The organism is uncultured Vibrio sp. (assembly GCF_947488985.1).
Classification (GTDB): Bacteria; Pseudomonadota; Gammaproteobacteria; order Enterobacterales; family Vibrionaceae; genus Vibrio.
Window position 1 is genome coordinate 1 of record NZ_CANLBV010000006.1, and the last position, 57,671, is coordinate 57,671.

Sequence of the window (57,671 nt, forward strand, 5' to 3'; positions counted from 1 at the left end):
GTCTAATCTCAGAAGCTACTCCAGCAGGCTATCAAGCAGTAGTCATCATGGATCGTGCTAGTTGGCACCAAAGTTATCTAGCTGACGATTTTCCTAATATCACGATCATTCATATTCCCCCTTATTCTCCGGAGCTTAACCCTGTAGAGCAGGTGTGGGCTTGGTTACGCGACAATGAGTTAGCTAACCGTTGCTTTCGTGATTATGAAGAGCTCAAGGATAAACTTTGCAAAGCTTGGAATCGTTTTAGTGAGTCGACTGAGAAGGTTATATCTATGTGCTACCGAAGTTGGACTAAGCTGACCAATTAAATAATCAAATTGGTATTACTTGGCAGAGTAGCGGATTCCGCTAATACCTAAAATAGCGCGTGTTGGGAGTTCGAATCTCTCCACCCCTGCCATATCTAAGGCTCTAGTCGAAAGACTAGAGCCTTGTTGCTTTTGAATATTAACCCTCTTTCCAAATGAAACTCCCTTTTTTATCTCTAAATAGCACACTCGATATGCACCTATTCTCTAATGGTGACTATTATAAATAATATCCGTTGCTCACTTGGAAGTGTTATGAGGCTATCTTTTGGATTGGCTGTTATGTTTTATTCGTTTTCTGTCTTTGCTACGTCTTGGGAGAAAGAGAAGACCCGACGGTAAACTCAACCTCATCAATAGGAAGTTATGCCAACGGTTGCCTCGATGGTGCGCAGGCCTTGCCAATAGATGGAGTGGGCTATCAGATTATTCGTCCTCAGAGAGGACGTTATTATGGTCATACAGAGGCTATTCAGTTTATTGAAAGGCTCGGTGTAACAGCGAGCGAGCAACTCGATATCAACGTACTGGTAGGAGATATTTCTTTGCCTCGTGGCGGGCGCTTTTCTTCGGGTCACTCTAGCCATCAAACTGGATTAGATATCGATATATGGCTAAGGCTCACTAGCCAGAGACTTTCTGTTAATGAACTTGCCGTCCCTAAGCCTGTGAGTGTTGTTGATCTTACCAACTATAAGTTACGTAAATCGAATTGGACTGAAAAGCATTTTCAAGTAATCCGCTATGCAGCGAAAGATGAAAAAGTGGTGCGTATATTTGTTCATCCGGTGATTAAACAAGCGCTTTGTGACCAAGAACAAACGTCTGCTACAAGCAGGGAATGGCTGGGGAAAATCAGACCTTGGTGGGGGCATCACTCTCATTTTCACGTCCGTTTAAAGTGTCCTGAGGGTAACTCACACTGCATCGCTCAAGCAAGCCCGCCGAAAGGAGATGGCTGTGGTGATGAACTTGCCAGTTGGGCTCCTAAGACCACTCCAGTTCCCCCACCCAAGGAAGTCGCTAAAAATATTAAGAAAAAGAAGGTTAAAGTGATGCCTAATCAGTGTTTAGCTTTGATATCAAATAAGTAATCTTAATCGTGCGTCGTAACTAAAGTGACTATACCAATTATCTTCTTGCTTCAAAAACTGGAGAAATGTCACACTTTTGTCTAAAGTTTATTAAAGCGCGATTAAGAACATCGTTTGATATTAAAAAAAACAAGACTGACAACAGTAATAATCGTGAGGAATTTGACAAGGTTTGGTCAGGAGTAGAGTGTTTTTGGGGTGAAAGATGCGGCTTATATGCAGTATACGAAATCAGAGTCTGATACCCGCCGATAGATAATTCAAGGATAAGACTATGACTATGATTTGTGCAAAGGAATTTTCAGAATGGCTAAGACATAGATTCAGTACAGAGGACTCAGGTGTATCGATTTCAAAAGACGATATTAACCAGTTGACTGGTAGGCAGCGTTTAGATCCAAGCTTTGTGAATGATGTCCACTATGAGTCGATGAAGTACGGAATGGCATTTGTCACTGATACCAGTAGGGAGCATTTTTACCTTATTCCTATAACTCAAGCGATAAATTGGCGAGAGAGACTTGAGTATCAGTTTGAAAAAGAACTTTTCTGCAATATTTATCCAATCGAAAAGTCCGGATAAAAAAAAGGTTCAACTTATTATTAAGTTGAACCTTTTCTCTTTAGGTCAAGCCTTGAATGATAACAAACTTCTCTAGTAGCTCGTCATCCGTTTCAATATGCTTCGGGTCAGTGATTATGCATTTTGTAATAGGGCACACTGACTGACATGTAGGCTTCTCGTAGTGACCTTTGCACTCAGTACATAAATCAGGGTCGATTTCGAAGATACTATCACCCATGGTGATAGCACCATTAGGGCATTCAGGATCGCACATATCGCAATTTATGCACTTGTCCGTAATTAACAGAGCCATTATTTTCTTCTCAAGTAAAGTTTCGCAACTAGCAAGTAAAGCTTACTTGCCTGATGCATTGCGTGTATCTTGGCCTTCGCTCAAGTTACGCATCAGCAAGCCGTACTCTAGATCTAAATCTGCTGGTACAGGAATAAATACAAAGTGACCGTTACCTTTCGCGTCGTCTACCGCTTCAGATTTACGGTTTTCCATAACTTCCAGTTTGAAAACAACATTACCTTTCGGTGTCATCATTTCTAAGCTATCGCCTACTAGGAACTTGTTCTTCACTTCTACTTCCGCTAGATCACCACGGCGCTTGCCAGTGAATTCACCAACAAATTGTTGAGTATCAGAGATAGAGTAACCGTACTCGTAGTTTTGGTATGTATCATGAGTGTGGCGACGTAAGAAGCCTTCAGTGTAACCACGGTGCGCTAGGCTCTCTAGCGTGCCCATTAGGCTTTCATCGAATGGTTTACCTGCTACTGCATCGTCGATAGCTTTACGATAAACCTGTGCGGTACGAGCACAGTAGTAGAAAGATTTAGTACGACCTTCAATTTTCAGTGAGTGAACACCCATCTTAGTTAGTCGCTCAACGTGTTGGATTGCACGAAGGTCTTTTGAGTTCATGATATAAGTACCATGCTCGTCTTCAAACGCTGCCATTTTCTCTTCTGGCTTGTGTGACTCAGAAAGCAACACGACTTCGTCTGTTGGCTTGCCAAGACCTAGTGTGTTGTCTGGACGTTCACTTTGCACTTCAACTGCTTGCGTTTCTACTTCTTGAATAGCAACACCAGTAGGGTTTGCTTCAACAATCTGACCGTTTTCGTCTTCTTTTGCAGCTTCAGTTTTGTATTCCCAACGACAAGCGTTAGTGCAAGTGCCTTGGTTTGGATCGCGTTTGTTCATGTAACCAGAAAGCAGACAACGACCAGAGTAAGCCATGCAAAGTGCACCGTGAACAAAGATCTCTAGCTCTGTTTCTGGACAGTGCTCGCGAATCTCTTCAATCTCTTCAAGAGACAGCTCACGAGATAGGATGACACGCTCAACGCCTTGGGTTGACCAGAACTTAACGGTCGCCCAGTTTACTGCGTTTGCTTGAACGGAAAGGTGGATTGGCATTTCAGGGAATGCCTCACGAACCATCATGATAAGACCAGGGTCAGACATGATGAGGGCGTCTGGGCCCATATCTACAACTGGCTTAAGGTCGCGAATGAATGTTTTTAATTTAGAGTTGTGCGGCTGAATGTTACATACAACATATAACTTTTTACCTTGAGCATGTGCTTCATCGATACCGATTTGTAGGTTTTCGTGATTGAACTCGTTGTTACGAACGCGAAGGCTGTAACGTGGCTGGCCTGCGTATACTGCATCTGCGCCGTAGGCGAATGCGTAACGCATATTTTTAAGGCTTCCTGCCGGTGATAATAGTTCAGGTACAAATGGTTTTTGTGTCGTCATTGCTTCGTTCTCTAATCTGATCTCAAGTCAGGTTGATATCACCAAGTGATATCAAAGGGGCGCAAATTTTACGCTAAAATGAGTTTGGTTGATAGCCCTAAAGATAGCAATGACATTAACAACAGGCTAGAGAGGAAAATATTAGGTGGAGGTTTGAAGAGAAATAAGCCCAGATACCATTGATATCTGAGCTTACAGTTCGACTGATTAAGCAGTAGGTTGTGTTAACCCGCCTAATGATTCAAATAGGTTAGGAAGGAAAACACTGAACTCCCCACATAGTAGAGAGAAGTCTGCATCAAAGCGTGCAGCTTGATCTTCACGAGGGATGTCATCGTTTTCGTCTTTTAGCTCATCACTGAATTTCAGGCGCTTGATGCTGCCGTCTTCTGCAAGGATGAATTCAATGCGATCTTGCCAGTTGATGAGAAGTTTAGTCACCACCTTGTTCGCTTCGATGTGGTTTTTAATCTCATCCACTTCTAGCTCTTGTTTCTTAACTCGAACAATACCACCGTCTTCTTGGATAGATTTTAGCTCTGCTTCATCAAGCATGGTGATACCTTGAGGTGTATCGCCTGACTTAACCCACTCTGTTAGCGTCGTTTCAATTGCTTGCTCTGGAATGGCAGGTACGACTGGCAGGCTACCCATGGTCTTACGCAGCAATGCCAATACGTCTTCCGCTTTTTTGTAGCTGCTTGCATCAACTACAATGAAACCTTCTTTAGGCATGATTAGCGCGTAAGTGAAGTTACTGCGGCTGAATGCACGAGGAAGCAGATCAATGATGATGTCTTCTTTTAAGCTGTCTTTCTCTTTCTTTTTCAGCGGAGTACCTGACTCAGCCTCAAGCGTTTCAACTTTTGCGTTCAGTGATTCTTTGATCACAGAAGCAGGCAGCATTTTCTCTTCTTTCTTTGCACAAATTAGAATGCGGTTTTCTGATACGTGCGTCATCATATCGCCATGTCGACCCATTGCGTGTACCCAACCAAACTTCTGTTTGTCTTGGCTACCACAAGGGGTAAAGCGGAATTCTTCAAGTTGTTTCTCTAGTTGATCTGCGTTGAAATCAATATCACGGTTGAAGCGATAGACTAGGCAATTTTTAAACCACATAAATATTTCTCATACCTTTTTAGAAGGTGCTCATGATATGAGATCTAATTTGATTTGTCCTTAGCTCTGTATCAAAACTTATAAAGTGAAAGGTTTTAGACAGTTATATGAAAATTTGTTTTCAAAGGTCACAAAAATGTCATAATTAACTCAGATAATGCATTGCGTTGATTAAATACTAAGGCTATTCAATTATGTCAAGAAGGATTCTGGTGGTTGAAGATGAAGCACCTATTCGTGAGATGCTGTGTTTTGTGCTTGAACAAAAAGGCTACCAAGCAGTAGAGGCTGAAGATTACGATACAGCGGTAAACAAGCTGTGTGAACCTTTCCCAGATCTAGTATTACTAGATTGGATGTTACCTGGCGGTAGCGGGATCAACTTTATCAAGCACATGAAGCGTGAAGAGTTAACTCGTAATATTCCAGTAGTAATGCTAACGGCTCGTGGTGAAGAAGAAGATAAAGTTCGCGGTTTAGAAGTCGGCGCGGATGACTACATCACCAAACCATTTTCACCCAAAGAGCTTGTTGCTCGCCTGAAAGCCGTCATTCGCCGTGTAACGCCGACCGCACTTGAAGATGTTATTGATGTACAAGGCCTTAAATTAGACCCAGTATCACACCGTGTTACCGCAAGCGAAGGCGCCGTTGATATGGGGCCGACTGAGTTCAAAATGTTGCATTTCTTTATGACTCACCAAGAGCGAGTGTACAGCCGAGAGCAGTTGCTTAATAATGTTTGGGGCACCAACGTTTACGTTGAAGATCGCACTGTTGATGTTCATATTCGACGCCTACGTAAAGCACTTGAATCGGCGGGACACGACAAGCTAATCCAAACGGTTCGCGGTGCGGGCTATCGTTTTTCTACAAAGGCATAGTGTGGCTTCGCTACCCAGTTTACGGAGTCCTGAATGGTTGAAAAGTTAACCTGGAAAAAGCTAGCTTGGGAGCTGGCTTTTTTTTACGCGCCATGGGTTTTAGTCGGTTGGATATTCGGCTATTTACCTTGGTTACTGCTGGCTGCTACGGTATTGCAGCTCGGTTGGCATCTACACAATCAAATGCGTTTGTCTGCGTGGTTGTGGGATGAAAAGCGTTTAACGCCCCCTTCAGGGTCAGGAAACTGGGAATCTCTGTTTAACGGTATTTATCGTATGCAGCAGAGACAGCGTCGTAAACGAAAAGAGCTGACTAACCTCATTCGCCGTTTCAGAAACGGTGCTGAATCTTTACCCGATGCCGTTGTGGTATTTCGCGGTGAAGGCAATATCGTTTGGTGTAACAAGCTCGCTCAATATTTACTTGGGTTTCGTTGGCCAGACGATTCAGGGCAACCTATCTCGAACTTGATCCGCACGCCGGACTTCATCAAATACCTCAATAAACAAGATTTCTCAGAGCCGTTAGAGATGCCTTCGCCACTCAATGTGGAGCGAATGCTTGAGCTGCGTATCGTGCCGTATACTGAGGGTGAACACCTGATGGTAGTGCGTGATGTCACTCAGCTAAAGCAGCTTGAAGGCATGCGTCGTAACTTCTTCGCTAACGTTTCCCATGAGTTGCGTACACCAATGACCGTACTTCAGGGTTACCTTGAAATGACGGAAGACCCGGACATGATCGTTGGCCCTATGTGGACCAAGGCTCATGGTGTAATGACTGAGCAATTGAATCGTATGAACAGTCTGGTTAATCAGCTTCTCACGCTTTCGAAAATTGAAGCAGCGCCAATGCATGAGTTGGATGAAGTAGTGAACGTTCCGGCTATGCTTGAAGTTCTTGAGAAAGAGGCGACCAGCTTAAGTGGTGAGAAAGAACATAAGCTTGAATTCGATGTTGATAAGCACTTACATGTGTTTGCCGATGAAGATCAGCTACGCAGTGCTATCTCAAACCTTGTTTACAATGCAGTAAAATACACACCTCCGGGTGCGACAGTGAAAGTGCGTTGGTACCAAACCAGTCAAGGTGCGTGTTTGGATGTGTCTGACACTGGAGAAGGTATCGAGCCGCAACACTTGCATCGACTTACAGAGCGCTTTTACCGGGTTGATAAAGCGCGCTCACGTGATACTGGCGGCAGTGGCCTTGGGTTAGCTATCGTAAAGCATGCCTTGACTCACCATGATTCTCATTTGGAAATCCAAAGTGAACTGGGTGTCGGCAGCCGTTTTTATTTCACGCTTCCTGAGCGACTGACGGTATCATGAGTTGTTTGCTACGCAGAATGCGTTTACCGATCCGAGCTCTATTGGCATGTGTTCTAGTGACACCTGCTCACGCTGAATTAACCGTTGAATCCCTTCCTGATTACTCAAAGGTTGCGGGGATCTCTGGGAGCTTGCTGTCGGTAGGCTCGGATACTTTAGCCGGAATGACGACATTGTGGGTGGAAGAGTTTAAATCGTATTACCCGAATGTGAATGCTCAGGTTCAAGCTTCGGGTTCGGCGACAGCCCCTCCAGCATTGACGGAAGGCACGGCTCACCTAGGGCCGATGAGCCGACCAATGCGCTTACGTGAGATTGAGGCATTTGAGAGAGAGCATGGTTATAAACCTACTGCTCTTAAAGTGGCGATTGATGCTATTGGTATGTTTGTTCATAAAGATAACCCGATCAAAGGACTCAATTTTCGCCAGATAGATGGCATATTTTCTGAAACGTTGCGCTGTGGTGGGGTTAAACATATTAATAATTGGCAAGAGCTCGGTATCGAGCAATCTTGGGCAAAACATCGTTTCCAACTGTTTGGTCGAAATTCGGTATCGGGTACCTATGGTTACTTTAAGCAGAATGCGTTATGTGGCGGGGACTTTAAGAGTCGCGTAAATGAACAACCGGGCTCAGCTTCTGTTGTTCAATCCGTTGCGCTGTCAGTCAGTGGAATAGGTTATACCGGTATTGGTTATCATGTTGCAGGCGTTAGACTGGTCCCTGTGGTTAAGGCTGGTGACCAATACGTGCACGCGACCAGAGAGAATATTATAAGTGGCGAGTATCCGCTTTCGCGCTTTTTGTTTGTTTATGTCAATAAACACCCAAACAGGCCGCTTTCTCCAGTAGAGCAAGAGTTCCTGACCTTTATTTTTTCAAAGCAAGGTCAAGAACTCGTTGAAAAAGACGGTTATGTGTCAATCCCTTATGAATACGCTCAGCAAGAACTTGCAAAAGTCGGACTCTGATTTTTCGACTGGTAATTCGGTTTATTGCTCGCTGCAGTTATAATTGGTCGCAATATAGTTATAATTGCTGAGCTCTAGTCGCCATTAAAGCCCACTGTGGACTAAGTTGAGTGGGCATTGAACTTCAGTGAGCATAGTAGCCTTGTTTTCACTAAAGAGTCTTGTTTTCAGCAAAGCCTCTGCCTTGTATAAAGACCCAGTAACTTGCTGTAAAAATCAGCTCGAAAGGCCAACACGCCCTAGTCTTTATCCCAGCCCAGATTCAACCAAAAAGCCTACTGCTCAGCGAAACTCAATTGCCAGCCAGCATTCTGCCAGAGCTCTTGTTCAACGATTAAATCCGCGACCAATAGTCTATTGTCTGTAAGCCAATCTTTATCCACACCATCAATCGCCCAATGATCAGTATCGATGATCTTTATTCGTGTTTTTAGACGTGGAGTGTCATTGCGTTGAGCGTTAAGAATAATGGACAGACGCAAAATCCGAATTAAGCCGATCAAATGTTTGCTATTGAACAGGCTCAGATCGGGCATATCGTGAAGCTTAAGCGCTTTACGTTGGAAGCGCACTAAGGTTGACATGACCATCTGTTGCTCGCTGTTAAAGCCTGGCATGTTGGTATGCTGTAGCAAGTACGCTGAATGTCTATGGAAGCCGGGGAAGCTAATGCTCAGCCCAACTTCATGCAGCAGCGCACTCCATTCTAAGAGCTCAAAGAGCGGGCTTTTGTTGTGAATAGCTAGCGCTTTGTGTGTTTGATGCAAGAACTCGCGGGCTTGATCTTTGACGCGAGTGGCGTGTTCCAAATCAACCGAATGCTTTGTAGCTAGGCTTTCTGTGGTTCGCATGCGAATGTCTGAACGTTGAAAGCGTTCTTCCATCTCATAAAGTAAGCCTTCGCGCAGTGCTCCGTCTGAGAAGTGCATCTCTTTGACGGAAAGCCCGATGAATATTGCGGTAAGAATCGCCACTCCACCAGCAAAGACAGGTTGACGTTCAACGGTTAACCCTTTGAGTTTGATCTCTTCTATGTTGTCGTGTTCGCACAGTACATCAATTAAATGGTTTAATCGCTTTTGGGTGATAATAGCATCGTCGTAGCCCATCCCGACCAAGACTTCTTTGATGGCTTTGATTGTGCCCGAAGAGCCAAGTGCGGCGTCCCAGCCCTTTCTCTTGTACTTAGCTGCAAGTGGTTCTAAACGTTGCTGAGCGGCAATGATGGCCTTAGAAAAGTGTTTACGTGAGAGTTTGCCATTCGAAAAGTACCTCTGAGTAAAGCTCACACAGCCCATCTGTTTGCTATTGACTAATTTCGCCTCAAATCCTTTGCCTATAATCAGCTCGGTACTGCCGCCGCCAATATCAACGACGAGCTTAGAGTCTGATTCGGGCTGGGTGTGAGCCACGCCTAAATAGATCAGCCGTGCTTCTTCCTCTCCAGGTATCACTTCGATAGGAAATGGCAATACTTCACGTGCTTTCTGGATAAACAGATGGGTGTTGCTCGCTTGGCGAAGTGTATGAGTGGCAGCAATACGAACATCATCAATCTCAAAGCCATGTAATCGTTCTGCGAACATAGCAAGGCATTCTAACCCTCGTTCGATGGCGTCATTACTCAGTTTTAATTGCTGATCAAGGCCAGAGCCGAGCCTGACTCTTTGCTTGTGTCGGCTGACGATTTGTAACTCTTGTCCAACGACTTTAGCCACTACCATGTGAAAGCTATTTGAACCTAAATCGATGGCTGCGACGTTTTTTATCGGCGCTGATATCACCTCAATCGAGGCGGTATTGTTGGACTGTTCTGGTGAGTTGACCATGGTGTTGTTAGCTTGGTTCATCGTGAGAGTGTTGCTTCCTAGCTTTTCGAGTCTGTTTTTCTACCTGCTTAAGGTAATCATAGATAGCGACTTGTGAGCGAAGTTTTTTACGGTTACCGCGCGGTACGTAAGCGTTGCTCATCTCTTTATCTATCAACCTTGCCTTAACTGTATCGGTAAAATGAATATTTACAATGTCGATGATCCGCTGTTTCAAACGCTGATCACGAATTGGTGCGGCAACTTCAATACGGTGATCGATATTACGTGTCATCCAGTCTGCTGATGAGATGAACACCTTAGGATCGCCGTCGTTGTGCGTGATCAGAACGCGCGGATGCTCTAGGAAGCGGTCGATAATACTGATGATTTTAATGTTCTCACTGGTACCTTCTACCCCCGGAACAAGTGAACACATGCCACGAATGATCATTCGAATATTGACGCCCGCATTACTTGCGCCATAAAGTTTGTTAATCAGCCCCTTATCGACCAGGTTATTCACTTTCAATGTAATTTGTGCTTTTTTTCCCGCTTTAGCATTGGCAATTTCAGTATCGATAAGACGATAAAGTTTTTTACGTGAGTTACGCGGTGAAACAATTAAGTGTTCGAATTTTACCGGACTGTAAGGGCTTTCAATGTAACCAAAGACATTTCGCACCTCATTGGTCAGTTCCTGATCGGCAGTTAATAGTGAGAAGTCCGTATAGATTCTGGCGGTCTTTTCGTTGAAGTTGCCAGTGCCGATATGTGCGTAGCGAGTGATCTCTTCACCTTCTCGGCGGCTGATAAGCAGTAATTTCGAGTGAATTTTTAACCCCGGAGCGCCAAAGATAACTTGAACGCCAGCCTCCGTTAAGAGCTTGGACCATTCGATGTTGGCTTCTTCGTCGAAGCGTGCTTGGAGCTCAACGACCACCGTTACGCTTTTGCCATTGTGAGCCGCATCGATCAACGAATTCATTAATCGCGAGTTTTTCGCGACTCGATAGATATTGATCTTAATACTGATGACTTTAGGATCAAACGAAGCTTGACGAACTAACTCCGCAATATGATCAAAGGTGTGATATGGATAGTGCAGCATGATGTCTTGATTCTTGATCGCATCAAAGTTGTTATCAAACCCATCAAAATCTGCGCATGACATAGGTGGTAAGGGTTTGTTTTCTAAGTATTCTCTACCAACATTCGGGAAGGCAATAAAATCTTTGAAATTGTGATAACGGCTACCAGGAATCAAACTATCGTAATTTGATATACTTAGCTTATTGCATAAGAAACTTAGCATGTTGTCCGGCATGGTGCGCTCATAAACGAAGCGCACTGGCATGGCACTGAGCCGTTGAGCAACACCGTTTGACATTTGCTCCAATAAACTGTGCTCAACCTCATGGCTGAGGTCATACTCAGCATCTCGCGTCATTTTCATCGCAAAGCAATGAAGTTCATCGTACTCAAAAAATCCTTTAAATAGATCATCGATGCAGTATCGAATGATGTTATCAAGTAAGATAATGGTCTTGCGGCGTTTGCCTTTCTGCTCGGGAAGCATCACAAAACGAGGCAGGTGATCGGTGGGTATTTCGATGATGGCGTATTGTGATTGTTGGTTTTTCTTGAGCTCAACAGTGAGGTAGGCATATTCATCCTTTAAGAATTGAAGCACATCTATATCTTCGTTCATTAGAAGGGGAGTAATATGAGGAAGTACTTCTTTTTTAAAGTGTTTTCTTATCCATTTTTGTTGGTCTTCGTTCAGCTGAGTTTCGTTGACTAAGAAAATTCGTCGCCTTGCCATCTCTAAAATCAGTTCATTGTAGAGTTCATCAAAGCGTTGATTTAACTTAAACGCTTTGGTTTGCATCTTGGTCAGTAGGTGCTTTGAGTTATCATTAAGTCCGTGTTCTTGGTTGATCAAAATACGACGTTTAACGTCCGAGAATCGAACTTTGTAAAACTCGTCTAGATTATTAGAAAAGATCCCTAAAAAACGCACTCTTTCGATCAGAGGGACCGTTTTATCCGCGGATTCTTGTAAAACCCTCTCGTTAAAAGAGAGCCAGCTGAGTTCTTTTTCTATATAGAGTTTTTCTGAGTTCATAATCCATCCTAGACATCTTAGCCAGTGTGGGCTAGTCCAAACTGTAAAAAATGAGCAGAGTATGCTGATTTTGTTACGATTTTATTTCAATTCACACTTTCAACAAAACTTACTATTATTTTCAGCTATTTAATGTGACCTGTAATACAATTGTCACGCAAACGAAATAGAGTGATGTTAGATCAAAAAAGGTAGATAAACAGATGGCTGCAGCCGAACTTTCATTGAAAAAACGAGATAGGAAAAGATGGTTGAAAGACCGCCTTATGCGTTTTGCTGTGACGTTAGGCGGTACCAGCGTGTTAGCGGCATTGGTTCTTATCTTTATTTACCTCGCCATCGTGATTGTTCCGATCTTTGCTGATGCAAGTCTAAAGGTTGATCAAACCGTTTATCCTGTGAAGGTTCAAGATCCGATCGCCATGACGATCGATGAATACGGCCAGCATGCGTTAGTGATCGACAGTAATGGCTCTGTTGATTATTGGAATCTCGATAGCTCTCAATCTACCCCCTATTTCTCTGCGTCCATTATTCAAGACCCCGTCACATTTACGAAAAGTACTCCAGCAGATAACTGGTTCGCTTTTGCTGATCGCAAAGGTCAAGTACAGCTATTTCAACCAAAATTCTCTAAGCCACAAGCTGTTGAAGGTGAAATTGAGAGCCCACGAATTAATTATCTCCAACCCAAACCATTTGAACTTTTAGATGCTGCGTCATTGAGTGATGGGGTGGTGATAGAAAAATTGGCCTTTGCCACTGACAACGATCAACTGACGTTGGTGGCTCAGTTATCCAATCAGCGTATTTTGGTGAAATGGTATCAAGCTTCATTAACGGGAGAGTATGCAGAAGTTCACTCCCAGTGGTTGTCTAAAGCATTCGGTCAACAGGACCAGCTTTTAATGACGCCGAATGGACAGACTCTGTATCTGCGCAATGCATCGGATCTGACGGTTCTCACCACTGAAACCTACGATTTTTCAGTTCGAGAAGTACTTGATTTAAGTTTAGGTGATGCACAACATGCAGTTAAGAATATTGACCTGTTGTCTGGTGCTTATTCTCTACTGGTGAGCCATATTGATGGGCGAGTGTCTCAGTGGTTTGATGTTTTAATGAATGAACAACGCAATCTGACGCACATTAGAGACTTCAAGCTCGCTGCTGAAGTCCAATTTTTGTTACCGGATACGTATCGTAAAGGTTTTTACAGTTTCTATAAAAACGGCACGATTAAAAGCCACTATACTACTAGTGAAAAGTTATCTCTGTTTGAGAAGGCTTATAAGAAGTCACCACAACTCGCCGCGATGTCATCGAATGAATTACATTTAGCCACACTCAGTGATGGCACCATTAGCCTTGCGCTAGTCGATAACCCATACCCAGAAGTATCCTTTTCATCGTTATGGCAAAAGGTATGGTACGAGAGCTACCCAGAGCCACAGTATGTGTGGCAGTCCACCTCTGCGAGCGATGATTTTGAAGCCAAATTTAGTCTGGTTCCTCTCACTTTTGGTACCCTGAAAGCCGCTCTTTTTGCGATGGTGTTTTCGGTCCCAATTGCAGTGCTGGGGGCTATTTATACCGCTTACTTTATGACTCCAAAGATGCGTCGAGTCGTAAAACCTTCTATTGAATTAATGGAAGCTCTGCCAACGGTCATCATCGGCTTTGTCGCGGGCTTATGGTTTGCGCCTATCGTAGAAATGCACTTAACCGCAACCGTGTTACTGCTTTTAGTGTTACCCCTAAGTATGCTTGCGGCCGGATTTATTTGGTATGGATTACCACGTGATTGGATTAGCCGTTTCCCAAACGGCTGGCATGCACTTATTCTGGCTCCCGTGCTGATATTGACCACCGTAATCGTGTTTTACTTTGGGGGGAGCATTGAGTCATTGTTGTTTGCGGGCGATATCAGGCTCTTCCTAAATCAGCACGGCATCGGTTTTGATCAACGTAATGCATTGGTCATCGGTTTGGCGATGGGGTTCGCAGTCATTCCTACTATTTTTACTATCGCAGAAGACGCGATTTTCTCGGTTCCCAAGCACTTATCTGATGGTTCGCTGGCGCTAGGTGCGACTCCTTGGCAAACGCTGATCTATGTGGTGCTGTTAACCGCAAGCCCAGGTATTTTCTCAGCCATCATGATGGGCTTAGGCCGAGCCGTTGGTGAAACCATGATTGTGTTGATGGCAACCGGTAATACCCCGATCATGGACTGGAATATTCTAGAGGGCATGCGAACGCTATCAGCGACAATTGCGGTCGAGCTTCCTGAATCAGAGGTGGGTAGCCCTCACTTTAGATTGCTGTTTTTAGCGGCATTACTTTTGTTCGTCTTTACCTTCGCCGTGAACTCGATAGCTGAATGGGTAAGACAAAGGCTGCGAGACAAATATCGTGCTTTATAATTGTTATTTTAATCGTCTATCACAACCAGTAAGAGAGCTTGGCTATGTTTAAGTGGATCAAATCAGGCTCTCCTTGGATATGGTTAACGGGGGGAGCGGTTAGCGTTAGTATGCTGTCGGTGCTCGGGTTGATCTTGTTTATTGGTTGGCAGGGGTTAACTTACTTCTGGCCTGCGCCTCTGTATCAGTGGCAAGTGAATCAAACCCAAAGCTTAGCTGGTGTGCCATTTCAAAATGAAGAAATGGCAAAGAACCGTTTAATTGGTCAACTCTATGAGCGTAAATATATCCCAGTGAATCAGCTGTCTAAGGTTCTGGATAAGAAACTGCCTCAAGAGATCGTCGATCAGGAGATGGTTCCACGCCTCAGCATCAAAATTGCGAATCGTGAATTGTACCCGGCTGATTTTGTTTCGATTCTTGAAGTGAATATTAAGGAGCCGACGACCCCTAAAGAGTGGGCAGTGATCGAGCGTAGCCGTGGTGGCTATTTCTTTGGTAAACCTATCGGTTTTAAGAGTGCTGATGGCGTTCAAACGGGTGATATTGAGAAAGCACTGCTTAAAGGGCTAACTCACGCCGACACGTTACGCAATGAAATTAGTAGTATTGTTAACCAAACGGTTCGCAAGAGCAGTTGGGGGTTAGAGCAACTGCGTTTAGAGCAGCGCAAAAAAGAGCTGAATGACAACCTATCAGATCAGGAGCGACAAATATTAGAAGCTAAGCGTTTAGTGTTGAGCCGTGAACTGGCTTCTGGGGAGTATCAATTGGACTCTTTAAGGCAGCAGCTCAATCTTGATGCTTTAATTGTTGAAGATATGACAGGCAAGGTTGTCGAGATTCCGCTCAGTGAGATATTAGATTTCTGGTTTCCAAATAAAATGACCTACCCAGAAAAAGTGCTGCATTGGTGCGAACAGGTTTGGAAATTTTTATCTGAAAACCCGAGGGAATCGAACTCAGAAGGTGGGGTATTCCCTGCTATTTTCGGTACCGTACTTTTGGTACTGATTATGTCGATTGTCGTGATGCCGCTTGGGGTGATTGCCGCAATTTACCTACATGAATATGCCAAAAATAACGCGTTTACTCGTTTGATACGTATCGCGGTCATTAACTTAGCGGGCGTACCCTCTATCGTTTACGGTGTCTTTGGTTTAGGCTTTTTTGTTTATACCATTGGTGGCTCGATAGACTCATTGTTCTATGCAGAGCGCTTACCCGCCCCCACATTTGGTACAACGGGTCTGTTATGGTCGGCATTAACGTTAGCGATACTGACATTACCCGTAGTGATTGTTACCACAGAAGAAGGTTTAACTCGAATCCCGAGTGCTGTCAGGCATGGTTCTTTGGCTTTGGGGGCAACTCAATCTGAAACCTTGTGGCGGATTGTTTTACCTATGGCAAGCCCTGCCATTATTACCGGGCTGATTCTCGCGGTTGCACGTGCTGCGGGAGAGGTCGCACCATTAATGTTAGTCGGTGTTGTTAAATTAGCGTCGAGCTTACCGATAGACACCCAGTTTCCGTATGTACACCTTGAAAGAAAATTCATGCACTTAGGTTTTCATATTTATGATGTCGGATTTCAAACATCCAATATTGAAGCTGCAAGACCCCTAGTTTACGCAACGTCATTTTTGTTGGTGACGGTGATTGTTGGATTGAATTTAACCGCGATAAATATTCGTAACAATTTACGTGAAAAGTATCGAACCTTAGGACAAGACTAAATGTTCTCGATTAATGAAGCCTTGGGTTACCAAGCGCCACTGGATGTTCATAACCTCACCGAGGAACAAACGGCTATCTCGATTGAGGGGTTGAATCTTTACTATAAACAAAGCCAAGCACTTGATGATATCTCAATGAAGATCCCCAAGGGGCAGGTGACGGCCTTTATCGGCCCTTCTGGTTGTGGTAAGTCGACCTTACTTCGATGTATTAATCGTATGAACGATCTCGTTGAAGGCTGTAAAGTCTCCGGTAAGGTGAAGTTATACGGGAACAATGTGTATCACCCAAAGGTGGATGTAGCGACGTTACGACGCCGTGTGGGTATGGTATTTCAGCGTCCGAACCCTTTTCCTAAATCTATCTATGAGAATGTGGTTTATGGCTTGAGGTTGCAAGGTGTAAACAATGGCCGAGACCTCGATGATGCCGTTGAGCGCTCACTGCGTGCTGCCGCGTTGTGGGATGAAGTGAAGGACCGTTTGCATGAAAATGCTTTTGGTTTATCTGGTGGTCAACAGCAGCGCTTGGTTATTGCGCGCGCCGTCGCCATTGAGCCTGAAGTGCTCCTACTCGACGAGCCGACATCGGCACTGGATCCGATTTCCACCTTGACAATTGAAGAGCTCATCAATGAACTAAAGGCACAATATACCGTGGTCATGGTTACCCACAACATGCAACAAGCCGCTCGGGTAAGCGACCATACGGCCTTTATTCATATGGGAAAATTGATCGAGTACTCAGATACCGATTCCATTTTTACATCGCCATTGAAAAATCAAACGGAAGACTACATTACTGGTCGATATGGCTAATAGCTAATAGCTAACGCAGTCGTTGTTATCACATAGAGCTAAGTTACTATTACATAAATGACTTAATTGTTTTTTAAGGAGTAGACATGCATTTTGGTCGCCACATTTCAGGACAGTTCAATGTCGAATTAGAGTCAATCCGAACTCATGTACTTACCATGGGGGGGCTCGTGGAGCAGCAACTTTCGTTTGCCATGCAAGCGCTGGATAAAGACGATGCTGAATTGGCCAAGAAAGTGATTCGTGACGATCATAAAGTGAATACGATGGAAGTAGCGATTGATGAGGCGTGTACCCGTATTATTGCCAAACGTCAGCCCACGGCGAAAGATCTACGCTTGATTATGGCGATCATCAAAACGATTACCGATCTGGAACGTATTGGCGATGTTGCCGCTAGAATTGCCCAAGGTGCGATAGACATTCCCTCGACTAAAGAGCAGCAATGCCATGTCTCTTTAGAGCCTCTTTGTCGTCACGCTATCACCATGCTTCACCAAGTATTGGACGCGTTTGCACGAATGGATGTTGATGCGGCAACACGGGTACATAAGCTGGATGATAAGTTAGATGAGGAATATGAGGCGGTTATTCGTCAGTTAATGGCCTATATGATGGAAGATCCTAAGAGCATCCCTAATATTTTACAGGTGATGTGGTCAGCTCGAGCGATTGAACGAGTGGGGGATCGTTGCCAGAATATTTGTGAATACATCATTTATTTTGTGAAGGGTAAAGATGTTCGCCACCTCGGCGATCAAAGCCTAGATGACGTTTTAAAGTAACCAGTTTATTGTGTCTGACTCGTTTTTGTGGGTAATTCCTTTCCTTTATCGATGAGAGCGGCTCTCACGTCAGATATCTTACTCGCATCGGTCACGGGAATCTGATAATCATTAATATCATCACTGCCCATTTGAGCACTTGAGTTGCTTTCCATTAGGCTTGGTCTTGTCGATTTTCCTGAAAGATGAAGCGCTGGTACTTGGGTGGTGTTTCTAATCACTTTGGCATTGGTAGCGTTTACGCCAGCCCCTGCCATAATATCGATTCGTCCATCGGCTTGTTTGACCATTGCTGCTAATACATCGATGCCTTGTTCAGCGTTGACGGCAAGCCCTGACGTTAGGACTCTTTCACACCTTAGCTTGATCACCTGCTCTAATGCAGCTTGGTAATCAGAACTTTGATCAATGGCTCTGTGGAACGTCACTCCAAGCTTCAACGAGTGCGCTTTATCAGCCAGTTGCTGCATTTTTGGCATATCAATACTTCCGTTAGGCGCTAACACACCAAGCACGACCCCGTTCAATCCTGCACTGGCACAAGCTTCAATATCTTCAAGCATACAGAGCATATCGTCATCATCGAAAATGAAGTCGCCTTGTCTTGGTCTTATCATAGCGTAGACAGGAACCGACGACACTTTTGCCGCTTGCTTCATCATGCCGAAGCTTGGCGTTAATCCGCCAAGTGCTAATGAAGAACAAAGCTCAATTCGATTCGCGCCACCAGATAGTGCGTGATGCAGAGATTCTAGGTTATCAATACAAACTTCAATTTCGGTATTCATCATATTTACTCGTTGAAAGAGGTACTGATGAAATAATAGCAATCTCGGTGTGATTCTGAATAGGTATCGATAGAGGAAAATAAGGGTAAAGTTTGGCTTTGCGGTTACCTCTATTTATTGTGAAAAAGAGTATAGATTTAATTGTTGTTAAAGTGCGTAAAAACAAAAAGCCCGAAGCGTTAACTTCGGGCTTTGAATAAGACTTTACTTCTTAACTGATTGGCGGTGCGCTTTGCGCTATTAGCTTATGCTTTATGTCTCGTTATCGAGAGTCATCCAACCATTAACCCGTGTTGAGTCGGGCTTAAGAGGTAATTACTTGCTTAGGTCGTCAGCGTGCTCAGATAGGAATGCTGCAACACCTTTTGGCGATGCGTCCATACCTGATTTACCTTCTTCCCATTGTGCAGGACAAACTTCACCGTTCTTCTCGTGGAAGTTTAGTGCGTCTACCATGCGTAGCATTTCGTCGATGTTACGACCTAGTGGAAGATCATTAACTACTTGGTGACGTACAAGGCCGTCAGCGTCGATTAGGAAAGAACCACGGAAAGCAACGCCTGCTTCTGGGTGCTCAACATCGTATGCTTTGCAGATCTCGTGCTTAACGTCAGCAACTAGAGGGTATTTAACTTGACCAATACCGCCGTCAGCGATAGCAGTGTTACGCCATGCGTTGTGAGAGAATTGAGAATCGATAGAAACACCGATTACTTCAACGCCTTTGGCTTGGAAATCTTCTAGACGGTTGTCGAAAGCGATTAACTCTGAAGGACAAACGAAAGTGAAGTCTAGTGGGTAGAAGAAAACAACCGCTTTCTTACCTTTAGTGAATTCTGCGAAGTTGAAGTTATCAACGATCTCACCGTTACCTAGAACAGCTGCTGCAGTAAAGTCAGGGGCTTGACGACCTACTAGTACCATTTTGGAATCTCCTAAAAATTAGTTGGCCCAACACATCTTTGTTTGGGCTCCGTTTCTACGCGACAAACTATAGTACAATCGGTACTATAGAAAAAAGCGAATTAAATAGATTAAGCTCATCGAAAAAAACGATGAGATTATTCTTTGTCCAGTCTTTAGGTCAAATGACCTTTACGTAACTTATCCTACTCATATTACAAAGTAATTTCATGAATAAATGGCCAAGTCTTAAGCAGCTTCACTATCTTGTTACGCTTCACGAAACACGTCACTTCAGTGATGCAGCCAATCGTTGCTTCGTCAGTCAATCGACGTTGAGTAAAGGTATTCAAAACCTAGAAGAACTCATTGGTTGCCCACTTTATGAGAAGAAAGATAAAAAGAGCCCATTGGTTTTCACTCAAGCGGGTGAGCTGGTGGTCAAGCATGGACGAGATCTGCTGGCAAAAGGGCAAGACTTGGTCGAACTTGGAAACCTATGTAATGGAGACGCGATGCAAGGGCAGTTGCGAGTCGGGTGTATTCCGACCATTGCTCCTTTCCTTTTATGCGATTTAGTACAAGAAGCCAACCAGCGCTTTCCACAGTTGAACTTATTGTTACGGGAAGACACGACAACTAACCTATTGGCGGCGCTGCGTAATGGTGAGTTGGATGTACTGATTCTGGCTTTGCCGGTCGACATTGACAATATGGAAAGCCAAGTGGTTGGGCAAGATCCTTTTCGAATGGTGATCAGCCGTCATCAAGCGGACGGTATTCGTGTTCCGATTAAATATGACGATTTGCCAGATGAATCTGTATTCTTGTTGGAGAACGAACACTGCTTAACCGAGCATGCAGTGTCGGCTTGTAAGTTAACAGATAAAGAGAAGATCAACCCGTTCACTGCAACGAGCCTTCATACATTGGTGCAAATGGTGGCCAATGGTTTAGGTACTACCTTTATTCCGCAAATGGCGATAGATCACGGTTTGTTAGAAAATCAAAATTTGGTGGTAATTGATCCGCCCGGGCAACAGGCTTATCGAGATATCGGCTTGGTTTGGCGACCAAGCTCGTCGCGTCGCGAAACCTTTCATCAGCTAGCGGATGTGGTGTCTGAGCTACTTTGAAAGCTTTTTTTCATCGGTATAAAACATCACTTAGAAGCGGCCAGCTAAGCCGCTTTTTTCATGTTTTCTAATCGTTACTCGACTTCTTGCTGCAGCTCTAACAAATTGATCGCTATCGTCACAAAATCACTGTCGGTAATAATGCCGACTAACTCGTGGTTTTCTACGACAGGTAAGCAGCCCACTTTGTGTTTTTGCATATAGATAGCCGACTCTTTTAGCCCGGCTCTCGGCTCTACAGACATGACGCTCTTGTGCATGATGTCGTTGAGAGGAGTAGCAAGCGTAAAAGATTGAGCTTGCGGGATGTTTTGCAGGCTAGACTCTTGAGCGGCTAGCACGTCTCGTTGTGTTACAACGCCAAGTAGCTTTCTATCGGCATCGACGACCGGAATATGGCGAATATCCAGTGCTTCCATCATGTGTTTAGCATCGGCCAATGAGTGCGAACGCAATAGGGTATGAGGGTTGCGAGTCATCATATCTTCAACCTTGATCATACGAACCTCCTTATTTTCTATTTGTTACGATCACTATAGTTATTTCTCTAAAAAATAACTGAGAGCTGACGCATTTTTGAGTGAGTTTGATGCAACTAAAATCTCGAACTTGGAAAGGGGAATTGAGTGGGTTATTTTACGCCTGTTTACAATAATCCATGGCTGTAAACCTTGCTATTGCGGCCTGTGTGCCTATACTACCCCACTGCGAAATTTTTAGTCGTGTTTGCGATGTGTTTACGGTAGCGATTAACTTACTGTAACGCTGTATTAGCGACAACGATTTATGATTCGTCAACGGTACAAATCTCATCAACTAAGACAAGACTAGACACATGCAAGTTTCAGATTTTCATTTTGACCTACCAGATGAACTTATTGCTCGCTACCCTCAAGAAGAGCGTACTGCAAGCCGCCTATTACAATTAGATGGCAATAATGGCAACCTGACAGACGGTTCGTTTAAAAACGTTTTAGACTTGGTTGAGCCAGGCGATCTTGTCGTTTTCAATAACACCCGAGTGATTCCTGCTCGTGTCTTCGGTCGTAAGGCATCAGGCGGTAAACTAGAGGTACTCGTTGAGCGTATGCTTGATGAGAAAAGCATTCTGGCGCACGTTCGCTGCTCTAAATCACCGAAGCCGGGCACCAAGCTGTTCCTTGGTGAGAACGATGAATATGAAGCTGAAATGGTGGCGCGTCACGATGCGTTATTTGAAATCCATTTCACATCCGATCAAAGTGTTCTAGAGATCCTGAACAGTGTTGGTCATATGCCACTGCCCCCTTATATCGATCGTCCCGATGAAGATGCAGATAAAGAGCGCTACCAGACGGTTTATAATGAAAAGCCGGGTGCGGTTGCAGCGCCAACTGCAGGCCTTCACTTTGATGACAAGCTTATGGCTGACATGAAAGAAAAGGGTGTTGAGTTTGCTTACGTGACGCTTCACGTGGGCGCGGGTACATTCCAGCCGGTTAAAGTGGACAACATCAATGATCACCACATGCATGCTGAGTACGTTGAAGTACCGCAAGATGTGGTGGACGCCGTAGCGGCAGCAAAGGCGCGCGGCGGCCGTATTATTGCTGTGGGGACCACATCGGTACGTTCACTAGAAAGTGCAGCACAAGATGCATTGAAGAATGGCACTGAGCTCGTTCCTTTCTTTGGTGATACTGAAATCTTCATCTTCCCTGGCTATCAATACCAGCTGGTGGATTGCTTGATCACCAATTTCCATTTACCAGAATCAACATTGATTATGTTGGTAAGTGCATTTGCAGGTTACGACAATGTGATGGCCGCTTACGATCACGCAGTGAAGAACGAATACCGTTTCTTTAGCTACGGTGATGCGATGTTCATCAACAAGAAAACCAGCTAATTTTAGCGGTTTATAAGCGATACACATATTATATTTACGAGTGCTAGCAGTACGCTAGGAGCCGGGCAGGGTATCTGTCTAATCTCTCGCAAGGATTACGCGACCGCTCCTCATAGAGCTCATTAGACTGAACTTTCGTTTAGACTAAAGCTCTGAATTAACAGTCAGATTGTTTCTCTGGCATATCGGAGGTTTCGTGAAATTAAAATACGAACTTAAAAAAACTAATAGCGGCGCACGTCGTGGTCAACTTCAGTTTGAACGCGGTACTGTTGAAACGCCAGCATTCATGCCTGTTGGTACTTACGGTACCGTAAAAGGTATGACGCCTGAAGAAGTGAAAGACACAGGTGCTGAAATCCTTTTGGGTAATACTTTCCACCTATGGCTACGTCCTGGTCAAGAGATCATGAAATTGCACGGTGACTTGCACGACTTTATGAACTGGAAAGGGCCGATCCTGACTGATTCAGGTGGTTTCCAAGTATTCAGCCTAGGTGCTACGCGTAAAATCACTGAAGAGGGTGTTCACTTCCGTAACCCTGTAAACGGTGACAAGATCTTCATGGACGCTGAGAAGTCGATGGAAATCCAAAAGGATCTAGGTTCAGACATCGTCATGATCTTCGATGAGTGTACGCCTTACCCTGCGACGCATAAAGAAGCTAAAGACTCAATGGAGATGTCTCTTCGTTGGGCTCAGCGTTCACGTAATCATTTTGATAAGCAAGAAAACCCGAACTCATTGTTCGGTATTGTTCAAGGTGGTGTGTACGAAGACCTGCGTGATGTATCCGTTAAAGGCTTAACAGACATTGGTTTTGACGGTTACGCTGTGGGCGGCCTAGCAGTAGGCGAGCCAAAAGAAGACATGCACCGTATTCTTGAGCACACTTGCCCTCAATTGCCTGAAGATAAGCCACGTTACCTAATGGGCGTTGGTAAACCTGAAGACCTAGTTGAAGGCGTTCGTCGTGGTATCGACATGTTTGACTGTGTTATGCCAACGCGAAATGCACGTAACGGCCACCTGTTTGTGACTGAAGGTGTGATCAAGATCCGTAATGCGAAGCATAAAACCGATACAACACCACTAGATTCAGAGTGTGACTGTTACACTTGTAAGAACTACAGTAAGTCGTACTTACACCATTTGGATCGTTGTAACGAAATTCTAGGTGCTCGATTGAACACGATTCACAACCTGCGTTTCTACCAGCGAGTCATGTCTGACATTCGTCAGTCGATCGATGAAGACCGCTTTGAAGAGTTCGTTGCAGAATTCTATGCAAGAATGGGGCGTGAAGTGCCACCACTAGGCAAAGAATCTTAGTATTTCTTTTTTGCGAGCCCTATCTCTTTTACGAGAGCTAGGGCTTGAAAATGAAGGGATGCAACCCAATTAGACAAACAATTACGAAAATATAATAGAGGATGTTTTAAATGTTTATTTCTCAAGCTCACGCAGCAGCAGAAGGTACACCAGCAGGCGGCGGTTTCGAAATGCTTATCATGCTAGGTATGTTCGCAGTGATCTTCTACTTCATGATTTACCGCCCACAAGCTAAGCGTGTTAAAGAGCATAAGAACCTTATGGCTTCAATGGGTAAAGGCGATGAGGTTCTTACAAGCGGTGGCCTTATCGGTAAGATCACTAAGATTGCAGAAGACAGCGACTACGTTGCTATCGAACTGAACGTAAACAACGAAGTCGTTATCAAGAAAGACTTCATTACAGCAGTGCTACCTAAAGGTACTCTGAAATCTCTATAAACAGCTAGAGGATCCTCGCTGTGCTAAACCGTTACCCGTTATGGAAGTACTTGATGGTAGTGTTTACTATTGCTATCGCTGCGTTGTACGCACTTCCGAATATATACGGTGAAGATCCGGCAGTTCAAGTTACAGGGGCGCGTGGCGCCTCTGTAAATATGTCTACGCTGGATGCTGTCACCAATGCTCTTGAAGCAGAAAACCTTTCTACTAAATCCGTTGCTCTCGAAGACGGTTCCATTCTTGTTCGCTTTAACGACACAGATTCTCAAATTAGTGCCCGTGATGTCATCACAGAAGCTTTAGACGAAGACGTAATCGTTGCTTTAAACCTAGCGGCTTCTACTCCACACTGGCTTGAATCTATTGGTGCTGCACCAATGAAGCTTGGTCTTGACCTACGTGGTGGTGTTCACTTCTTGATGGAAGTGGATATGGACGCGGCAATGCAAAAGCTGGTTGGTCAGCAAGAAGAAGCCTTCCGCAGTGAACTTCGTGAAGAGAAAATCCGTTACCGTGCGATTCGCCCATCGGGTAAAGATGCGGTTGAAGTGCTGCTACGTAATGAAGAGCAGCTTGCTCAAGCGAAATCACTACTGCAATCTAAGCACCAAGACATGACGTTTGTAGATTCTGAATCTAACGGTCGCTTCTCTTTGGTTGCTAATTTCACGGATGCTCGTCTTCAAGAGATCCGTAATTATGCGGTAGAGCAGAATATTACCATTCTACGTAACCGTGTTAACGAACTTGGTGTTGCTGAGCCTTTGGTTCAACGTCAAGGGGCTAGCCGTATCGTTGTTGAGTTACCTGGTGTTCAAGACACAGCGCGTGCTAAAGAAATTCTTGGCGCGACGGCAACGCTTGAATTCCGAGAAGTTGATAGCAGTGCTGACTTAGCCGCTGCCGTTTCTGGTCGTGCCCCAGCGGGTAGCGAAATAAAGGAAGATCGTGATGGTCGCCCTGTGGTACTTAAGAAGCGCGTTATCTTAGGCGGTTCAAGTATTACAGATGCAAGTTCAAGTGTTGATGAGTATGGTCGTCCACAAGTTAACATCTCGCTAGACAGCGAAGGTGGTAGCAAGATGTCTGCATTCTCTCGTCAAAATATCGGTAAGCTTATGGCGACGGTATTTGCAGAGTACAAAGACAGCGGTCGTAAAACACCGGAAGGCCGCGTTATCTTAAGTAAGCACGAAGAAGTGATTAACCAAGCAACGATTCAATCTGCACTTGGCCGTAACTTCCGTATTACAGGTATCGACTCAGCGGCTGAAGCTCATAATTTAGCACTTCTACTGCGTGCTGGTGCCTTAATTGCGCCTATTTCGATTGTAGAAGAACGTACGATTGGTCCATCTATGGGTCAGCAAAATATCGATATGGGTATCATGGCGATGGTTTGGGGTATGGCTGCAGTTATGTTGTTTACGCTGCTTTACTACCGTCGCTTTGGTCTTATCGCGAACATTGCGTTAATGGCGAACTTGGTGTTAATTATCGGCGTTATGTCGATGATTCCGGGGGCAACCATGACCTTACCAGGCATTGCCGGTATCGTATTGACCGTTGGTATGGCGGTTGATGCAAACGTTCTGATCTTCGAGCGTATACGTGAAGAGATTCGAGAGGGACGCAGCCCGCAGCAAGCGATTCACCAAGGTTACGCAAACGCATTCAGTACTATTGCCGATGCCAATATCACCACACTACTAACAGCAATCATTCTATTCGCTGTAGGTACAGGTGCTATCAAGGGCTTCGCGGTAACGCTGTCTATCGGTATCTTGACCTCTATGTTTACAGCTATTATCGGAACACGTTGTATCGTGAACCTGATGTATGGCGGTAAACGCGTTAAAAAATTGTCGATCTAAGGCTAGGAATTAATATGTTTCAGATTCTAAAAGCAGACAAAATGATCGACTTTATGCGTTGGTCAAAAGTGGCGTTTGTTTTATCTATCTTAATGATTGGTACGGCTATCTTTACCCTAACAACGAAATCGTTAAACTGGGGACTAGATTTTACAGGCGGTACTCTGATTGAAGTTGGTTTTGAACAACCGGCACACCTTCCTGATATCCGTAGCGCACTAGAAGCTGAAGGCTTTGGCGATGCAACGGTACAGAACTTCGGTTCAGCTCGTGATGTAATGGTTCGTTTACGTCCACGTGAAGGCGTAGCGGGCGAAACACTGGGTAACCAGATCCTTTCTGCGATTGAGAGCGGTACTGGTGAGCAAGTTGAAATGCGTCGTATCGAATTCGTTGGCCCTAACGTGGGTGACGAATTAACAGAAGCGGGTGGTCTTGCTATCCTTGTTTCTCTTATTTGTATCTTGATTTACGTATCGGTGCGATTCGAATGGCGTTTGGCTGCGGGTGCGGTACTCGCACTGGCGCACGACGTTATCATCACCCTGGGTGTGTTCTCTCTAATGCAAATTGAGGTCGACCTTACCATCGTAGCAGCCTTGCTAACGGTTGTTGGTTACTCTCTCAATGATACCATTGTTGTATTCGACCGCATCCGTGAGAACTTCCGTAAGATGCGTAAAGGGGAAGCGCCTGAAGTGCTGAACAGCTCAATTACACAAACATTGAGCCGTACCTTGATCACTTCTGGTACCACGTTATTCGTAGTTATCGCACTGTTTGCACAAGGTGGCGCTATGATTCACGGCTTTGCGACTGCGCTTCTACTGGGTATTACGATTGGTACTTACTCTTCTATCTACGTAGCATCTGCAGTGGCGATGAAGTTAGGTATTGCGCGTGAACACCTAATGCCACCACAAGTGGACAAAGAAGGTGAAGAGTTTGATGAGATGCCTTAGGCCTTGGCTTAATAAGTTTCGCTAAACTAAAAAAACCGCTAGGCAACTAGCGGTTTTTTTTACGTCTGTATTTTGTCGATAAGCTCAACGTAACTTATCGGCGAGTTGAGTTGCACTTACTGTAACCAAGAGCCACCATTCTCGTATCTCAAATCGCAGATGTAAAAAAGCCTCGCAAATTGCGAGGCTTTAGAATTTCGGTAGTCCCTTTAAACAGGGAGCGTTAACGTAAGGTCTGAATTACTTCAGCATACCTTCGTTAGCGTGCTCACGAACGTGCTTAAGAATAGACTTAACACCACGTGCGCTTGAAGCAACAACATTACCAGACGTCATGTAATCAGTACCACCAGCAAAGTCAGTCATGATAGCACCAGCTTCACGAGCGATTAGGTCGCCAGCAGCTAGATCCCATGGCTTAAGACCAAGCTCTAGGTAACCATCAACACGGCCAGCTGCTAGGTAACATAGGTCAAGAGCAGGAGAACCTGTACGGCGGAAATCAGCACAGTCAATGAATAGACCAGAGATGATCTTCATGAAAGATTCAGAGTGTTGTTTTTGTTTGAATGGGAAACCCGTCGCTAGAACAGTACCTTGAAGGTCTTTCAGTTGAGTTACACGCATACGAGCGTTGTTAAGTTGAGCGCCAGCGCCACGTTGAGCTGTGAATAGCTCGTTTAGCATTGGGTCATAAACACAAGCGACTTCTGTACGACCGTTCATGCGAACTGCGATAGATACAGAGAAGTGAGGGAAACCTTTTACAAAGTTGTTGGTGCCATCTAGTGGGTCAACGATCCATTGTACATCAGAGTCTTTACCTTCAGTCAGGCCTTTCTCTTCAGAAATAATGCTGTGCTCTGGGTAAGATGCTTTGATTGTCTCAATGATCATGTACTCTGCTTCTTGAGCAATATTAGTAACGTAATCGTTGTTACCTTTTAGAGACGATTCGATCTTATCAGTTGTTTCTAGAGATTTAGCAATATGGTTGCCAGCTTTACGCGCAGCGCGTATCGCAATGTTTAGCATTGGATGCATATGGTTTTTCCCACAAGATGTTAAAGAACAGGTTAAAGCGGCGGCGAGTATACCAAAGTTTTCGCAAAAGGGAAGTGGTTATTTTTTGAACTCTTGGGTTCATATTGCACTAAGGGTCTGACCATTTTACTTTGCTATGTGTTAATATCTCGCGATTATTTTTAAAGTGGTGTCATATAGCATGTTAGACAATGTAAAAGTCGTTCTGGTTGGTACGTCTCATTCGGGAAATATTGGATCAGCAGCTCGCGCAATGAAAGTGATGGGTTTGAGTCAATTGGTTCTTGTAGACCCTCAATGTGAAGTTGACGAACAGACCTTAGCACTGGCTGCGGGTGCAGGTGACATCGCAGAAAATGCGACCATCGTTTCAACGCTAGATGAAGCGGTGAAAGATTGCGGTTTGGTCGTCGGTTCGAGTGCACGTTCACGTACGCTTGAATGGCCAATGCTTGAGCCTCGCGAATGCGGACAAAAGTTTGCGGTTGAAGGTCAGAAGCATCCAGTGGCATTAGTGTTTGGTCGTGAGCGCACCGGCTTAACTAACGATGAGCTTCAGAAGTGCCATTATCACGTATGTATCCCTGCTAACCCAGAGTACAGCTCGCTCAACCTAGCAATGGCGGTACAGACTCTGAGTTATGAAGTGCGCGTGGCACACCTTGATATGGTCGCTAGCCAATACCAACCACAACAGCAAGATGAATACCCTCGTCACGAAGAACTAGAAATGTTCTATGAGCACCTTGAAAAAGTGATCATTGATACCCAATTCATCTCTAAGGATAAGCCGGGTCAAGTGATGAACAAGCTACGTCGTCTTTTCAGTAGAGCTCGTCCTGAGCTGCAAGAAATCAATACGCTACGTGGTATTTTGACTTCTATTGAGAAGAGTAAAAGCGACAAATAAAGCCCCAAAGTAGCTAGGGTTAAATACCTGACTAAAATAGTCAACTAAATACTTGACCATTTTAGTCGGGTATGGGAAGATTCCAACCACATAAACAATGTGGATACGGTGTGATATGAAACTTACATCTAAAGGAAGATATGCGGTAACAGCTATGCTAGATGTAGCGCTGCATTCGCAAAAGACCCCAGTTCCTCTGGCTGATATCTCAGAGCGACAGGGCATCTCGTTATCTTACTTAGAACAACTATTTTCTAAGTTACGTAAAGCTGGCTTAGTTGCGAGTGTTCGTGGTCCTGGCGGTGGTTACCGTTTAGGTGCTAACGCGAGTGATATCGCTGTCGGAACAGTGATTGCAGCAGTAGACGAATCTGTCGATGCAACTAAGTGTCACGGTCGAGCTGACTGCCAAGGCGGTAGTCGTTGTTTAACTCACACCCTTTGGCGTGATCTAAGCTCCCGTATTAGCAGCTTCTTAAATGACATTACGCTCGGGGAGCTAATGAAAGATAACGAAGTTATAGAGATTTCCGATCGTCAAGATATCGATCTTGCGGTTAATAATGGTTTTGCACATAAAAATACGAGCACTACAACGATTAGTGCAGCGCCTAATGGTGTTAATGCCCGCTCTTAGCGGTCAGTTTTTACATTGGAGTAGAAAATGAAACTGCCTATTTACTTTGACTATTCAGCTACATGCCCAGTCGATCCACGTGTTGCTGAAAAAATGGTTCAGTGCATGACGATGGACGGTAACTTCGGTAACCCTGCATCTCGTTCACACCGTTATGGCTGGCAGGCAGAAGAATCAGTAGATAATGCTCGTGAGCAAATTGCCGATCTACTAAATGCAGACCCTCGTGAGATTGTCTTCACATCGGGTGCTACAGAATCAGATAACCTTGCTATCAAAGGTGCAGCGCACTTTTACGAGAAGAAAGGTAAGCACGTCATCACGTGCAAAACAGAACACAAAGCGGTTCTTGATCCATGCCGTCAACTAGAGCGTGAAGGTTTTGAGGTTACGTACCTAGAGCCAGAAGCAAATGGTATTATCGATCTAGATAAGCTACAAGCTGCAATGCGTGAAGATACGGTTCTCGTTTCTATCATGCACGTAAACAACGAGATTGGTGTTATCCAAGATATCTCAGCAATCGGCGAATTATGTCGTGCTCGCAAGATCATCTTCCACGTTGATGCGGCACAGTCTGCGGGTAAAATTCCACTAGATGTAAAAGAGATGAAAGTGGACCTAATCTCTCTTTCTGCACACAAAGTCTACGGCCCTAAAGGCATCGGCGCTTTGTACGTTCGTCGTAAGCCACGTATTCGCCTAGAAGCGCAAATGCACGGCGGCGGCCATGAGCGTGGTTTCCGCTCAGGCACACTTGCGACTCACCAAATTGTTGGTATGGGCGAAGCTTTTGCTGTTGCCAAGCAAGATATGCAGAAAGATTACGATCACGCATTAGCACTTCGTGAACGCCTCCTGAAAGGTGTTCAAGATTTAGAAGCGGTAACGGTGAACGGCGATTTAGACCAACGTGTACCTCATAACCTAAACGTGAGCTTCGCTTTCGTTGAAGGTGAATCTCTACTTATGTCTCTAAAAGACTTAGCGGTTTCATCGGGTTCTGCATGTACATCAGCAAGCTTGGAGCCTTCATACGTTCTACGTGCGCTGGGTTTAAATGACGAACTGGCACACAGCTCGGTACGTTTCTCATTCGGCCGTTTTACAACGGAAGAAGAAATCGACTACGCGATTGCACAAATTCGCGTAGCGGTAAACAAATTACGCGACATGTCTCCTCTATGGGATATGTATAAAGAAGGGATTGATTTGAACACGGTTGAGTGGGCTCATCACTAATCTCACGGAAATAGAGGATGCGAGGTAACTATCATGGCATATAGCGAAAAAGTAATTGATCACTACGAAAACCCACGCAATGTAGGTTCGTTTGATAAAGAAGACCCAAGCGTTGGTAGCGGCATGGTTGGCGCGCCAGCTTGTGGTGACGTAATGAAGCTGCAAATTAAGGTAACGCCAGAAGGTATTATCGAAGATGCAAAATTCAAAACTTACGGTTGCGGTAGCGCAATTGCTTCTAGTTCACTCGTTACTGAGTGGGTGAAAGGCAAAAGCATCGATGAAGCGGCTGCTATCAAAAACTCTGAAATCGCAGAAGAGCTAGAGTTGCCACCAGTGAAAGTTCACTGTTCAATTCTTGCTGAAGATGCTATTAAAGCGGCAGTTGCGGATTACAAAAAGAAGCGTTAATCGTTTTTTTCGTCATCACGAAAAATAATCAATATTTGGGAGCACCCTTTGTGCTCCCCCTGAGCTCTCAATTTATATAAAACACAAGGTTGTAGTATGGCCATCACCATGACAGATACGGCGGCAAGCCGAGTTCAAGCTTTCTTAGATAACCGAGGTAAAGGTATCGGGTTACGCTTAGCGGTTAAAACCACTGGCTGTTCAGGGATGGCGTATGTACTAGAGTTCGTTGACGAGCTTAACGAAGAAGACCAAGTGTTCGAGCATTCAGGTGTTAAGGTCATCATTGATCCAAAGAGCCTAGTTTACCTAGACGGAACTGAGCTTAATTACGTAAAAGAAGGCCTAAACGAAGGTTTTGAATTCAACAACCCTAACGCAAAAGGCGAATGTGGTTGTGGTGAAAGCTTTAATGTATAAACGCTTACAGCGTTTATAGTAAGCGAAGAATAAAATTAGGCTCTAAGTAAAGAGCCTAAACTTAGGACCACCGTTACATGAATCATTTCGAATTATTTGGGCTACCACTTCAGTTTCAGCTGGATGGTAGCCTTCTTTCTTCTCAGTTTAGAGATCTGCAACGCCAATTCCACCCTGATAAGTTTGCCACTGCTTCTGAGCGTGATCGCCTGTTAGCCGTGCAAAAAGCCGCGCAAATCAATGATGCGTATCAGGTGTTGAAGAACCCAATTAGCCGAGCTGAATATCTTTTAGTTCAGCATGGTGAAGATATTCGTGGTGAGCAGCAGACCATGCAAGATCCGATGTTCCTGATGGAGCAAATGGAGTTGCGTGAAGAGCTGGAAGAGATCGCTGGCCGTTCTGACTCTGAAGATGCTTTGTTTGCATTTGAAGGCAAGGTGAGCAAAATGTATAAGCAGCAATTGATCGCTATCCAACAAGAGCTCGACAGCGAAGCGTGGTTAGAAGCTGCAGACCGAGTAAGAAAGCTTAAGTTTATTGCAAAATTAAAGAATGAAATCGAGTTAGTTGAAGATCGTTTGATCGGCTAGTTCGTATAACAAGGACACATCCATGGCACTACTTCAGATTGCAGAACCAGGGCAAAGCGCCGCTCCTCATCAGCACAAGCTTGCTGTGGGTATTGATTTAGGAACAACAAACTCACTGGTTGCAGCAGTGCGCAGTGGTGAGGCGAGCCCGCTTGTTGATCAACAAGGTCGCAGTATTCTGCCTTCCGTTGTTCACTATCAGTCGGAGTCTTACACGACGGGCGATGAAGCTCGTGCAAACGCACAGATTGATCCTCAAAATACCATTATCTCAGTTAAGCGCTTAATTGGCCGTTCACTGTCAGACATTCAACAGCGCTACCCATCTCTGCCATACCAGTTTGAAGAAAGTGATCATGGTCTGCCTGTGATCTGCACAAAGCAAGGCAACAAAAACCCCATTCAAGTATCCGCTGATATTCTGCGTGCATTAGGTCAACGTGCTGAATCTACATTAGGCGGCGAGCTTTCCGGTGCGGTAATTACCGTTCCTGCGTATTTTGATGATGCTCAGCGTGCTGGCACGAAAGACGCCGCGCAACTTGCTGGCCTTCACGTATTACGTCTTCTGAATGAACCCACTGCGGCAGCGATTGCTTACGGCCTCGATTCAGGTAAAGAAGGGGTCATCGCAGTTTACGACTTAGGTGGCGGTACGTTTGATATCTCCATACTACGCCTATCTAAAGGTGTCTTTGAAGTACTGGCGACAGGCGGTGACTCTGCATTAGGCGGTGACGATTTTGACCATTTAGTTGCGAGCCATTTCCAACAGCAAATGGGCTTATCAGAGCTCACAGCAGAACAGAACCGTATTCTTCTTGATGCAGCGACAGAAGCGAAGATTAGCTTATCTGAAGCGGAAAGTGTTGATGTTGAAGTGCTAGGCTGGTCTGGTTCATTAACTCGTGAAGAGTTCGAAGAGATCATCAAGCCGCTAGTTAAGAAAACACTGCTGTCGTGCCGTCGCGCACTAAAAGACGCAGAAGTTGACGCGGATGACGTTCTAGAAGTTGTGATGGTCGGCGGTTCAACTCGCACATTGCTGGTACGTGAAATGGTCGGTGACTTCTTTGGTCGTACGCCATTAACCAGCATTAACCCAGATGAAGTGGTTGCGATTGGTGCGTCGATTCAAGCGGATATCTTAGTTGGCAATAAGCCTGACTCAGAAATGCTACTACTGGACGTTATCCCTCTGTCGCTTGGTATCGAAACCATGGGCGGCTTGGTTGAAAAGATCATCCCTCGTAACACCACTATCCCAGTTGCTCGTGCACAAGAATTTACTACGTTCAAAGACGGCCAAACGGCAATGACCGTGCACACCGTGCAAGGTGAACGTGAAATGGTTGACGACTGTCGCTCACTGGCTCGATTTGCTTTGAAAGGCATTCCGCCGATGACAGCTGGTGCTGCTCATATTCGTGTTACTTACCAAGTGGATGCGGATGGTCTGCTGTCGGTGACCGCAATGGAAAAGAGCACTGGTGTTCAAGCTGAAATTCAGGTTAAGCCTTCTTACGGCCTAAGCGACAATGAAGTGGCGAGTATGCTCAAAGATTCGATGACGTTTGCTAAAGAAGACATGCAAGCTCGCGCACTTGCTGAGCAGCGCGTTGAAGCGGATCGTGTGATTGAAGGGCTTATAGCTGCCATGCAAGCTGATGGCGATGAGTTGCTTGATGAGCAAGGTAAACAACAACTTGTTCAAGCGATTGAAACTCTGATTGAAGTGCGTAATGGTGAAGATGCTGATGCCATTGAGCTAGAAATTAAGAATACTGACAAAGCGAGCCAAGATTTTGCTTCTCGTCGTATGGATAAATCAATTCGTTCTGCACTGTCAGGTCAGTCAGTCGATAATATTTAATAGTTAGAGAATAGATAAACATGCCAAAGATTATTGTTTTACCTCACGAAGATCTATGTCCAGAAGGCGCTGTTTTAGAAGCTAAAACTGGTGAGACGGTTCTTGATGTTGCATTGAAGGCCGGTATTGGTATTGAGCACGCATGTGAAAAGTCATGTGCATGTACCACATGTCACGTTGTGATTCGTGAAGGTTTCGATTCTTTAGAAGAGAGTGATGATCTAGAAGATGATATGCTAGATAAAGCATGGGGCCTAGAGATGGAGTCTCGCCTTGGTTGTCAGGCGAAAGTTGCTGATGAAGATCTTGTTGTCGAAATTCCAAAATACACATTAAATTTAGCTTCTGAAGACCATTAACAACCAGTTCCCAGCCATGGCTAATTACTGTGGTGGCTGAGAGCGCTATTGCTTAGACAAGTATGCTAAGAAAACTGGCCTAGAATATAGATAATAAAAGATGACGGAGTCGTCACTAAATATAAGGACGTATTATGAGCTTGAAATGGATAGATTCGCGAGATATCGCAATTGAGCTGTGTGATTTATACCCAGACACCGATCCTAAAACCGTACGTTTTACCGATCTGCATCAGTGGGTGCTTGACCTTGAAGAGTTTGATGATGAGCCTAATCACTCGAATGAGAAAATCTTAGAGGCCATTATTTTGTGTTGGATGGATGAGATGGACTAATCCTCTCGTCTAATGATTGGACTTTGGATTGGCATCAGCCCGATATAAAACTCAGCCAAGTTAACAATTTTAACTAAAAAAAACGGACCTTATGGTCCGTTTTTTTATCAAAATGACATTTTACTCCTACATAATGCTAACATCAGTACGCTAATAAAAAATAATCAGGATCACCCAGTTAACGTGGTTCTAAGACGAGGAGCAATCATGTCTACACAAATGTCAGTATTTTTAAGTCAAGAAGCTGCCCAGCCTCAGTGGGGAGCAAGAGCTATTTTATCCTTCTCTGAAGTGGGAGCGACCATTCATATCGGTGAAGGTCACGATCTCGGCGCAGTTCAACGCGCAGCTCGTAAGCTTGATGGACAAGGTATCGCATTCGTTTCACTGCGTGGTGAAGGTTGGGACTTAGAAAGCGTATGGGCTTTCTACCAAGGCTATCGTGGACCAAAGAAAAAGAATGCATTGGAATGGGATGCACTTCCAGAAGCTGAACAAGCTGAGTTAGAAGCACGTATTCGCTCAACGGATTGGACGCGTGACATTATCAATAAAACCGCTGAAGAGGTGGCACCTCGTCAATTGGCGACGATGGCTGCGGAATACATTAAGTCGGTAGCACCAGCAGGCACAGTTAAAGCGAAGATCGTTAAAGATAAAGATCTATTAACCGAAGGTTGGCAAGGTATTTACGCAGTAGGCCGTGGATCTGAGCGCACATCGGCAATGCTTCAGCTTGATTTCAACCCAACAGGTGATGAAAACGCACCTGTATTTGCTTGTTTAGTAGGTAAAGGTATTACTTTTGACTCTGGTGGTTACAGCATCAAACCGGGCCAATTCATGACAGCAATGAAGTCAGACATGGGCGGCGCTGCAACCATCACTGGTGGTTTAGGTCTGGCGATTGAACGTGGTCTTAATAAGCGTATCAAGCTGATTCTATGCTGTGCTGAGAACATGATCTCTGGTCGCGCACTGAAGCTGGGCGACATCATTACCTACAAAAATGGTAAGACGGTTGAGATCATGAATACCGATGCGGAAGGTCGTTTAGTTCTTGCGGATGGCTTAATGTATGCGAGTGAGCAAAAGCCGGAGCTGATTATCGACTGTGCAACGCTAACGGGCGCTGCTAAAAATGCACTCGGCAATGACTACCACGCACTATTAAGTTTTGATGATGAGTTATCTCACCAAGCGCTAACGGCGGCCAACCAAGAGAAAGAAGGTCTGTGGCCACTGCCTCTTGCTGATTTCCACCGTGGTATGCTGCCTTCAAACTTTGCTGATCTTTCTAACATTAGCTCTGGCGATTACACACCGGGTGCTAGTACAGCAGCGGCATTCCTTTCCTACTTTGTCGACGACTACAAAAAAGGTTGGATTCATATGGATTGCGCAGGAACGTACCGTAAATCAGCCAATAATAAGTGGTCAGCAGGCGCAACGGGGATGGGGGTTCGTACTCTGGCTCGCCTTCTTATCGACCAAGCAAAATAATAATAACAGTGAGTGGTAGTTCAATACTGCTCACTAATAAAATCAAGATCGAATGATCTCAGTAATTTCAGTATTTAATAACAAAAAATGAAGTGAAGGAATTCCTATGGCTCTAGAAAGAACGTTCTCAATTGTTAAACCGGATGCAGTTAAGCGTAACCTTGTTGGCGAAATTTACCACCGAATCGAAAAAGCAGGCCTTGAAATTATTGCTGCGAAAATGGTTCGTCTGACGGAAGAGCAAGCGAGTGGCTTCTACGCTGAACACGAAGGCAAAGTGTTCTTCCCTGCACTGAAAGAATTTATGACTTCTGGCCCTATCATGGTTCAAGTGCTTGAAGGCGAAAATGCGATTGCTCGTTATCGTGAACTGATGGGCAAAACAAACCCAGAAGAAGCGGCATGCGGTACGATTCGTGCTGATTACGCAATCAGCATGCGTTACAACTCAGTCCACGGCAGCGACAGCCCTGAATCAGCGGCTCGCGAAATTGAGTTTTTCTTCCCAGAATCTGAAATTTGCCCGCGTCCAGTTCAATAATTAGCACACAAATCATTGTAAAGGCTTCACTTCGGTGAGGCCTTTTTTTGTCAGTGGGTTTTACGTTCGTGGTTAAAGATTCCAGATACCTCGTTCCTCAGTTCTGGAATGACAGGAAGTTTTAGTGACTGCAATCTCGTGGTAAGTATTGGTGAGCTGTTGGAGATTATTTACGTCGTTCCCGAGATCACAGAAGGAGCTAAGTCAGGAATCTTTCTTTCAATTGGGGAATATCAGCTCGACAAATAGCTCTGTTCAAACTTTAACCACTGAAGTTTGAATGTCTTAGTAAACACAGGGTCTTACAATACTTGTTGAAGCTGCATAAAGCCTGTACAATTCGCGCCCTTATTTATTGTTCCGTCATTGAGAGGCATCATGACCACAGCTAAAGTCAATCTACTCGATTTTGATCGTAAAGGTCTTCGTAAATTTTTCACAGAAGAGTTGAATGAGAAAGCGTTTCGAGCCGATCAAGTGATGAAGTGGATGTATCACTTCGGTGTCGATGACTTCGAAAAAATGAACAACATCAACAAGAAGTTACGCGAAAAGCTCCAGTACCGCTGTGAGATTGTTGCTCCTGTTGTTTCTGAAGCTCAACACTCTGCCGATGGCACAATTAAATGGGCGATGAGTGTTGGCGATCAAGACGTAGAAACGGTATACATCCCTGATGGTGATCGTGCGACGCTGTGTGTCTCTTCACAGGTCGGTTGTGCGCTTGAATGTAAGTTCTGTTCTACAGCTCAACAAGGCTTTAACCGTAACCTTAAAGTTTCAGAGATTGTTGGCCAAATCTGGCGTGCATCTCGTGAAATTGGTCTAGAGAAAGAAACAGGTCGTCGTCCAATTACCAACGTCGTCATGATGGGTATGGGTGAGCCTCTACTTAACATGAAGAACCTAATGCCATCATTAGAAATCATGCTTGATGATCTAGGTTTCGCATTGTCTAAGCGTCGTGTCACCGTATCGACTTCGGGTGTTGTCTCGGGCCTTGATCAAATGACAGACAACATCGATGTCGCGTTGGCTATTTCTTTGCACGCGCCAAACGATGAACTACGTAGCCAAATCATGCCGATCAACGACCGCTGGGATATCCAAGATTTCTTAGCATCTGTGCGTCGTTACATTGCATCTTCGAATGCTAACCGTGGCAAAGTCACGGTTGAGTATGTGCTATTGGACCATGTTAACGACGATATGGATCATGCACGCGAACTTGGCGAGCTAATGAAAGATACGCCATGTAAGATTAACTTGATTCCATTTAACCCTTACCCGGGTTCGCCTTATAAGAAGCCAAGCAATTCTCGTATTGACCGCTTCCAAAAAACACTAATGGAATATAACTATACAGTAACGGTTCGTAAAACTCGCGGTGACGATATTGATGCCGCTTGCGGCCAGTTAGTCGGTGATGTTATTGACAGAACCAAGCGTACTAAAATGCTGAAAGCCGCTTCTGAAGCGAACCTGGTTGCCGGTGATGTGATTGGAGTAAAAGCGGTATAACCCGCCTTTGAACCTAAACAAGCCAGAAGTTTTACTTCTGGCTTGTTGCATTTTTGGAGCTTAGTTTTTGGACTGCTTCCCCACACTTCCTTACATTTTTCGTCAAATTTTGGACAAAACCATGAGCTGACGGTAAATTTAGTTTAAAGTATTTTTGCCTTGTAACGGCATTAGCTTATGATTAACTAATCTTAGATTAATTTAAGTGCTCGCTTGTTACTGAACATCAATATGTCTAATTAGGTTGGCTACTTGATAAACGCGTTTCCTGAGAACATTATCCATGCACTATGTGTACTGTTCGCCTTTAAGGGTTGATGATTCAAATAACAGGAAAAATTCCACATAAAGTGGGTTGTTATATTGAGCTTAAACGATAATAAAAAACGCTCTCGTCGACCTGCGATACTACTTTAGAAGTTCACTCTCTATGAACAAAGAACACGATACACAAACGCAAGAAACCGTTGTTCCGGCAATGGAAGCGGGAACCTTGCTTAAAAACAAACGAGAATCTCTTGGTTTAACGCAAAAGCAGATCTCAGATCGCCTTAAACTGCGCCTTACTCTGATCCAGCAAATTGAAGAAAACCAATTTGAGTCAGACCAAGTGGCGACGTTTATGCGCGGGTACATCCGCTCATACGCGAAATACGTCAACCTCGATGAAAAACTCGTTTTAAACGCACTTCGTCATTCTGGTGATGCTCAACATCAAGAGCAAGAGATGCTGAGTTTTTCTCGAAAGACAAAAACAGAAAAACACAACAGCCGTATTATGATCCTTACTTGGAGTATATTTGCGGTTATTGCGGGTATCTCTTCCCTTTGGTGGTGGCAAAACCAACAGCAAGACACCTTGTCTCAATCCCTTATCGATAGTGAAAGTTCACAAGAACTGCTTGTCAAAGATTCGCTTAATTCTGAATTCACTTCTCTCGATGTGATTGACGCTGAGCAGAGCGCTGCAGGCTCTTCTGCGATTGAAGGCGAAGTTGAGATGCTTGAAGCTGAAACCTCAGACGGCGCAAGTCAAGTTGATGAGGTGAACACGACGCAAGTCTCTGAGGTTGAAGCGGAGGCTGTTGAATCGGTAGCTGCTCCAGAGATTGTTGAACCTGCAGCCGTAGCGAATGAGCTAGCGATGCAGTTCTCTGCAGATTGCTGGATCCAAGTAAAAGATGCGACGGGTAAAACTCTTGCCACTGGCATTAAAAAAGCGGGTCAGTCGTTAAATCTGTCAGGAACTACACCTTATAAAGTGGTTCTAGGTGCGCCAGAGGGCGTATCAATGACATTTGCAAGTGAACCTGTCGACCTTTCTGGGTATACTTCAGGCAAAGTCGCTAGAATAACCTTACCTTAGAGTTAATATGCAACACGAATCTCCTATTATTCGTCGCAAATCAACCCGTATTTATGTGGGTGATGTGCCGATCGGTGATGGTGCACCTATTGCTGTGCAATCCATGACCAACACAAGAACGACCGATGTAGCTGCAACCGTTGCTCAAATTAGAGCTTTGGAAAAAGTTGGCGCCGATATCGTTCGCGTATCTGTACCAACTATGGACGCCGCTGAAGCCTTTAAGCTTATCAAGCAGCAAGTGTCAGTTCCTTTGGTTGCTGACATTCACTTTGACTACCGTATCGCGCTTAAAGTGGCTGAGTACGGCGTTGACTGCCTGCGTATTAATCCTGGTAACATCGGCAACGAAAGCCGTATCCGCTCAGTTGTTGATTGTGCTCGTGATATGAATATCCCTATTCGTATTGGTGTTAACGGCGGCTCTCTGGAAAAAGAGATCCAAGAGAAATACACAGAGCCGACAGCAGAAGCGCTTGTTGAATCGGCAATGCGTCACGTAGATATCCTAGACCGTCTGAACTTTGATCAATTCAAAGTCAGTGTTAAGGCGTCAGATGTCTTCCTTGCCGTCGGTTCTTACCGTTTGCTGGCGAAGCAGATTGACCAACCTCTTCACCTTGGTATCACCGAAGCTGGTGGTGCTCGCGCTGGTGCGGTTAAGTCGTCTGTAGGGCTTGGTATGCTTCTTTCTGAAGGTATCGGTGATACGTTACGTATCTCACTGGCGGCGGATCCTGTCGAAGAGATCAAAGTCGGCTTTGATATTCTTAAATCTTTGCGCATTCGCTCGCGCGGTATTAACTTCATCGCGTGCCCGAGCTGCTCGCGTCAAGAGTTCGATGTTATCAACACCGTTAACGCCCTTGAAGAACGTTTAGAAGACGTGATTACCCCAATGGATGTCTCTATCATCGGTTGTGTGGTAAACGGCCCAGGTGAAGCGGAAGTGTCTCACTTAGGTTTAGCGGGTAGCGCACGTAAGAGTGCCTTCTATGAAGATGGTAAGCGTCAGAAAGAGCGTTTTGACAATGATGATCTTGTTGACAAGCTTGAAGCCAAGATCCGAGCAAAAGCATCGGTGCTTGATAAAGCAAATCGCATTGATGTAGATAACCTAGAAGATTAATACAACGCGATGGGGTGTGATTGTCTATTTGCACTCACTCCTGGTCGTGAGAAATTACGGAATAAATACTGTGGCTAAAAATATCCAAGCAATTCGAGGCATGAACGACTGCCTTCCAACTCAATCACCACTGTGGCAGAAAGTAGAAAACGCAGTTAAAAATGTGGTGAGTGTATACGGTTACAATGAAGTGCGTATGCCTATCGTTGAAGAAACAAATCTATTTAGCCGTGCAGTGGGTGAAGAGACAGACGTTGTTTCTAAAGAGATGTACACCTTTGACGACCGCAATGGCGATAGCCTAACGTTGCGTCCTGAAGGTACAGCAGGTTGCGTACGCTCATGTATTCAAAACAGCCTTATCAACCGTGATGAGCAGCGCCTATGGTACATGGGTCCAATGTTCCGTCACGAGCGTCCTCAAAAAGGTCGCTACCGTCAATTCCACCAATGTGGTGTTGAGGTGTTTGGCCTAGACGGTCCAGATGTTGACGCAGAACTTATCATGATGACAGCACGTCTATGGAGTGAGCTAGGTATCGATAAGCACGTTCGTCTAGAGCTAAACTCAATCGGTTCTCAAGAAGATCGTGTAAGCTACCGCACTGCGTTAGTGGCTTTCCTTGAGCAGCACATTGATGTGCTTGATGAAGACTGCAAACGTCGCATGCACACTAATCCTCTACGTGTACTTGATACTAAGAACCCGGATGTTCAAGCTATCTTAGGTGATGCACCTCGACTATCTGAATATCTTGGTGAAGAGTCGAAGCAACATTTTGCAGGTTTGTGTGAACTTCTTGACGCAGTTGGTATCGAATACCAAGTTAATGAGCGTTTAGTACGCGGCCTAGATTACTATAACCGCACCGTATTTGAGTGGATCACTGACAGCCTTGGTGCTCAAGGTACAGTATGTGGCGGCGGCCGTTACGATGGTCTTGTTGAGCAACTCGGCGGCAAGGCAACCAATGCCGTTGGCTTCGCAATGGGTCTAGAGCGTCTGGTTCTGATGATGGAAACACTAGAGCTAACAGAAGTTCGCCGTAGCGTTGACGTATATATGGTTGCTGCTGGCGAAGGGACTATGATCGCGGGCATGCAGTTAGCGAATCAACTGCGCGACACCATTGAAGGTGTGCGTGTCATGAACCACTTCGGTGGTGGTAACTTCAAGAAGCAATTCAAACGCGCTGATAGAGTCGGTGCCGTTGTGGCGCTGGTGCTGGGTGAGAACGAAGTAGCGGACAACACTGTAGTACTAAAAGATTTGGTTGGCGGCGTGCAAGAAACCGTGCCTCAAGCGGACGTTGCAGAGAAAGTTGCAGCGCTAATCTAATTAGCCATTGAGCAAACGCTCATCATGAATATTGACGTCAGCATTATGCTGGCGTTTAAAGAATTAAAGAGGACAGGAAGTGGAACTTTACGATAGCGAAGAGCAGCAGGTTGAAGCCATTAAAGATTGGTGGAAAGAGAATGGCAAAGCCGTGATATTTGGTGCCGTGATTGGTTTGGGCGGCCTATTCGGTTGGCGTTATTACCAAGACTCAGTAGTGGAAGCGCGTGAAGCTGCATCCGAAAGCTACACCTCAGTCATTTCAGCTCTGGATGCTAAGGGCGTTGATGCTCAATCTGATATTCAAGCTTTCATCGACGCAAATAAAGACGCAGAGTATTCGGTACTGGCTGCTATGCAACTCGCCAAAGTACAAGTGCAAGCAGGTGAACTTGCAGCGGCGCTTGAACAGCTAGAGTGGGCACAATCAGCAACGAATGACGCGGCACTTGCGCCATTATTGACGTATCGCGTTGCACGCATTAAAGCTGAGCAAGGTGAGTTTGATGGTGCATTGTCTGATCTTGCGACTCTGACCGATGAATCATGGAAAGGCCGTGTTGCCGAGCTGCGTGGTGATATCTCACTGCGTAAGGGTGATACTGACGCAGCATACAGTGCTTATACCGAAGCACAGCAAGCTGTTGATGCCAGCCAAACGCTTCAAATCAAACTTGACGACCTAGCTAAATAAGGCGCTTTGAATGAAGAAGATGTTTCCAAAAGCGGCGTTATGTGCGATTGCTCTTGGCCTGCTAGCTGGCTGTGCAGGTGACGAAGACACCGTAATCATGGCTCCAGTACCAACCGTCAATAGCGAGTTCACTCCGAAGCAGGAATGGGCGGCATCGGTGGGTGATGGTGTTGGTCACTACTTTTCAAAATTAACGCCTGAATTGGCTTACGATAAAGTTTTCGTCGCAAGCCGAGAAGGTATTGTTAAGGCTCTTGATCCTGAAACTGGTAAAGAGTTGTGGAAAGTAGAGCTTAAGAAAGAGGTGCAAGCGCGTTTATCCGGTGGGCTAACAGCTGCTTACGGTAAACTCTTTGTCGGCTCTGAAAATGGCGAAGTGATCGCGTTAGACGAATCAACCGGTGAAGAGCTTTGGCGTGTACCCGTCAACGGTGAGGTGCTTGCATCTCCTGCCACTGAAAATAACATGGTGCTGATTCATACCAGTCGCGGCATGATGATCGCATTAGATCAAGCCAGCGGCGAGCAGAAGTGGACCATTAGCACGGAAGTACCAAGCCTGACATTACGTGGCGACAGCACACCGGTTGCTGTTTCTGGCGGTGTATTTTGGGGCACAGCGAATGGTCGTCTAGCGGCGGCTATCGTTGACCGTGGTCAACTGATTTGGCAGCAACCGATAGGTACACCGAAAGGTGCTACTGAAATTGATCGCTTGGTTGATGTTGATGCATCGCCTGTTGTGCTTGGTAGTACCTTGTACATTGTAGGTATCAATGGTCAATTGGTTGGCATCGATCTTCGTTCTGGTAAGCCTATTTGGAAACGTAACTACTCATCGGCTATCGATTTAGCCAGTGATGGTAGCCGTCTATTCGTGGTAACGGATAAAGACCATCTCGTCGCGGTCGATGCGCGTAGTGGAACGGAATTGTGGAGTACCGCACTTCTTGAGAACCGTTTGCTGACAGCACCTGCTATTATTAATGGTTATGTAGTGGTGGGCGATGCTGAAGGGTATTTGCACTGGTTAGATCGTTCATCAGGTGAATTTGTTGCTCAACAGCTCGTCGACGAAAGCGGCTTTGCGGTTGCGCCAATTGAACTGCCTGAAGGCTACTTAGTGACGACTCGCAATGGCGATGTAAAGAAACTGACGATTAGCCAATAAAGCGTGATATAATTCACATTCGGCTCCTGGTTGGTAACAGCTAGGAGCCGTTTTGTTGTTATAAATTAATAAACCGTGTGGTTATAGGTAAGAGTTTAAACTTGTAAACAAGTGCTTACCTATAACTACATTAAGAGAAGAAATTGTAGAGGTTGTTATGGTACCTGTTGTTGCTCTAGTAGGGCGTCCGAACGTAGGTAAATCTACGTTATTTAACCGATTGACTCGAACTCGTGATGCATTGGTTGCGGATTTCCCTGGCTTAACGCGTGACCGTAAATACGGTCATGCTCATTTTAGCGAGCATGACTTTATTGTTATTGACACTGGCGGTATCGACGGTACCGAAGAAGGTGTTGAAACGAAAATGGCTGAACAGTCGCTAGCGGCGATTGATGAAGCTGATGTCGTTCTATTTATGGTTGATGGCCGCGCGGGTCTAACCCCTTCAGACGTGGCGATTGCTAAGCACTTACGTCAATTAGAAAAGCCTTCAATGCTAGTCGTAAACAAGGTTGATGGTATCGACCCTGATGCAGCAAGTGCCGACTTCTGGCAGCTAGGTGTAGAAGACATGTATCAAATTGCAGCTGCGCACGGTCGTGGTGTAACAGCGCTGATTGATCTTGCTCTTAACCCGTTCGCAGAAGCGCTAAAAGCGGAAAATGGCGAAGTAAGCGATTTAACTGAGTTTGAAGACGAAGAAGAAGAGCAGGTTGAATTTACAGAAGAAGAAGCTGAAGAAGAATTCAAGCGTCTTCAAGATCAACCTATCAAGCTAGCGATCATTGGTCGTCCTAACGTAGGTAAATCAACACTAACTAACCGTATTCTTGGTGAAGAGCGTGTGGTTGTTTACGATATGCCTGGTACGACTCGTGACTCTATCTACATCCCAATGCAGCGTGACGAGCGTGAATACGTTCTAATCGATACTGCGGGTGTTCGTCGTCGTAAGAACATCAACGAAACAGTAGAGAAGTTCTCAGTAGTTAAAACGCTGAAAGCAATTGAAGATGCGAACGTTGTATTGCTGCTTATCGATGCTCGTGAAAACATCTCTGATCAAGATCTAAGCTTGCTAGGCTTTGCGTTGAACGCAGGTCGTTCAATCGTGATTGCAGTAAACAAGTGGGATGGCCTAGATAACGACGTTAAAGAGCGCGTTAAGAAAGAGCTAGACCGCCGTTTAGGTTTCGTTGATTTTGCACGTATTCACTTTATCTCTGCACTTCACGGTACAGGTGTTGGTCACTTGTTCGAGTCTGTTCAAGAAGCTTACAAGTCAGCGACGACTCGTGTTGGTACTTCTGTTCTAACTCGTATTATGAAGATGGCAACTGATGATCACCAACCGCCTATGGTTCGTGGTCGTCGTGTGAAACTGAAATACGCGCACGCGGGTGGTTACAACCCACCGATTATCGTTATCCACGGTAACCAAGTACGTAACTTGCCAGATTCATACAAACGATTCTTGATGAATTACTACCGTCGTTCACTAGAGATCATGGGTACACCAATTCGCATTCAATTCCAGAACAGCGAGAACCCATTTGAAGCTAAGACTAACAAGCTGACAATCTCTCAAGAACGCAAGCGTAAGCGTATGATGAGCATGGTTAAAGGCCGTAAATAGCCCTTTCCAATAGATTTGATACCCGAGCCTGTCTCGGGTATTTTTTTAAGCAAAATTCACGTTAAGCCATAACAATATGCTTTTATCATCATGGCTTAACGAATCAGACTAGATTCCCAGAGAAGAACGATATGACTACTCGCGATTTGAATACATCCGCATCATCAATCACCCCCACTATCACTCAATTTTGTCATCAGGCTTGGCAGCTCAATGCGAAGACGCTGTATGTTGAAAGTGACGACAGCAAAACTTACCTGATCACTGATGTGACGCCTTTCCACCCAGTGAGTCATATTTGGCCTGATCATCCGGCAGACCAAGGCTTTGTCACTGTTGGTGACGTGCAATATCCCGTTAAGGATTGCTTAGTTGGTGCAGTAGAACAATCAACTGGAAAACTTCATATAGCAGGTGATATCCCTGTTAAGCGTGATACGCAAGGGTGGACGTTTGTGGTTGTTCACCAGCTACCCGCATCAGCTTCTATGATTAAGGTTGGCAATGAAGTCGTATTGTCAGTAGATAAAGAGTACCAAGCCAGTTTGAGCCGTGGTCACAGTGCTGGCCACATCGCTTTCCTAGCCTTGAACAAAGTATTAGCCGAAAGTTATTGGCGTAAAGATGCAGATAGAAAAGATCCGCTTGGTAGTTACGATTTCAATAGTTATGCACAAGTGACTAGCTTTGTGACTCCGGAGCTGTGTACCGATAAGTATCGGTTAGGCAAAACCCTCAAAAAGCGTGGCTTGAACGTTGCAGACGTGCTAGCAAACCTTGATGGCATTGAAGCCGAGATCAACCAAATGATTTCAAGCTGGCTAACCGAGTCGACGCCAGTCGCGATGAGACTGGAAGGCGAGGCGTTAACAGACTCTCGTTATTGGGAATGGCAGTTGGATGCCGATACTTTAGTGTCTATTCCCTGTGGTGGAACGCATATTGAGAATACCTCACAGCTTAAAGCATTATCCGTTAAGTTAACTCAGTTAGATGACCAGCATATTGAAATGCTGACCCATGTAATTCGATGATTTAGGCTATAATTTCAAATAACTTGTGCTGTTAATTTGTTTTTTAGATGTCACATTTGAAATAAATAACTATTTAAAATTGAAATGCAGCATATGTAACTTATGCTTTCGGTGTGTGGTGATATAAATATTCTTTTTGGGGTAGATCGCTGATCAAAATAGATAAAGCAAAAGATCAACCTATGATCTTTGATGATGTGCTTGACTTATTCATTGTGTGGCATCGCATCCACGGCTCGATTCCCTAAGATCATTGTTGTTGCTAGAGGGCTGTTTTCGATCTCTCTTGTACTTTGCTATGAGAACCATTCGCCATCATTAAAGGCCCTGATTGAATAAATAGGCTTCTCACAACATGCACCAGATCAAGCAAGCTAAATCTCATCAGTAGTAAATTGTTAAAATAGTCGTCAATTAGGAAGTGCTAATGAGTGAAAATATCTGCCCTAAATGTCAGTCGGAATTGGATTGGGATGGTCAGTATCATTGTAAGAATTGTCGGGTTCACTTTACAAAAGTAGGCTTTTGCCCTGAGTGCTGTAGTCAGTTAGAAAAGCTTCAAGCCTGTGGTTCGGCGAGCTATTTTTGTAACGGTGATTGCAACGAGCTCAAATCTAAGTCGAGGGTTAAGTTCGAGTTTCATCAAACCAACTAGTGCGCTTGATGCGTGATCGATGCGTGGTTTGAACTCTCATCTGTGATGTCTATTGAAGGCCCAACAATATGGTGTTGGGTCTTTTTTGTATCAGTGGTTGGCGGTGTTTCATCTTGGTTCATTCTTATCGTCGCTGCACCAGTATGAAACATAGTTACATGATTGCTATGCACGCTATTGGTGTGAATGGTTTTTAGTTCAATTAATACAATGATTTATAATTTTAATGGTTAATTTTTAAGTTTGGCACTCTTCTTGTAACTCTGTAATTGAATAACAAAAATACAATTATGGAGTACTATCATGAACAAGGTGTTCAATTTATCGCTAGCTGCACTGTGTACAACACTTTCATTTTCTTCTGCATCAGTGCTTGCGGCTGACGAGACCATCAAGGTCGGCGTTCTACATTCACTGTCTGGCACCATGGCGATCAGTGAAACCACGCTAAAAGATACCGTGCTAATGCTCATCGAAGAGCAGAACAAAAAGGGCGGTTTGCTGGGTAAAAAGCTAGAGCCTGTGGTTGTCGACCCTGCATCAAACTGGCCGCTATTTGCAGAAAAAGCGCGTGAGCTGATCGAAAAAGAGAAGGTTGATGTGGTCTTCGGTGGTTGGACATCGGTATCGCGTAAATCGATGCTGCCAGTATTTGAAGAGCTTAACAGCATCCTTTTTTACCCAGTTCAATATGAAGGTGAAGAGTCGTCTAAAAACGTTTTCTACACTGGCGCTGCGCCAAACCAACAAGCGATTCCAGCCGTCGATTATTTGATGGAAGAGCTTGAAGTGGAACGTTGGGTACTAGCAGGCACCGATTACGTTTACCCACGCACGACCAACAAGATCCTTGAAGCCTACCTAAAAGATAAAGGTGTCGCAGAAGAAGACATCATGATCAACTACACGCCATTTGGTCACTCTGATTGGCAGTCTATTGTTTCAGACATCAAAAAGTTCGGTGAAGCGGGTAAGAAAACCGCAGTGGTTTCTACTGTGAACGGCGATGCGAACGTCCCTTTCTACAAAGAGCTAGGCGCTCAAGGCATTTCATCTGAAGACATCCCGGTTATTGCATTCTCTGTTGGTGAAGAAGAACTGTCAGGTATGGATACTGAACCACTGGTTGGTCACCTAGCGGCTTGGAACTACTTCATGAGTGTTGATACCGAAGCCAACGAAGAGTTTGTTGAAACGTGGCAGTCGTTCATCAAGAGTGAAAAGCGTGTCACCAACGATCCAATGGAAGCGCACTATGTTGGTTTCAACATGTGGGCTCAAGCGGTGACCAATGCAGGTACAACCGAGGCTGAAGCGGTGCAAGATGCCTTGATCGGCGTATCTGTGCCTAACCTTTCTGGTGGCTACTCAACCATGCTGCCAAACCACCACATCACTAAGCCCGTCTTGATCGGTGAGATCCAAGACGATGGCCAATTCGATATTGTTTGGGAAACGACAGGTCTGGTTGCGGGTGATGCTTGGTCAAGCTACCTACCTGAATCGGCGAAACTATTTTCTAGCTGGTCTAAACCATTCTCATGTGGTGCGTTTAACGTCGAAACCAAGAAGTGTTCTGGCGGTAACTAGAGCGGTTAGTTAGGAACGCTGAGCCTTCTTATTTAGTAGGAGCGTGCTTTTTGAGAAGCGTGACGAAAAGAAGGCTCTGTTGTTCGACTCAATAATTATTATCCACATATCCATCGAGCAAAAATAACAATATCTAGCGAGATGGACTAAGGAAGTAGGGATGAAAAACGTATTGAACGTATTTAAGGCGCTGTTGCTCATGGCAATCAGCGCTCAATTTGCTTTTGCTGGAATAACGGATGAAGCTAGCTTTACCAAGGCGCTAGTTGGTAAAAAAACATCGGATAAAGAAATTGCTATCAATTGGGTGATTGAGACACAAACGGAAGAGGTGTCGAAACCTATTTTGGATGGTTGGTTAAACGGTAATCTCTATTACTTCAATGACAAACAAAGCGAGCAGTACAAACAGCTCTACCTAATTCAAAGCATTAAAACGGCAACCGAGGCTCAGTCTGTATGGGATGAATCAAGCCTCAGTATCGAGAATGCTAGGCAGTTTAAGAAGGTTCGCGTGAACAACAAACTTCGCGGGATCTTGCGTGGGGAAATTGCCTCGATTGGACTGAACAGCAGTAACCCAGATGTACGTTATAAAGCGGTTCTGGATCTGCTTGGTACCAAAGATTCTGACATTATCGATCGTTTAGCGGTGCTGAGAACCAGTGAATCAGAGGGCAAAGTCGCTGAGTTGATGGACTTGTCGCTTGCCATTTTTACCTCGCTTGATAATAAGGCCGCACCAGAATCGCGAGTGATTGCGATTGAACGACTGGGTGACTTTAAACATTCCGTTGTACTGAAAACGTTAAATCAATTGCTTAATAGTGAGCAAGAACCAAGCATCTTAGCCGCGTCAGAGCGAGCGATGGACGATTATCAGCAAAGCCAAGCGCTGTATTCCGGTATTGAAACCGTGTTCTTCGGTTTGAGCCTAGGCTCTGTATTTGTATTGGCAGGTATTGGTTTGGCGATCACCTTCGGTGTGATGGGTGTGATTAACATGGCGCATGGTGAGCTGATCATGATTGGTGCTTACACCACGTACGTGTTACAGCTGTTGATGCCGAATCACATTGGTGTCGCACTGATCCTGTCGATCCCAGCCGCATTTATTGTTTCTGGTTTGGTGGGGATTGCGATTGAGCGAAGTGTGATTCGTCACCTTTATGGTCGTCCATTGGAGACCTTGCTGGCGACATTCGGTATCAGCTTGATCTTGCAGCAAGCCGTTCGTTCTATTTTCTCTCCACTTAACCGTTCAGTGAGCACTCCGGAGTGGATGTCGGGAGCACTGCAATTAAACCCAATGTTATCGCTCACCTATAACCGCCTTTACATCATTCTATTTTGTGGCTTGGTGTTTATCGGATTATTGATGGTGCTGAAAAAGACACCGCTTGGTTTGCAGGTTCGTGCTGTTTCTCAAAACCGTGGTATGGCTCGTGCGATGGGTATTCGTTCTGAGCGTGTCGATGCGATGACCTTTGGTTTGGGTTCAGGCGTAGCAGGTATTGCTGGCGTCGCACTTTCTCAACTGACTAACGTGGGTCCAAATATGGGGCAGGCGTATATCATCGACTCATTTATGGTGGTGGTATTCGGTGGCGTTGGCAACTTGTGGGGCACACTAGTCGCAGGCCTTAGCCTTGGCATATTCAACAAGATTTTAGAGCCATGGGCGGGTGCGGTGCTCGCCAAGATCCTAGTGCTGGTTTTCATCATTCTATTTATTCAAAAACGCCCACGCGGATTGTTCCCGCAACGTGGTCGTGCGGCTGAAGGTTAAGGATATATCATGCAGTCAAAATCATTTGTACTTTCGGCGATGCGTGGCGACAAGGGTGGGCAACTGACCATCCTCGCCATTCTTGCGGCCGTGATTTTAATCCCATTGGCGAATACCATGCTGCCAAGTGGGCATCCGCTCCATGTTGAGACCTTCACGATCTCACTGATGGGTAAATACCTGAGCTACGCGATGTTGGCGTTGGCGCTCGATCTTGTGTGGGGCTATCTCGGAATATTAAGTCTTGGGCATGGCGCTTTCTTTGCACTTGGTGGCTATGCGATGGGCATGTACTTAATGCGTCAAATTGGCGACCGTGGAGTCTACGGAGATCCTATCCTACCTGATTTTATGGTGTTCCTTGATTGGTCTGCGTTGCCATGGTTTTGGCAGGGCTTCGATCAGTTTTGGTTTGCCTGCTTGATGGTGGTATTAGTACCGGGCGCATTGGCTTACTTGTTTGGTTACCTTGCTTTCCGCTCTCGTGTGTCAGGGGTGTATCTTTCTATTATGACGCAAGCGCTAACTTACGCCTTGATGTTGGCATTTTTCCGCAATGAGATGGGCTTTGGTGGTAACAACGGTCTAACAGATTTCAAAGACATCATAGGGCTGAGTTTACAAAATGATGCGGTTAAGATTGGTCTGTTTGTCGCGACGGGTATCGCACTGATCCTCAGCTACATTGCGTGTCGCATGGTGGTGACGAGCCGTTTAGGTCGTGTCGCATTGGCGATCCGCGATACCGAATCTCGAACCCGGTTTATGGGCTATGACGTCGATGGCATAAAGCTTTGGGTCTTTGTTTTATCTGCAGTTATCGCCGGTATTGCTGGCGCATTATATGTGCCTCAAGTCGGTATTATTAACCCGGGAGAGTTCGCGCCCCTCAACTCGATTGAGATTGTTGCTTGGGTTGCGTTAGGCGGTCGTGCCACTCTGTTTGGGGCCATTGTTGGTGCCTTGATCATCAACTACGCCAAGAGCTGGTTTACGGTTGAATTCCCTGAGGTATGGCTGTTTGCGCTTGGTGGTCTATTCGTTCTCTCGACCATGTACTTCCCTAAAGGCGTGATTGGTTTCGTTGCCGATAAATGGCAACAGTTACGCAAGGGCGTCGACTCGAAAGGGCAAGATAAGGATCAACAGAGTAAAGCCAAGGAGGTGATCGCATGACCCGCTTTAATAAAGTAAAGGAATCGGTGCAGGCGTTTACTCGTCGAGACGAAGTTTTTGATTACCTTAAACCCGATGTGCACCCTGCCATCGATACGCGCCATAATGTGCTGCTGTATGTGGAAGGCGTCAATAAAAGTTTTGATGGTTTCCAAGCAATAAACGATCTGAACCTCTACATCAATGAGGGAGAGCTGCGCTGCATTATTGGCCCTAATGGCGCAGGTAAAACCACCATGATGGACATCATAACGGGTAAAACTAAGCCTGATACTGGTGAAGTATGGCTAGGCTCGAACATCAACTTATTGAAGATGAACGAAGCCGAAATTGCCAATGCAGGTGTCGGGCGTAAATTCCAAAAACCGACCGTGATTGAGTGTTTAACCGTATGGCAGAACCTTGAGTTAGCCATGGCAGGTGACCGCTCAGTATGGGCAACCTTCACTGCCGTGATGAGCGGTGAGCAGAAAGATAAACTCATGTCGGTACTGGAGCTTATTCACCTAAAAGACGAAGCCGCAAACTTGGCGGGTAACCTGTCTCACGGTCAGAAGCAGTGGTTAGAGATCGGTATGCTGCTGATGCAAAACCCTAAGCTATTGCTGGTGGATGAGCCCGTTGCAGGTATGACTCACCAAGAGATGGATCGTACCTCTGAGCTCCTTAACTCACTGGCCGGTAAGCACTCGGTGGTGGTGGTTGAGCATGATATGGATTTTGTTCGCTCCATTGCCAGCCATGTCACCGTGCTGCACCAAGGGCATGTATTAGCTGAAGGCACTATGGATCAAGTGCAAGCTCACCCTAAAGTTAAACAAGTTTATCTCGGAGAATAGGATGTTAGAGGTTAAATCAGTTAATCAATATTACGGTGAGAGCCACACTCTGTGGGATTTGGATATGCATATCCCTGAAGGTAAATGTACGGTATTAATGGGACGAAATGGCGTAGGTAAAACCACGCTGCTGCAGTGCATCATGGGGCTAGTTAAGATTGAAAGCGGTGATATTGCTTTATCCGGTGAGTCGCTTTTGAAAACTGATGCTGAAGAGCGCCCTCGTCAAGGGATCGGTTATGTTCCCCAAGGTCGTCAGATCTTTCCGATGCTCACCGTGCAAGAAAACTTAGAGGTTGGTTTGCCGATCCGTGAGAAGGGAGATCGTAATATCCCCGAGTTTATCTTCGAGATTTTCCCGGTATTAAAAGAGATGCTACATCGCCGTGGTGGTGATTTATCGGGTGGTCAACAGCAGCAACTTGCGATTGGTCGTGCGTTGGTGGTCAATCCAAAGCTATTGATCTTGGATGAGCCGACAGAAGGTATTCAACCCAATATCGTGCAAGAGATTGGCGACATCATTCGAATGCTTAATGAAAAGATGGGACTCACGGTGCTGCTTGTTGAGCAGAAGCTGCCATTTGCCAGAAAAGTTGGGGATCGCTTTTGCATTCTTGACCGTGGTCGTCAGGTCGCAGAAGGTGAAATGGCAGGGCTTGACGAATCTTTGATTAAGGAGTATCTGACGGTATGAGTTGTCTATTGAATACCTCACTAGAGGAAGCCGTATCTCTGAGTGAGACCATCGAGCAAGATATTCGAGACGGTTGGCAAGCAAACTTAAATCTTACCTTCGCCGACCGTGGTGACAAAACCGTATTAAAGAATCGTCAGCAGTCTGGTCCGCTTGCGGTGCAACGCCCCCTATATCCTGATGGGGAAACGTGTCACACCTACTTACTCCATCCCCCCGGTGGCGTAGTAGGGGGAGACACACTCAATATTGAAGCGACCGTAGAAAGCGGTGCTCATACGCTGATCACCACACCCGGTGCGACCAAATTCTATCGTTCTAACAACAAGTACGCTAAGCAAAAGCAAACCCTTCGAGTGAAGAAAGGTGCGCGCTTGGAATGGATGCCACAAGAGAACATTTTTTTCCCCAATGCACACGTTCGTTTAGACACTGAAATTCGCCTTGAAAAGGGTGCACAGTTTTGGGGTTGGGAGGTGCACTGTTTTGGACGGCCTGCACAGAATGAGGGATTTGAGCGTGGTCACCTTGTTGGGAAAACGGAAATCTATCTTGATAATCAAAGGCTTCTGACTGAAGGTTTTAATTTTTATGGTGGCGATAAGTTAATGATAAATATGGGGTTACTTGATTTTTCAATGATGGGTACCTTTTATATCACCTCAAATGAGAAGCAAGATTTAGAGTTGGTACAGAGCTTGCTCTTATCTATTACACAGCAAGCTTCACAGCAATCAGTTACATCAAAAACATCGAGTGAACCCACATTAATATTGGGTGCGACGCAGATAGAAGGATTGATTGTGGTGCGAGCCTTGGGTTATTGGAGTGAAGACATCCTCCAGGCTTTTGGTCGGATATGGCAAGCAACTCGCTCTCATTTATGTGGTACGACTCCTGATTTGCCAAGGATTTGGGCGACTTAGCGATTAGCCCTATTTGTACCGAGGGCGACTTCCGGCTCTCGGTACATTTTTTCAAGCTTGCTGTGATTGAATCCCACTTACTGCTCATGCGTTTCTGAGCAATAAGAAAACAACACTAACAGCGGGCGGCTAAATGGAATTAACACCAAGAGAAAAAGATAAGCTACTTATCTTCTGCGCAGGAATGCTGGCACAGCAGCGCAAACAAAAAGGCTTAAAACTCAACTACCCAGAATCTATTGCGCTGATCAGCAGTGCCATTCTTGAGGGGGCCCGTGAGGGTAAAACCGTTTCGGAATTGATGGATTTTGGACGAACACTGCTTACCGTCGATGACGTTATGGAGGGGATCCCTTCCATGATCCCAGATGTACAAGTCGAAGCTACTTTTCCTGATGGCACCAAGTTGGTGACCGTTCATGAACCTATCGTGTAGGGAGAAGAAATATGGCTGGTTCCACCAAACAATATTCAGGCTTAGTTCCCGGAAAAGTAGAAACCGCAGCGGGACACATCACCCTAAATGAAGGCCGTGATACGACATCCGTTAAGGTCCAAAACATTGGCGATCGTCCTATCCAGATCGGCTCCCATTATCACTTCTATGAAGCAAACCCTTCGTTGATCTTTGATCGAGAAGCCACCAAAGGCTTCCGACTCAATATTCCGGCAGGTACCGCAACTCGATTCGAGCCGGGACAATCGCGCAGCGTTGAGTTAGTGCGTTATGCGGGCAAGCTAGAGATCTATGGCTTTCAAGGGAAAGTGATGGGCAAGCTTTAGGATCATCAAGGAGGACTGTTGCATTTGAAGGCTTTTTCTTGCACGTAACTTTTTTGCACGTCATTGCCTTATAGGTACAGCCTCATAATGCACAACGCCTCACTCACAGCATGAATTCTAGATAAGACAAATAACAAAAACAGACAAAGGATTGAACATGGCGACGATATCCAGACAGGCTTACGCCGAAATGTTTGGGCCAACAGTCGGAGACCGAGTGCGTCTTGCCGACACCGATTTATGGCTAGAAGTGGAAAAAGATTACACCGTGTACGGTGACGAAGTGAAGTTCGGCGGAGGTAAAGTGATCCGTGATGGGCAAGGGCAAAGTCAACGTCCTAGTGCCGAAACACCAGATTTGGTGATCACCAACGCCATCGTGTTGGATTACTGGGGCATCGTCAAAGCCGATGTCGCGATCAAAAATGGTCGAGTTCAGGCATTGGGTAAAGCAGGTAACCCGGACGTTCAACCGGGCGTCGATATTGTGATTGGCCCGGGCACCGAAATATTAGCGGGTGAAGGCTCTATCTTGACCGCAGGTGGCATCGATTCACATATCCATTTTATCTGCCCGCAACAGATTGAAGAGGCGCTAGCATCAGGGGTAACCACCATGATTGGCGGTGGCACAGGGCCAAACACCGGCACCAACGCGACCACGTGTACGCCAGGGCCTTGGAACATGCACCGCATGCTAGAGTCGCTTGACCAATTTCCGATGAACTTTGGCCTGTTAGGCAAGGGGAATGCAAGTCAACCTGAAGCACTGCGTGAACAAGTCGCTGCTGGCGCAGTGGGTTTGAAGCTGCACGAAGATTGGGGAACTACTCCCGCTTCAATCGATACCTGTTTGACTGTTGCCGATGAGATGGACGTACAGGTTGCGATTCATACCGACACCTTGAATGAGTCTGGTTTTGTAGAGTCAACATTTGGCGCAATCGGTGATCGTGTCATTCATACCTACCACACCGAAGGGGCGGGTGGCGGTCATGCTCCGGATATTATTCGCGCTGCAGGCGAGCCAAACGTTTTACCTTCTTCGACCAACCCAACCCGACCTTACACCATCAATACCGTCGATGAGCATTTGGATATGTTAATGGTGTGTCACCACCTTTCCCCGTCTATTGCTGAAGATGTCGCGTTTGCGGAATCTCGTATTCGTCGTGAAACCATTGCCGCTGAAGATATTCTTCATGACTTAGGTGCGTTCTCGATGATTGCCTCCGATTCACAAGCCATGGGCCGTGTCGGTGAGGTGGTGACGCGAACTTGGCAAACCGCGCATAAGATGAAGGTGCAACGTGGCAGCCTAAAAGAAGACTCAGACTACAGCGATAACTTCCGCTTAAGACGCTATGTCGCTAAGTACACCATCAATCCAGCGATCACTCATGGTATGTCTCATGAGATCGGTTCTATTGAAACGGGCAAGCTGGCGGATTTAGTCCTGTGGAAGCCCGCTTTCTTTGGCGTTAAACCTAGCGTGATTTTGAAGGGCGGTATGATCGCTATGGCACCAATGGGTGACCCAAACGCGTCGATCCCAACACCTCAGCCTGTTCATTACCGCTCGATGTTTGGTAGCTATGGCAAAGCGTGTCAGAACACCTCGATGTTGTTTGTATCCAAAGAAGCCAAAGCACAGAACATCGATAAGCAATTGGGTTTGCAGAGTTTGATTGGTGTGGTGAGTAACTGTCGAAATATCAGCAAAGCCGACATGAAATTGAACGATTGGATGCCAAAAATTGAAGTCGATTCACAGACGTATCAAGTACGCGCCGATGGCGAGCTGTTGACCTGTGAGCCAGCCAAAGAGTTACCAATGGCGCAGCGCTACTTCTTATTTTAGCACTTAGCTGAGGGCGCCTATTTTAACCTTTGGCTCAGAGCTCTTATTTTGCGGTTCCAGTTAAGAGCTTTGATTTAACAAACTTATTTAGAACGTTATAAATCTCCGAGGAGATTGAGGTAATAGCATGATTGAACTGACTCAACTGAATACTCAAATACATAATGCACCGGACGGTTACTTGAGCCTGCCGATTGATAGCCGTATCAAAAGCCGCCTTAAGGTGACGCTGGATGACGGTCGCAATGCTGGTCTATTTCTACCAAGAGGTCATATCTTGCGTGGCGGCGAACAGCTTTCAAGCGAATGTGGCCTTGTCGTAGAAGTGAAAGCGGCACCAGAAACCGTGTCGACGATTTACTGCGAAGACCCACATTTGTTAACGCGAGTGGCATATCACCTTGGCAACCGTCATGTTCCGTTGCAAGTGGAAGCGGGCTGGGTTCGTTATCAACATGACCATGTGCTGGATGAAATGGTGGAGGGCCTAGGTGCTAAAGTGACCA

At 45.3% G+C, this 57,671-nt stretch carries 54 protein-coding genes and 1 pseudogene (1 of these 55 running past the window's edge); 46 read left to right on the forward strand and 9 right to left on the reverse strand.

Annotated elements, in window-relative coordinates; translation table 11 throughout:
- The 3 genes and pseudogenes from Q1A70_RS02235 to Q1A70_RS02245 form a co-directional block, all read left to right on the forward strand.
- Positions 1 to 311, forward strand: a 311-nt coding sequence (locus Q1A70_RS02235) for a transposase (protein ID WP_299686701.1), incomplete at its 5' end; no start/stop codon positions are given.
- A gap of 255 nt (positions 312 to 566) precedes the next feature.
- Positions 567 to 1,405: pseudogene (gene mepA / locus Q1A70_RS02240) on the forward strand (penicillin-insensitive murein endopeptidase).
- A 274-nt stretch (positions 1,406 to 1,679) separates the two neighbouring features.
- Positions 1,680 to 1,988 carry a hypothetical protein gene (locus tag Q1A70_RS02245; protein ID WP_299686699.1) on the forward strand — a complete coding sequence of 103 codons (309 nt, stop codon included), beginning with the start codon at positions 1,680 to 1,682 and terminating at the stop codon, positions 1,986 to 1,988.
- Positions 1,989 to 2,028: 40 nt separating this feature from the next.
- Here the strand turns inward: Q1A70_RS02245 and Q1A70_RS02250 are convergent, their stop codons facing one another.
- The 3 genes from Q1A70_RS02250 to rdgC form a co-directional block, all read right to left on the reverse strand.
- A complete protein-coding gene (locus Q1A70_RS02250) occupies positions 2,029 to 2,283 on the reverse strand; it encodes a YfhL family 4Fe-4S dicluster ferredoxin (RefSeq protein WP_102285860.1) in 255 nt (84 codons plus the stop codon).
- 42 nt (positions 2,284 to 2,325) lie between these two features.
- Positions 2,326 to 3,744, reverse strand: coding sequence for a tRNA 5-hydroxyuridine modification protein YegQ (gene yegQ, locus Q1A70_RS02255; RefSeq protein WP_299686695.1), 1,419 nt, complete (start codon positions 3,742 to 3,744; stop codon positions 2,326 to 2,328).
- 207 nt (positions 3,745 to 3,951) lie between these two features.
- The gene (gene rdgC, locus Q1A70_RS02260; RefSeq protein WP_299686693.1) at positions 3,952 to 4,866 is read right to left on the reverse strand and encodes a recombination-associated protein RdgC; all 915 of its coding nucleotides are present in this window, start codon (positions 4,864 to 4,866) and stop codon (positions 3,952 to 3,954) included.
- 194 nt (positions 4,867 to 5,060) lie between these two features.
- Between rdgC and phoB the strand changes: the two genes are divergently transcribed.
- Genes phoB through Q1A70_RS02275 form a run of 3 tightly spaced genes read left to right on the forward strand, consistent with a single transcriptional unit; the run spans position 5,061 to position 8,056 of the window.
- Positions 5,061 to 5,750, forward strand: coding sequence for a phosphate regulon transcriptional regulator PhoB (gene phoB / locus Q1A70_RS02265; RefSeq protein WP_299686691.1), 690 nt, complete (start codon positions 5,061 to 5,063; stop codon positions 5,748 to 5,750).
- 33 nt (positions 5,751 to 5,783) lie between these two features.
- Complete coding sequence (gene phoR / locus Q1A70_RS02270; RefSeq protein WP_299686689.1) at positions 5,784 to 7,082, forward strand: phosphate regulon sensor histidine kinase PhoR; 1,299 nt, start codon at positions 5,784 to 5,786, stop codon at positions 7,080 to 7,082.
- 17 nt (positions 7,083 to 7,099) lie between these two features.
- A complete protein-coding gene (locus Q1A70_RS02275; RefSeq protein WP_299686709.1) occupies positions 7,100 to 8,056 on the forward strand; it encodes a phosphate ABC transporter substrate-binding protein PstS family protein in 957 nt (318 codons plus the stop codon).
- Between the two features lie 275 nt (positions 8,057 to 8,331).
- Here Q1A70_RS02275 and ppx read toward each other — a convergent pair whose 3' ends face one another.
- Together ppx and ppk1 are read right to left on the reverse strand one after the other, a co-directional pair.
- Positions 8,332 to 9,885 (reverse strand): exopolyphosphatase, encoded by a 1,554-nt coding sequence (gene ppx / locus Q1A70_RS02280; RefSeq protein ID WP_299686707.1) that lies wholly within the window; start codon positions 9,883 to 9,885, stop codon positions 8,332 to 8,334.
- A 7-nt stretch (positions 9,886 to 9,892) separates the two neighbouring features.
- Complete coding sequence (gene ppk1, locus Q1A70_RS02285) at positions 9,893 to 11,992, reverse strand: polyphosphate kinase 1 (RefSeq protein WP_299686687.1); 2,100 nt, start codon at positions 11,990 to 11,992, stop codon at positions 9,893 to 9,895.
- A gap of 203 nt (positions 11,993 to 12,195) precedes the next feature.
- Here ppk1 and Q1A70_RS02290 point away from each other — a divergent pair, with 203 nt between their 5' ends.
- The 4 genes from Q1A70_RS02290 to phoU all read left to right on the forward strand — a co-directional run bounded on the left by Q1A70_RS02290 (position 12,196) and on the right by phoU (position 17,761).
- Positions 12,196 to 14,418 carry an ABC transporter permease subunit gene (locus tag Q1A70_RS02290; RefSeq protein WP_299686685.1) on the forward strand — a complete coding sequence of 741 codons (2,223 nt, stop codon included), beginning with the start codon at positions 12,196 to 12,198 and terminating at the stop codon, positions 14,416 to 14,418.
- Positions 14,419 to 14,462: 44 nt separating this feature from the next.
- Positions 14,463 to 16,157, forward strand: coding sequence for a phosphate ABC transporter permease PstA (gene pstA, locus Q1A70_RS02295; protein WP_299686683.1), 1,695 nt, complete (start codon positions 14,463 to 14,465; stop codon positions 16,155 to 16,157).
- On the forward strand, positions 16,158 to 16,976 hold the full coding sequence (gene pstB, locus Q1A70_RS02300; RefSeq protein WP_299686681.1) for a phosphate ABC transporter ATP-binding protein PstB: 819 nt from the start codon (positions 16,158 to 16,160) through the stop codon (positions 16,974 to 16,976).
- Between the two features lie 86 nt (positions 16,977 to 17,062).
- Complete coding sequence (phoU, locus tag Q1A70_RS02305; protein WP_299686679.1) at positions 17,063 to 17,761, forward strand: phosphate signaling complex protein PhoU; 699 nt, start codon at positions 17,063 to 17,065, stop codon at positions 17,759 to 17,761.
- Between the two features lie 5 nt (positions 17,762 to 17,766).
- Here phoU and Q1A70_RS02310 read toward each other — a convergent pair whose 3' ends face one another.
- Positions 17,767 to 18,549 (reverse strand): copper homeostasis protein CutC, encoded by a 783-nt coding sequence (locus Q1A70_RS02310; protein WP_299686705.1) that lies wholly within the window; start codon positions 18,547 to 18,549, stop codon positions 17,767 to 17,769.
- Positions 18,550 to 18,864: 315 nt separating this feature from the next.
- Entirely contained in the window at positions 18,865 to 19,473 is a 609-nt protein-coding gene (locus Q1A70_RS02315; protein WP_004740353.1) for a peroxiredoxin C, read from the reverse strand.
- A 209-nt stretch (positions 19,474 to 19,682) separates the two neighbouring features.
- Here Q1A70_RS02315 and Q1A70_RS02320 point away from each other — a divergent pair, with 209 nt between their 5' ends.
- On the forward strand, positions 19,683 to 20,588 hold the full coding sequence (locus tag Q1A70_RS02320; protein ID WP_299686677.1) for a hydrogen peroxide-inducible genes activator: 906 nt from the start codon (positions 19,683 to 19,685) through the stop codon (positions 20,586 to 20,588).
- Between the two features lie 74 nt (positions 20,589 to 20,662).
- Here Q1A70_RS02320 and Q1A70_RS02325 read toward each other — a convergent pair whose 3' ends face one another.
- Positions 20,663 to 21,088, reverse strand: a complete 426-nt coding sequence (locus tag Q1A70_RS02325) for a CBS domain-containing protein (protein ID WP_299686675.1) — start codon at positions 21,086 to 21,088, stop codon at positions 20,663 to 20,665.
- 335 nt (positions 21,089 to 21,423) lie between these two features.
- Between Q1A70_RS02325 and queA the strand changes: the two genes are divergently transcribed.
- The 5 genes from queA (at position 21,424) to secF (ending at position 27,088) form a co-directional block, all read left to right on the forward strand.
- A complete protein-coding gene (queA, locus tag Q1A70_RS02330) occupies positions 21,424 to 22,476 on the forward strand; it encodes a tRNA preQ1(34) S-adenosylmethionine ribosyltransferase-isomerase QueA (RefSeq protein ID WP_299686673.1) in 1,053 nt (350 codons plus the stop codon).
- Between the two features lie 196 nt (positions 22,477 to 22,672).
- On the forward strand, positions 22,673 to 23,809 hold the full coding sequence (gene tgt, locus Q1A70_RS02335; RefSeq protein ID WP_299686671.1) for a tRNA guanosine(34) transglycosylase Tgt: 1,137 nt from the start codon (positions 22,673 to 22,675) through the stop codon (positions 23,807 to 23,809).
- Between the two features lie 110 nt (positions 23,810 to 23,919).
- Positions 23,920 to 24,249, forward strand: coding sequence for a preprotein translocase subunit YajC (gene yajC, locus Q1A70_RS02340; RefSeq protein ID WP_299686669.1), 330 nt, complete (start codon positions 23,920 to 23,922; stop codon positions 24,247 to 24,249).
- Positions 24,250 to 24,269: 20 nt separating this feature from the next.
- Positions 24,270 to 26,126 (forward strand): protein translocase subunit SecD, encoded by a 1,857-nt coding sequence (gene secD, locus Q1A70_RS02345; protein ID WP_299686667.1) that lies wholly within the window; start codon positions 24,270 to 24,272, stop codon positions 26,124 to 26,126.
- A 14-nt stretch (positions 26,127 to 26,140) separates the two neighbouring features.
- On the forward strand, positions 26,141 to 27,088 hold the full coding sequence (gene secF, locus Q1A70_RS02350; protein ID WP_299686665.1) for a protein translocase subunit SecF: 948 nt from the start codon (positions 26,141 to 26,143) through the stop codon (positions 27,086 to 27,088).
- Between the two features lie 240 nt (positions 27,089 to 27,328).
- On the opposite strand, the gene suhB is transcribed toward secF, so the two are convergent.
- A complete protein-coding gene (suhB, locus tag Q1A70_RS02355; RefSeq protein ID WP_299686663.1) occupies positions 27,329 to 28,132 on the reverse strand; it encodes an inositol-1-monophosphatase in 804 nt (267 codons plus the stop codon).
- 181 nt (positions 28,133 to 28,313) lie between these two features.
- Here suhB and trmJ point away from each other — a divergent pair, with 181 nt between their 5' ends.
- The 30 genes from trmJ to ureE all read left to right on the forward strand — a co-directional run.
- Positions 28,314 to 29,042: a tRNA (cytosine(32)/uridine(32)-2'-O)-methyltransferase TrmJ gene (trmJ, locus tag Q1A70_RS02360; protein WP_299686661.1), complete on the forward strand. Its 729-nt coding sequence runs from the start codon at positions 28,314 to 28,316 to the stop codon at positions 29,040 to 29,042.
- 115 nt (positions 29,043 to 29,157) lie between these two features.
- The gene (gene iscR / locus Q1A70_RS02365) at positions 29,158 to 29,679 is read left to right on the forward strand and encodes a Fe-S cluster assembly transcriptional regulator IscR (RefSeq protein WP_299686659.1); all 522 of its coding nucleotides are present in this window, start codon (positions 29,158 to 29,160) and stop codon (positions 29,677 to 29,679) included.
- Between the two features lie 27 nt (positions 29,680 to 29,706).
- Complete coding sequence (locus Q1A70_RS02370; RefSeq protein WP_299686657.1) at positions 29,707 to 30,921, forward strand: IscS subfamily cysteine desulfurase; 1,215 nt, start codon at positions 29,707 to 29,709, stop codon at positions 30,919 to 30,921.
- 33 nt (positions 30,922 to 30,954) lie between these two features.
- The gene (gene iscU, locus Q1A70_RS02375; protein ID WP_004740340.1) at positions 30,955 to 31,332 is read left to right on the forward strand and encodes a Fe-S cluster assembly scaffold IscU; all 378 of its coding nucleotides are present in this window, start codon (positions 30,955 to 30,957) and stop codon (positions 31,330 to 31,332) included.
- Positions 31,333 to 31,428: 96 nt separating this feature from the next.
- Complete coding sequence (gene iscA, locus Q1A70_RS02380) at positions 31,429 to 31,752, forward strand: iron-sulfur cluster assembly protein IscA (protein WP_299686653.1); 324 nt, start codon at positions 31,429 to 31,431, stop codon at positions 31,750 to 31,752.
- Positions 31,753 to 31,829: 77 nt separating this feature from the next.
- Complete coding sequence (hscB, locus tag Q1A70_RS02385; RefSeq protein WP_299686651.1) at positions 31,830 to 32,345, forward strand: co-chaperone HscB; 516 nt, start codon at positions 31,830 to 31,832, stop codon at positions 32,343 to 32,345.
- 22 nt (positions 32,346 to 32,367) lie between these two features.
- Positions 32,368 to 34,218: a Fe-S protein assembly chaperone HscA gene (hscA, locus tag Q1A70_RS02390; RefSeq protein WP_299686649.1), complete on the forward strand. Its 1,851-nt coding sequence runs from the start codon at positions 32,368 to 32,370 to the stop codon at positions 34,216 to 34,218.
- 20 nt (positions 34,219 to 34,238) lie between these two features.
- Positions 34,239 to 34,577 (forward strand): ISC system 2Fe-2S type ferredoxin, encoded by a 339-nt coding sequence (gene fdx, locus Q1A70_RS02395; RefSeq protein ID WP_004740336.1) that lies wholly within the window; start codon positions 34,239 to 34,241, stop codon positions 34,575 to 34,577.
- A 134-nt stretch (positions 34,578 to 34,711) separates the two neighbouring features.
- Entirely contained in the window at positions 34,712 to 34,912 is a 201-nt protein-coding gene (gene iscX / locus Q1A70_RS02400) for a Fe-S cluster assembly protein IscX (RefSeq protein WP_004740335.1), read from the forward strand.
- Between the two features lie 207 nt (positions 34,913 to 35,119).
- Positions 35,120 to 36,415, forward strand: coding sequence for an aminopeptidase PepB (gene pepB, locus Q1A70_RS02405; protein WP_299686646.1), 1,296 nt, complete (start codon positions 35,120 to 35,122; stop codon positions 36,413 to 36,415).
- Positions 36,416 to 36,521: 106 nt separating this feature from the next.
- The gene (gene ndk, locus Q1A70_RS02410) at positions 36,522 to 36,956 is read left to right on the forward strand and encodes a nucleoside-diphosphate kinase (RefSeq protein WP_299686644.1); all 435 of its coding nucleotides are present in this window, start codon (positions 36,522 to 36,524) and stop codon (positions 36,954 to 36,956) included.
- 378 nt (positions 36,957 to 37,334) lie between these two features.
- Entirely contained in the window at positions 37,335 to 38,477 is a 1,143-nt protein-coding gene (locus Q1A70_RS02415) for a bifunctional tRNA (adenosine(37)-C2)-methyltransferase TrmG/ribosomal RNA large subunit methyltransferase RlmN (RefSeq protein WP_299686642.1), read from the forward strand.
- A gap of 430 nt (positions 38,478 to 38,907) precedes the next feature.
- Positions 38,908 to 39,843, forward strand: coding sequence for a cytoskeleton protein RodZ (rodZ, locus tag Q1A70_RS02420; RefSeq protein WP_299686640.1), 936 nt, complete (start codon positions 38,908 to 38,910; stop codon positions 39,841 to 39,843).
- Between the two features lie 7 nt (positions 39,844 to 39,850).
- Entirely contained in the window at positions 39,851 to 40,972 is a 1,122-nt protein-coding gene (ispG, locus tag Q1A70_RS02425; protein ID WP_299686638.1) for a flavodoxin-dependent (E)-4-hydroxy-3-methylbut-2-enyl-diphosphate synthase, read from the forward strand.
- Between the two features lie 70 nt (positions 40,973 to 41,042).
- A complete protein-coding gene (hisS, locus tag Q1A70_RS02430) occupies positions 41,043 to 42,311 on the forward strand; it encodes a histidine--tRNA ligase (protein WP_299686636.1) in 1,269 nt (422 codons plus the stop codon).
- A gap of 79 nt (positions 42,312 to 42,390) precedes the next feature.
- The gene (locus Q1A70_RS02435; protein WP_299686634.1) at positions 42,391 to 43,005 is read left to right on the forward strand and encodes a YfgM family protein; all 615 of its coding nucleotides are present in this window, start codon (positions 42,391 to 42,393) and stop codon (positions 43,003 to 43,005) included.
- 10 nt (positions 43,006 to 43,015) lie between these two features.
- Entirely contained in the window at positions 43,016 to 44,176 is a 1,161-nt protein-coding gene (gene bamB, locus Q1A70_RS02440; protein ID WP_299686632.1) for an outer membrane protein assembly factor BamB, read from the forward strand.
- A 157-nt stretch (positions 44,177 to 44,333) separates the two neighbouring features.
- Positions 44,334 to 45,815 carry a ribosome biogenesis GTPase Der gene (der, locus tag Q1A70_RS02445; protein ID WP_017629857.1) on the forward strand — a complete coding sequence of 494 codons (1,482 nt, stop codon included), beginning with the start codon at positions 44,334 to 44,336 and terminating at the stop codon, positions 45,813 to 45,815.
- Positions 45,816 to 45,946: 131 nt separating this feature from the next.
- A complete protein-coding gene (locus Q1A70_RS02450) occupies positions 45,947 to 46,849 on the forward strand; it encodes an alanyl-tRNA editing protein (RefSeq protein WP_299686630.1) in 903 nt (300 codons plus the stop codon).
- 427 nt (positions 46,850 to 47,276) lie between these two features.
- Positions 47,277 to 47,504 (forward strand): zinc ribbon domain-containing protein, encoded by a 228-nt coding sequence (locus Q1A70_RS02455; protein WP_299686628.1) that lies wholly within the window; start codon positions 47,277 to 47,279, stop codon positions 47,502 to 47,504.
- Positions 47,505 to 47,807: 303 nt separating this feature from the next.
- A complete protein-coding gene (gene urtA, locus Q1A70_RS02460) occupies positions 47,808 to 49,094 on the forward strand; it encodes an urea ABC transporter substrate-binding protein (protein WP_299686626.1) in 1,287 nt (428 codons plus the stop codon).
- 160 nt (positions 49,095 to 49,254) lie between these two features.
- Positions 49,255 to 50,883, forward strand: a complete 1,629-nt coding sequence (gene urtB / locus Q1A70_RS02465) for an urea ABC transporter permease subunit UrtB (protein WP_299686624.1) — start codon at positions 49,255 to 49,257, stop codon at positions 50,881 to 50,883.
- Positions 50,884 to 50,892: 9 nt separating this feature from the next.
- The gene (gene urtC, locus Q1A70_RS02470; RefSeq protein ID WP_299686622.1) at positions 50,893 to 52,059 is read left to right on the forward strand and encodes an urea ABC transporter permease subunit UrtC; all 1,167 of its coding nucleotides are present in this window, start codon (positions 50,893 to 50,895) and stop codon (positions 52,057 to 52,059) included.
- On the forward strand, positions 52,056 to 52,898 hold the full coding sequence (urtD, locus tag Q1A70_RS02475) for an urea ABC transporter ATP-binding protein UrtD (protein ID WP_299686620.1): 843 nt from the start codon (positions 52,056 to 52,058) through the stop codon (positions 52,896 to 52,898). Before urtC ends, urtD begins: the two co-directional genes overlap by 4 nt.
- Position 52,899: 1 nt before the next feature.
- Positions 52,900 to 53,595 (forward strand): urea ABC transporter ATP-binding subunit UrtE, encoded by a 696-nt coding sequence (urtE, locus tag Q1A70_RS02480; RefSeq protein ID WP_299686618.1) that lies wholly within the window; start codon positions 52,900 to 52,902, stop codon positions 53,593 to 53,595.
- Complete coding sequence (locus tag Q1A70_RS02485; protein WP_299686616.1) at positions 53,592 to 54,521, forward strand: urease accessory protein UreD; 930 nt, start codon at positions 53,592 to 53,594, stop codon at positions 54,519 to 54,521. Before urtE ends, Q1A70_RS02485 begins: the two co-directional genes overlap by 4 nt.
- A gap of 133 nt (positions 54,522 to 54,654) precedes the next feature.
- Entirely contained in the window at positions 54,655 to 54,957 is a 303-nt protein-coding gene (gene ureA / locus Q1A70_RS02490) for an urease subunit gamma (protein WP_004735119.1), read from the forward strand.
- An 11-nt stretch (positions 54,958 to 54,968) separates the two neighbouring features.
- Positions 54,969 to 55,304, forward strand: a complete 336-nt coding sequence (locus tag Q1A70_RS02495; protein ID WP_299686613.1) for an urease subunit beta — start codon at positions 54,969 to 54,971, stop codon at positions 55,302 to 55,304.
- 157 nt (positions 55,305 to 55,461) lie between these two features.
- Positions 55,462 to 57,165, forward strand: a complete 1,704-nt coding sequence (gene ureC / locus Q1A70_RS02500; RefSeq protein WP_299686611.1) for an urease subunit alpha — start codon at positions 55,462 to 55,464, stop codon at positions 57,163 to 57,165.
- A 127-nt stretch (positions 57,166 to 57,292) separates the two neighbouring features.
- Positions 57,293 to 57,671, forward strand: the 5' portion of a protein-coding gene (gene ureE / locus Q1A70_RS02505) for an urease accessory protein UreE (protein ID WP_299686609.1). Its footprint extends 74 nt past the window's final position; only the first 379 of its 453 coding nucleotides appear in the window; it begins with the start codon at positions 57,293 to 57,295; the stop codon falls past the right edge of the window.

What these genes read in the sequence shown, in the direction of transcription:
- Q1A70_RS02450 (WP_299686630.1), top strand. Translation starts at nt 45,947, where the DNA reads ATGACTACTCGCGATTTGAATACATCCGCATCATCAATCACCCCCACT.
- phoR (WP_299686689.1), top strand. Translation starts at nt 5,784, where the DNA reads ATGGTTGAAAAGTTAACCTGGAAAAAGCTAGCTTGGGAGCTGGCTTTT.
- rodZ (WP_299686640.1), top strand. Translation starts at nt 38,908, where the DNA reads ATGAACAAAGAACACGATACACAAACGCAAGAAACCGTTGTTCCGGCA.
- ureC (WP_299686611.1), top strand. Translation starts at nt 55,462, where the DNA reads ATGGCGACGATATCCAGACAGGCTTACGCCGAAATGTTTGGGCCAACA.
- ppx (WP_299686707.1), bottom strand. Translation starts at nt 9,885, where the DNA reads ATGGTCAACTCACCAGAACAGTCCAACAATACCGCCTCGATTGAGGTG.
- rdgC (WP_299686693.1), bottom strand. Translation starts at nt 4,866, where the DNA reads ATGTGGTTTAAAAATTGCCTAGTCTATCGCTTCAACCGTGATATTGAT.
- ureA (WP_004735119.1), top strand. Translation starts at nt 54,655, where the DNA reads ATGGAATTAACACCAAGAGAAAAAGATAAGCTACTTATCTTCTGCGCA.
- der (WP_017629857.1), top strand. Translation starts at nt 44,334, where the DNA reads ATGGTACCTGTTGTTGCTCTAGTAGGGCGTCCGAACGTAGGTAAATCT.
- urtB (WP_299686624.1), top strand. Translation starts at nt 49,255, where the DNA reads ATGAAAAACGTATTGAACGTATTTAAGGCGCTGTTGCTCATGGCAATC.
- Q1A70_RS02325 (WP_299686675.1), bottom strand. Translation starts at nt 21,088, where the DNA reads ATGATCAAGGTTGAAGATATGATGACTCGCAACCCTCATACCCTATTG.
- urtE (WP_299686618.1), top strand. Translation starts at nt 52,900, where the DNA reads ATGTTAGAGGTTAAATCAGTTAATCAATATTACGGTGAGAGCCACACT.
- phoU (WP_299686679.1), top strand. Translation starts at nt 17,063, where the DNA reads ATGCATTTTGGTCGCCACATTTCAGGACAGTTCAATGTCGAATTAGAG.
- iscU (WP_004740340.1), top strand. Translation starts at nt 30,955, where the DNA reads ATGGCATATAGCGAAAAAGTAATTGATCACTACGAAAACCCACGCAAT.
- ppk1 (WP_299686687.1), bottom strand. Translation starts at nt 11,992, where the DNA reads ATGAACTCAGAAAAACTCTATATAGAAAAAGAACTCAGCTGGCTCTCT.
- urtA (WP_299686626.1), top strand. Translation starts at nt 47,808, where the DNA reads ATGAACAAGGTGTTCAATTTATCGCTAGCTGCACTGTGTACAACACTT.
- yajC (WP_299686669.1), top strand. Translation starts at nt 23,920, where the DNA reads ATGTTTATTTCTCAAGCTCACGCAGCAGCAGAAGGTACACCAGCAGGC.
- fdx (WP_004740336.1), top strand. Translation starts at nt 34,239, where the DNA reads ATGCCAAAGATTATTGTTTTACCTCACGAAGATCTATGTCCAGAAGGC.
- hscA (WP_299686649.1), top strand. Translation starts at nt 32,368, where the DNA reads ATGGCACTACTTCAGATTGCAGAACCAGGGCAAAGCGCCGCTCCTCAT.
- Q1A70_RS02370 (WP_299686657.1), top strand. Translation starts at nt 29,707, where the DNA reads ATGAAACTGCCTATTTACTTTGACTATTCAGCTACATGCCCAGTCGAT.
- Q1A70_RS02320 (WP_299686677.1), top strand. Translation starts at nt 19,683, where the DNA reads ATGAATAAATGGCCAAGTCTTAAGCAGCTTCACTATCTTGTTACGCTT.
- urtD (WP_299686620.1), top strand. Translation starts at nt 52,056, where the DNA reads ATGACCCGCTTTAATAAAGTAAAGGAATCGGTGCAGGCGTTTACTCGT.
- Q1A70_RS02415 (WP_299686642.1), top strand. Translation starts at nt 37,335, where the DNA reads ATGACCACAGCTAAAGTCAATCTACTCGATTTTGATCGTAAAGGTCTT.
- ispG (WP_299686638.1), top strand. Translation starts at nt 39,851, where the DNA reads ATGCAACACGAATCTCCTATTATTCGTCGCAAATCAACCCGTATTTAT.
- Q1A70_RS02315 (WP_004740353.1), bottom strand. Translation starts at nt 19,473, where the DNA reads ATGGTACTAGTAGGTCGTCAAGCCCCTGACTTTACTGCAGCAGCTGTT.
- urtC (WP_299686622.1), top strand. Translation starts at nt 50,893, where the DNA reads ATGCAGTCAAAATCATTTGTACTTTCGGCGATGCGTGGCGACAAGGGT.
- Q1A70_RS02495 (WP_299686613.1), top strand. Translation starts at nt 54,969, where the DNA reads ATGGCTGGTTCCACCAAACAATATTCAGGCTTAGTTCCCGGAAAAGTA.
- suhB (WP_299686663.1), bottom strand. Translation starts at nt 28,132, where the DNA reads ATGCATCCAATGCTAAACATTGCGATACGCGCTGCGCGTAAAGCTGGC.
- bamB (WP_299686632.1), top strand. Translation starts at nt 43,016, where the DNA reads ATGAAGAAGATGTTTCCAAAAGCGGCGTTATGTGCGATTGCTCTTGGC.
- ndk (WP_299686644.1), top strand. Translation starts at nt 36,522, where the DNA reads ATGGCTCTAGAAAGAACGTTCTCAATTGTTAAACCGGATGCAGTTAAG.
- Q1A70_RS02310 (WP_299686705.1), bottom strand. Translation starts at nt 18,549, where the DNA reads ATGAATACCGAAATTGAAGTTTGTATTGATAACCTAGAATCTCTGCAT.
- phoB (WP_299686691.1), top strand. Translation starts at nt 5,061, where the DNA reads ATGTCAAGAAGGATTCTGGTGGTTGAAGATGAAGCACCTATTCGTGAG.
- iscX (WP_004740335.1), top strand. Translation starts at nt 34,712, where the DNA reads ATGAGCTTGAAATGGATAGATTCGCGAGATATCGCAATTGAGCTGTGT.
- iscA (WP_299686653.1), top strand. Translation starts at nt 31,429, where the DNA reads ATGGCCATCACCATGACAGATACGGCGGCAAGCCGAGTTCAAGCTTTC.
- Q1A70_RS02250 (WP_102285860.1), bottom strand. Translation starts at nt 2,283, where the DNA reads ATGGCTCTGTTAATTACGGACAAGTGCATAAATTGCGATATGTGCGAT.
- pepB (WP_299686646.1), top strand. Translation starts at nt 35,120, where the DNA reads ATGTCTACACAAATGTCAGTATTTTTAAGTCAAGAAGCTGCCCAGCCT.
- pstB (WP_299686681.1), top strand. Translation starts at nt 16,158, where the DNA reads ATGTTCTCGATTAATGAAGCCTTGGGTTACCAAGCGCCACTGGATGTT.
- trmJ (WP_299686661.1), top strand. Translation starts at nt 28,314, where the DNA reads ATGTTAGACAATGTAAAAGTCGTTCTGGTTGGTACGTCTCATTCGGGA.
- pstA (WP_299686683.1), top strand. Translation starts at nt 14,463, where the DNA reads ATGTTTAAGTGGATCAAATCAGGCTCTCCTTGGATATGGTTAACGGGG.
- yegQ (WP_299686695.1), bottom strand. Translation starts at nt 3,744, where the DNA reads ATGACGACACAAAAACCATTTGTACCTGAACTATTATCACCGGCAGGA.
- Q1A70_RS02485 (WP_299686616.1), top strand. Translation starts at nt 53,592, where the DNA reads ATGAGTTGTCTATTGAATACCTCACTAGAGGAAGCCGTATCTCTGAGT.
- iscR (WP_299686659.1), top strand. Translation starts at nt 29,158, where the DNA reads ATGAAACTTACATCTAAAGGAAGATATGCGGTAACAGCTATGCTAGAT.
- Q1A70_RS02275 (WP_299686709.1), top strand. Translation starts at nt 7,100, where the DNA reads ATGCGTTTACCGATCCGAGCTCTATTGGCATGTGTTCTAGTGACACCT.
- hscB (WP_299686651.1), top strand. Translation starts at nt 31,830, where the DNA reads ATGAATCATTTCGAATTATTTGGGCTACCACTTCAGTTTCAGCTGGAT.
- Q1A70_RS02455 (WP_299686628.1), top strand. Translation starts at nt 47,277, where the DNA reads ATGAGTGAAAATATCTGCCCTAAATGTCAGTCGGAATTGGATTGGGAT.
- secF (WP_299686665.1), top strand. Translation starts at nt 26,141, where the DNA reads ATGTTTCAGATTCTAAAAGCAGACAAAATGATCGACTTTATGCGTTGG.
- queA (WP_299686673.1), top strand. Translation starts at nt 21,424, where the DNA reads ATGCAAGTTTCAGATTTTCATTTTGACCTACCAGATGAACTTATTGCT.
- Q1A70_RS02290 (WP_299686685.1), top strand. Translation starts at nt 12,196, where the DNA reads ATGGCTGCAGCCGAACTTTCATTGAAAAAACGAGATAGGAAAAGATGG.
- Q1A70_RS02245 (WP_299686699.1), top strand. Translation starts at nt 1,680, where the DNA reads ATGACTATGATTTGTGCAAAGGAATTTTCAGAATGGCTAAGACATAGA.